The following is a 57,671-nucleotide window of genomic DNA, read 5'->3' on the forward strand; positions in this document are numbered from 1 at the left end:
GTTCGCCGAAATAGCAAATGCGTTCGCCGAAATAGCAAATGAGTTCGCCGAAATAGCAAATGCGATCGCCGAAATAACAAATGCGATCGCCGAAATAACAAATGCGAGCGCCGAAATAACAAATGCGAGCGCCGAAATAACAAATATAGCGGTTCTCAATTGCGTGAAATACAGACCTAACCCCCAGCCGCTTCCGTTCGCACACCGTCTCGTTGGCACAGCCTCTTGTAGAGAAAGAGAGGGAAGGGGAGTAAGCCTCAAAGGAGAGAGGTCAAAATGTATTGCATCCAAACAAGAAGCGCTATAACCCTCTTCTGTCACTCTTATTCTGAAAAAGATATTTTAGCAGTCGTTAGCTAGTAAAGAGTTGGGAATAGGAAAAAGTTTTCCTTATGCCCAGATGCTCTGCTTGCCCAATTCAAAAAAAATTGACTCCTGTAAGTATTGTGGGTTGGACATCTTGTCCGCCCTTGTTTATTATGGGCGCTCGTGTCGCCCACCCCACAAGTAGTAGTAATTTATTTATTGCTAATCCCTAAGCTGGAAACATAATTAATCCTTCGCTCGTCCTTCCGCTAGATTAACAATTTCTGTTGTTGTCAATTCACACACAAATTAAACTGTCAGCAATTTACTTTTAATTAAGTAATGATGATTTATCGTGCTTATCTAATTCCAAACCTCATCTGGTAAAAATAACTCAACGGGATTTATGACTTTTTCTCCGGAAGTTCAGCACAGTCATCAGAAAACAATCTAAGTAAACCTGATTAGTTACTCCTTACTTGCACACCCACATTTACAACATGAAATCACATCTACTGGCGATTGGTTTAAGCAGTTTGGTTCTAGTTGCAGGACAAGCTAAAGCCTCACAATTACAGTCTTGGTACTATGATTCTAGCCAAAATCAATTAGACCTAACTACCACTTCGGGAATAGAACCAAAAGCCTTTTTATTAGATAATCCTAATCGATTAGTGATTGACTTACCTGGAACTAATTTTAATTCCGATACTGTCAAACGAAGTTTTGGTAAGGCAGTGAAAGAAATTCGCCTCGGCAAACCAGACTCTCAAACCACTCGTTTTGTCGTCGAGTTAGCTCCTGGTTATGATGTTACTTCCCAAAATATATCAGTTAAAGGAGATTCCCGTTCTCATTGGAGTTTCAAATTCAATTCATTTAACCGCCAAAATAATCCCCTTGTTGGAGAAAATCGAGAAGATATTGCCATCAGATCCACGGACGCATCGACATTTGCTGGAGTTGTCAATCTTGGTCAAGAGATGGCTGGGATTACTTCTCAGATTCGCACTTTGTTAGCAAGTTATAAAACATTGAATCCGGGAATATTTTTCTTAGATTTAGATACAGGAAACTATATAGATATTAATGGCGAAAAAAGATTTGCTGCTGCCAGTACAATCAAATTTCCTTTATTAGTGGCTCTTTTCCAAGAAATAGATGCAGGTAGAATTAAACTCACCGATAAATTAGTGATGCGGCGCGATTTAAAGGTTGGCGAATCTGGAATTATGCAATACAAACCCATCGGCACTAAATTTAGTGTCTTGGAAACTGCTACCTTGATGATGACAATCAGCGATAATACCGCCACAAATCTAGTTCTCGATCGCTTGGGTGGTGCAGCAAAAGTTAGTCAACGTTTTCGTAGCTGGGGATTGCAAAATACAGCACTTCGGAATCTCCTTCCAGACATCGGTGGCACAAATACAACTAGTTCCAAAGATTTAGTCAGGTTGGCGGCGTTAGTTTCTAATAATCGTTTGTTATCCCCAACTAGCCGCAATCAAGTTTTAGGCATTATGCGCCGTGTCAAAACCAATAGTTTACTACCAGCAGGTATCGGTCAAGGAGCAACCATCGCCCACAAAACTGGTACATTGAGATTTATCATTGGTGATGCGGGTATTATTCAAATGCCCAACGGCAAAAGCTATTTAGCAGGTGTTTTGGTACAAAGACCAAACTACGATCGCAGAGCCGGAGATTTTGTCCGTGAAGTTTCCAGAAGAGTCTATAATTACCTAGACAATACCAAAGTTAGCAACATACAACCAATACTTGGCGATGCCTCCGGCGGGCTACGCCTACGCACTCGTTAATTAAGCGATCGTAACTACTAGTCCACCACATCAATTTTGAAGAGTGCTGTTAGCGATAGTGGGGCGTTTAGCCCGTGCTGAGTATTGAGTAATTTACTCTAAGCCAAGGTACTCACTACTCAGCATTGAGTAAGGTGAATAAGTTCGTAGTAAGGACTTTAGTCCTTGGCTTGAGGGCTTTAGCCCTCACTACGAACTCCGCAATTGCACCAAATCGTAAAAATAGGGACGTACATTTGTACATCCCTACATATCTATCTGTATTCAGGTATTTCGTCGTGAAATGAGATTAACTCAGGAAATTTGGTGTACCACTATTACCACTCCTACCAACAGCAGGAATTTCCACTGTGTCATCTTTAGCTTTACCAGTACCGTCATTGACAACGTAATTAGTGTTACCCACATGTCCATTAGGGATAAACAATTGTGGATGGTCAAAGGGCGCTTTATCAAATCGAACTCGGTCATCAGTCAGTCCTTTTAAAAAGGCGACCAATTCCTGTTTTTCTACTGGTGAAAGATTTAGCGGCGGAAGTACTCCAAAATCACCACCCCGATTATAAAAATCAATCACTTGCTCTAGAGTCGCCTGACCTCCATTGTGGAAGTAGGGAGCAGTGAGTTCGACATTGCGAAGTCCAGGTGCTTTGAAAGCTCCGGTTGCAAACACAGTTTCACTGGAATTCAACGGTGGACTAAGAGTTGGGGGGTTTTCGCCCAGGAGATCCTTAAATTTACCCAACTGAGCCAATCGTGCCTCTGAAAGCGGATTACTACCCGGCAAACCGTCATGACCACCCAAACCAGGGTCGTCTGTGGGCGGTCTGACACCGATATTGAAGAAACCATTGTCTTCAGGGGAGTTTGGAGGGAACGGCGCACGTTTGATTCGTCCGTCTTTAGCCACGCTGCTTACTGAAGCCGTGGTTAATTCTAATCCGCTGTGGCAACCAATACACAGACCTTTGCCCTCAAACAGTCCTTTTCCTCGTTGCTGCTGCGCGGTTAAGGCACTGGTGTTTCCTTCCAAGTAGCGATCGTAGGGCGTATCATTGGCAATGAGTGTAGACTCATACAATTGAATTGCCAGCCCAAAGAATAACGAGAAGTTGTACTCTAGCAATGTATACTCATTAGTCTGCAACGAGCGATCGGGCTTCTTGACAAAAGTCCGTCTACCTTCAGAGTCAACTTGGATGAGTCGATTAGACTTCCACCACTCCGGCTTGAAGGCATCTTCAATCATCTGAGTGTAGGTTCTATCTTTAATTCCAGGTTTAGGCGATCTACTATCTTTACCTAAAACGCTGTCTTGTGGATGAACAAGCTGTTTACCTAGTGGTCTAAGAGGTAATAACTTTTTCGCTAGTTTTCGGGGGAGCTTTTTACCCTTACCAACGCTGAGGGATCTTCTGTCAATTCGCCCGAACTTATCACCAATTTCTTGAAAAGTGCGACCATCTGCGGACGATTCAAAGGAACTGAGTGGCGGCCCAACCGCTTGGGATGCCAAAGACGAATTCTTCAGGCTAACTTTCACAAATTCTAGACTATTTGGGGTTACTGCCTTGACAACAGCAGCATTTGGATCTCTTAAACCGAAGGGATTCACCCCATTAAAGATGTTTTGTGCCCTTCCGTCCCAAAAGTTGCGGAAGTTGAATGCGGCATTTATTACAGTTGGCGTGTTACGCGGCTCGACACGTCGCACATTGATACCTCCCACGTTAAACACCGGATCTGGCTCGGTTGTAACTTTGTCTTCTGCATTCCCAGGTGTGACATCCACAAACTTCGTATTGAAGATCCCCTGAGAAGAACTGACATCGTTACGGTCAGATACAATAGTCGTAGGATCGTTTGGGTTTGACAGCTTGTGGAAGGGAAAATCTTCTGGTTTGAGCTGATAGTTTGGTAGTCCGCCAACATTAAAAACTGAATCTGGATTCTCTGTACCATCGGCGTTGACCCGCAAAAGCCCAGGAGCAATCTGATTTTTGGATCTATTGTCAGCTCCCGCGTGGAAGTGACAACTAGCACAGGAGGTCTTTCCATCGCTCCCAACCTGCATATCCCAAAAAAGAGTCTTTCCTAACTTGATTGCAGCTGTTTTGTCTTTTACGAAGTCTCCAAGATTGTCAGGTTCTGGAACCGATACGCTCTTGAGCGAAACTGGAGGCGGGCCTGTAACCTTTGCTGATACAGTATTTCCGGCTATTACTGCTGCCAGAATAATGGCAGCAATTGTTGTAGTCCTTGAAAATCTCGATCTTAAGTAATTAGGTTTGCCATATCTGAATTTCCACTCTTGCCGCTTTATTTTTGTCACCAAAGATTTGAGCAAAAATCGACCTCTTGAGGTCAGCAATAAGTAACTTGATAAGGCAGTCGTAAAGATTACTAAGCTGATTATGGGTATAATCCCCATAGTTGTATTATAAAGTAACACCGAGATAAAGTATACATTTACGAGGAAGTTTGAAATTTAAGATTAATGTAAAATGAACACGCAAATTAAAAATTTTACGTGAACACAAAAAAAACCTCTTCGGGCTACGAATAATAAATTGAGTTAGATAAATTGATTATCTTATATTGAATTTGCATTAACTAAACTATTAATATATTTTGTCGATAAGAGTTTGATAAAATGTTTAGATATTTAAATTATATATAACTTACTTATCAGTCCTACTTTTTGGCTATTTTAATGTTAGTACATTAAATTTCTGGTCGGTGGCGCTTAGGGCTAACGTTATCGCTGTTGACAGTGTTTGGGGAATTTTATCTATTGCTCTTGCAGTAACTCTACAAGTGCTTGATGTCTATACCGTTATTTGGTTTCGTTTTTTAGTATCAATTAAAGAGAAGCCGGAGGTATAACTTATTCCCCTCCGGCTTCTTTATGTACAATCTACCTTTACTTGTTAGGCAGTCTATTTATTAAACTTGGAATTGATTAACGGCGTCTGCTGCCAAAACCACTTGAGCGGCGGGGTGCTGTACTACGCCCACTACCAAAACCACTGCCAGAATTGCGTCTAGGTGAAGTGGCTCTACCAGAGGGTTGCAATGTGCTACCACCAAAACCAGAACCAGAAGGACGGTTATTACCTGTAGTGCTACGCGGTGTATTGCGTATATTTGTATTTCCAGGATATGACCTTCTAATTGTTCCTGTATTGCGGAACGCAGTCCGATTTGTTACGGCTGCTGGTGGCGCATTATAGCGAGTTTGGTAGTTTTGAACTGCTTGACCATAGCTTCCGCCATATCCTCCGAAGCCACTTAATCCTTGTCCTGATTGATAGACAGGGGGTACATAATATTGGGGTCTAAACAACATACTGCCAATTGCCTGTCCCGCCAAGCTACCAGCGACAGACCCAGCAAATGGTGCCCAGAAGCTATTTTCTCGACGGACTACAACCGTCTCTTGTTGTCCTGTTTGGGGATTGGTTTTATTCTCGGTAACGTTGTGGACGTACTCAAGTTTAAAGTCTTCCGTCAGATATAAAATCGGTTGTCCTTTTTCTACCTTCAGATAGGTTTTTTTACCCTCCTTAATTTGATCGTCAGTTAACCGCGCCATTTGCAAATTTTCAGTTGAAAAGGTTGGAGGCTTATTGTTTAGTAAAAACAGGTTGTACTCACCAGTTGCATCGTCATAAGTCGCTTGTTGTATTTGATACTCCCCATCACTCAACTTTGTATTAGTAGAAGTTTGGCTAACGTTCTTAGCTGGAGGAGTACTTTGGTTCTCGCCACCACAAGCAACAGTTGTGATACACAAACTCAGAGCTAAAAAAACGGCTGTAAATTTACGTACTATGGTCATGATCATTGGATTATTGTCCTATCTCTGAGCTTAACAATTTATCATCTGAGTAGTAAGTACGGACTACCCAACAGATTACAAAGGAATTAATTCTGGGTAATATTGCAACAGTTGGTCGCTAGTAAGTTCATCGCCTAACTGTGCTGGGGAGAAATGTACTTGGATTGCCTTTAATCTATGTTTATAATGCAAATTGATCAATGCTTTCAATCCTTCTTTTAGCGCCTGAACGTTAGAAAGATCGGTTTCCAAATCTGGTACTTCTCCTTCATAAGCTACTGTAATCATCACAATGATGTTGCGGGTTACAGGTATAGATAAAGGTTCATTCAATCCAGAGTCAGAACTGTAATTTGGTTCGCTGAGATATCTTTCGGCAGAGTCAGTAAATAATTCATTCACATAATCCCCCGCCTCGCCCTCATTAAAAAATACGTCACCTTCGTTAGCAGCAGAAAGCCAATATTCATCGTATTGCAGTAGGGTTTGGCTGATTTCTACCAATCCTTCTCCTAAAACTTCTAAATCGCCATCGGCATCGATCGCATCCCGTCCAGCACTATTCAATACTCCCAAAATTGGCGCTACTTCGCCTCCCCCTAAGTGCAGAAATAGGCGAAACACTACATAGCGAGTTCGACCAATCATTTTATTAAAGGTATCGCGCATTTTTTCCTCCAAAATTTTGTTTTTTGTTATTTGTCATTTGGTCAGATGTCTATGCCCTATAACTAATGACTAATATAATGAAATCCTTTGACAAAATCTATAATTATATCTAATGAAGGTAATATATTTTTTGTTGAATCACTGGACATATCATAAGCTGAAGCATTGAGGACAGAACGATTAATAAATCTTTTCCCAAAGTTGGGATGGTCATAAAGAATCAAAGTGTGGGCGCTGGAATTCGTTAAAACTATTTGGGTTGGGGCTTTACAAAAATTTAACTTTGCAGCTACTTCGATATTTTTTTTCGTCTGTTTAATTGTTGTAGCCTGATTTATAGCTTGTTCTAAAAGAGTATTTAATTGTTTTACTATATGAGGCAATTTGAAGTCTTGATTTGCAACAACTTCACTGTTAATCATTTCCACAATGCTAGAAATATTCTTTTGGGTAGATGCTGCATCTAGAAAGGGAAGAATGACAATGTAAGCAGTGAGAAATAATGCTTCGTCACTATCTACATGAAAGGTGAAAATAGTTCGGCGACGACCACTTTCGATGCTTGGAGGTTGTTTCAGCCCTCGATATTCTTGAGCAATTTGGTAGTAAGCGCCTGCGATCGCAAAATTGGCTTCGTGTTCTAGGGCTGCATCAACAATAATCCGAATTGTTGGCGGTGTTTCATTAAAAAAATCTCGTGACTCTTCAGAATGGAAGTTTTGGACAATGGAGCGATCGCCATTTGGGCTAAGATCGACCCATTCACAAACCATACCTTCAGTCTTTAAACCAAACCTGGAAGTGGCATAAAGCTTGGCTCCAGTTAAAGTTGCTCCAGTTAAGTCAGCACCGATCCATTCTGCTCTAATTAATTTTGCCTGAGTTAAATTGGCGTGGACTAAACTTGTATTTGTTAAATTGGCATTGCTTAAATCTGCGCCGCTCAAATCTGCCCCGCTCAATTTTGCGCCGCTCAAATCAGCCCACCGGAGATTTGCACCACTCAAATCTGCCCATCGAAGATTTGCACCACTCAAATCTGCCCCGCTCAAATTAGCATGGCTGAAATTAACTTGTCTGAGTTCGGTATCTCGCAAATTTGCACCGCTCAAATCAGAACGACTGAGATCACTGGCGTTTAAGTTAGCCATCTCCAAGTTGGCTCCGGTTAAGGAAGCACCTCTCAAGATCGTCTCACTCAAGTTAGCGTGACGGAGATTCGCTTGGCGGAGTGTCGCCTCTCGCAAATCAGCACTGGTGAGATTGGCCTCCAATAAGTCAGCGCGACTGAGGTCAGCGCGAACTAACTCGGCGCGGATTAATGACGCTCCTCTAAGTTGAGCGCGACTGAGATCCGCTCGAATCAAGTTAGCGACATTGAGACTAGCGTTGTTGAGGATCGCGCTGCATAGATTCGCACCACTCAGTCTGGCTATATTCAGCTTGGCATTGCTCAAATTAGCTTCACTCAGATTCGCGCCACTCAGGTTGACTATACTCAAATTAGCACCGCTCAGATTTATGCCACTGAGTTTTACTCCACTCAGATTGGCTTCTGGGAAGTCAACACCACTAAAGTTTAAGACTCCTGCTGCGTATTGTTCCAGTAATTCCTCTACAGTCATCGATGCTACCCCTTGGATGCCAACTTTAATAGTTGGTAAAGTCATAAAAAACGGAATGTCAAAATCAAAAATGAATATTGGGATTTTAGGATTGGGACTGATTGGCGGATCTTTGGGCTTTGATTTGCGATCGCAAGGACATCATATCTTAGGAGTTAGTCGCCGTGAAGCTACCTGTCAAAAGGCAGTTACCTTCGGCAGTGTTGATGAAGCATCAGTCGATTTGAGCCTGTTAGCAGCCGCAGAAGTTGTATTTATTTGTACACCTCTAGCCCTTATTGTGCCCCAATTTGAACAGTTAATCGCTCATTTGCCTACCGCTACAGTCGTTACTGATGTCGGTTCGGCGAAAGCACAGATAGTCAAGGATATTACTCCCCTTTGGGATAATTTTATTGGTGGTCATCCAATGGCGGGCAGAACAGACAGTGGGATAGAAGCTGCACAGCGAGATTTATTTGTTGATAAACCTTATGTATTAACACCGATAACGACAACACCAACTAGTGCAATTACAGTTGTGGAAGAAATTGTGCGATCGCTCGGAGCTAATATCTATTATTGTCAACCAGAACAACATGACCGCGCTGTGAGTTGGATTTCCCATTTACCGGTGATGGTCAGTTCCTCGTTGATTGCTGCTTGTTTGAGCGAAACTGACCCCGATGTTTTGCAATTAGCCCAAAAGTTAGCTAGTTCAGGTTTTCGGGATACTAGTCGTGTGGGTGGCGGGAATCCAGAGTTGGGCGTAATGATGGCGCGGTATAATCGTCAAGCATTACTGCGATCGCTGCAACAATATCGTCAAAACCTCGATGAGTTGACTAACTTAATTGAGCAAGAAAATTGGGCAGTTTTAGAGGAAAAGTTCAAATCAAGGCAACAAGCACGACCTGATTTTGTTTAATAGTTGTCGGGTGCGTTTAGCTATCAGTAACGCACCCATTTTTTAATTTAGTGAGTTAATTGATAAACAGAATTCAGAATTCAGAATTCAGGAGTCAGAATCAATCATTCGGCGATTTCGACCCGCGACTGATTCAAGACCACGAAATCTATGATTTGATGGGGTCTTAAACCCGGTTATTCATCCACCAGTCATACAAAATTCATTCTGTTAGCGGATAGCTAAGGTTTAGCCCATTCTGGCTCCTGACTCCTGAATCCTGTTCGATAAAATCTTTAAAAATGCTACTCGACAGTCTGACAGTCACCAAACCGATGTACCATACAGATAAATTTACAAAAATCAACAATGGTAGAACGTCCAATTAAGAAATCGGAACGTCAGTCTCAAGGAAGCACTGACAGCAATTCCGAAAATTCGGATTCTGTAACCCCTATTGAATCCAACCCCAAAAGCTCAAAACCGAGCCGCGATCGCTCGTCTGACAAAGGAAAAAAAGGATCGTCATATAGGGATGAAGGCAGACAACCAGTGAATCCTGCACTAGCGCGTGGCCCAAAACCCGTTAAACCTCCAGCCCCCAAAGTTACAACAGAAGAACTTGAAACCGAATCAGAATCTATCTCTGAGGAATCTCAAGACTAACATTACAAGTTTTGCGTGTGATGTGGGAGGCTATAAGTATATAAAGACTGGGATTTCTGGCTCCGAAGACAGCGATCGCGCCCCCCATCACCATTAGATTATTTTTAGCGATCGCATATCTCACAGAGTTTCTGTATGTCAAATGCGCGAATGGGTAGGTGTACAAATTCCACACCCCCAAAAAATTGCTTCTATCTCAATACCAGCAAGCATTTCACCCCACTCATGACCCAATTATCATCCGCGCAATCTCTGAAATGCTTACAAAAACTAGGATGTCAGCCTTTAACTTTTCCCGGCACTCTTCCCAAAGGAATTCTCTAATGCTATGATTGCTCCAGAATCGCGCAACCGCACCTTGAAAACTAAATACAGCTTGGCTTCCGGGCTTGCGATTGCAATTCATCAAAATCCCTATTAGGGATTGGAACATTGAAACCGTAAGGTATAACTGTAGGCATTTGATATTGCAATTCATCAAAATCCCTATTAGGGATTGGAACAAGCCTGACAAATGATGAAATCTGATGAATACTTAGATTGCAATTCATCAAAATCCCTATTAGGGATTGGAACTTTAACAGTTTTGAACGGAAGGACTAAATGCAACATATTGCAATTCATCAAAATCCCTATTAGGGATTGGAACCCTGCCGATGTCCAGACTGCTGTAGATAATACTAATTGCAATTCATCAAAGTCCCTATTAGGGATTGGAACCTCAATGAGCGAGGATGTAATGAACTTTTTTAATATTGCAATTCATCAAAATCCCTATTAGGGATTGGAACACCTAATAGCATCTTTTTGGCTCCCTTTGTTTCATTGCAATTCATCAAAATCCCTATTAGGGATTGAAACTTGGCGGTAGGGGAGCCAGCAACAGTGATTGATAATTGCAATTCATCAAAATCCCTATTAGGGATTGAAACCGCAAAAGTAAAAGCGGCGCAACATTTATTAACGAATTGCAATTCATCAAAATCCCTATTAGGGATTGAAACCAGCATTAACTACGTTTGACACGGTGATATTTATCGTATTGCAATTCATCAAAATCCCTATTAGGGATTGAAACAATTCCCTCCTTTTTTTTATTAGGAGATTTGAAATTGCAATTCATCAAAATCCCTATTAGGGATTGAAACGTTAAGGTAACAGGAAAGATACTAAAGCCTGTTGAATTGCAATTCATCAAAATCCCTATTAGGGATTGAAACGCTTGTTTAGCTTTTGGCTATATCCTAAATAACGAAAAATTTAGCAATTAAAATTACTTTAACTAATCTGCTTTTGCCATTTTACGATCGCCTCCTCTTCTGGGTCAAAAATAATTAGGGACTTCCAGTTAAAAAAGATCCCATCCCTGCGGGACGCTCCGCGAACTTAAGGGCGCAAGGACTTGCGCCCCTACTAGAAATAATTTCAGATAATTTATTTTTTGCAAGTCCCTTAACATTTACTAATTAAAAGCGATCGCGCCACCACAATATATTACTGTTCTTCGCCTTTTTCCTGAAGGAGCGATCGCCAATCTTCCATCGCCTTCTCCGTCCACAGCCAATTTTTAGTTAATTTATCTACCTGGAAATTTTCTCGATCGGACTTGAGAACCGTTTGCCGCAACTTGATCGCTTCATTCAGATATTGCGTCTGCTTACCATTAGATTGACTAAGTGCAGATTTATACAGTCCAAGAGCTAAACCAGCATAAGAAGTTAAAGCATCTTGAGGAACAGCTGTATTTCTGGATGTTGAATTTGTGTTCTGTTCTTTGAGAGCTAAATTCAAAGCCTTGAACCAAGAATCATTGGCGCGATTCAGATTGCCTTCTGTGTAGTAGGCAAATCCCAAAGCGTTATTATATAAAAGCGATTCGGGTTTAGCTTTGGCAGCAGTTTCCCAATAACGGCGGGCATCATCGACGCTATAGTTATTGTCTCCAGTTTGGATAGACTGCCACGCCAATCGTCCCTTGTAAAAGTTTACAGATGGATCGTCAGCTTGTTTACTGGGAATTAGTTTTAAGGAAGTTTCAGCCGCAGCCAGTGCGCCCCGATTGAGTAGTTCTTCTACAGCCAATAACCCACCTTGCAAATCACCCTGGCTCAATTTTTCCGTAGCAGTCGCGGTGACAATCCCAGTTGCTTCTATTCCTAAATCGATGTTCGGCTGCTTTTGAATCGGTCGAGAATCAGGTAGAGACTGGGCGGGAATTTCTGATATTTTAGGCAATGCTTGGGGGCGATTTTGCCACCACCAATTTAAACCGATCGCAGCGGCGATCGCACTGATCCCCACAACACCCACAATCGGCCACATCTGGCGGCGACGGGTACGATTTCTTGGTGGAGGTGGTTGCGATTGCGAAAAATTAGAATTTCGCCAATTCTCTTCAAGGTTTCCAGGAGTCGGAAGTGGCGGTGGTGGAACTTCTCCCCACAAATCTGCTGACTCTTCTGAGGAAGTCATTTCCTCTGAAATCTGGCTTTGGTGAAGACTATTTTCGCGAATTTGTTGATCCGGTTCAGTTGCAAGTTTTTGGTTATCTAACTGACGAAACAAATCCGAAACTATCGCAGAATCTTCTTCATAGCTTGGGTCATCATACTCAATTTCATCAACCAGATCGCCCCAAGTATCTTCACCCAGCCAGTCCAACCCAGAAGAGTCACGCGTCAAACCAGTAGGAATCATATCCTCCATTCCTAAAGGCATCTCGCTATCATCAGGCATACCAGGGTACATCGTGGAAGTTACCCCTAAAGGCGAACTATACTGATTCAGCGACTCCCTACTTGCGGATACCTCAGTTTCCTGACTCAGAAAACCGTCAAATTCTGGCTGAAGATATAAAATCGGTAATGCCCAGTACATCTGGTGAGAACCATAGGCAGAAATTAATCCTTGGCGCACCCGACTTACACACAAATCTACTGGATATCCCTGACTTAAGTTGCGGTAAAACAATTGTGTGAGCGTCAACGCCACTTCATCAGGAATCCTTTCTGACATCGCCAAAACGCTTCTAATTCCGCGCTTAACGAGACTTTCTGCTAAGTTTCGTTCGCCAGTATCTCCAGAGGGATTGGACGCCGCTGTGTACGCGCCCAAGCAGGAATTAAACACTGCCATTTGGATGTTATTGTTGACAAGCAAACCTGCCAAATCGTCCCCAGTCAAGATTTCCGTTAAGCCAGTTCTGCGACTAACAAGATAAATTTCTCCGCCATTTCCACCTAAGTTACTATGACCAGAGTAGTGGAGAACGTGGTATCTGCCTTGTTCTAGGGCTTGCGTCAGTTCTTCGCGTCCTGGTTGGTCTAATACAGTGAGTTCAATTTCGGGGAAACGATTGCGACTTTCACCAGGTCGTGACGTTTGACGGTGAAGTTCAGCTTGCAGTTTAATTGCTTCTTGCTTCTGTAAGTCAAGACGGACTTGATCTGAGGGAGAAGCAATTACCATTAATACTTTGACACCACCTTGTTCTAGGGGTGTGGGCATATTTTGCGTAGGCGTAGCCCCCCGCAGGGATCGCAAAGGAGAAGCCCCCAAAATTCCACTTTGGAAGCGAGAAAAAGCCACATAAGGCCCAGTAGCCAGAGGGCGATCGCCTGCGTGCATTACTTCCCAAGGCAAACGAGCTAATCTAGTGTCTTTTAGCCCCAAACGTAACCGTAGTACTTGTTGATGGTTCTGGGCAATACCTTGGGCAGTAATCCAACTATCTCTGAGAGTGCCTTGAAATAGCGCGTTATAAAATTGTTGACCCAACGCCACCAAATTCACAGAGTTTCTGGCGATATCGCTTTCATGTCCACCAGAGGTAAATGGATCTCCTTGCAACACTGAATTCAACGGGTCATTCATCAAATGCCCAGCAGCCATCAACCAATCAGCTATAGGCCAAGTCACCAATTCTTCTGCCAATGGTACCCCAGGCGCTACTTGTTCCGTCCGCACCAAGTAGTCATTTTGTCCTACAGGAGTTACCGAAATGTGGAATTCCTGGGTCACAGTTTCTCCTGTCCGCCTCCTAAATCTGGTTTGAAACGCGAAAGTTTCAAGTCGATTTTTCGCTTCCTCTGATAATTTAGATGCATCGCGCCCCTGAATGTTTCTGATTCGGATGTCGTTTTGGTTTTTCTGCCTCTACAACTTTATCCGGATCGGATTACCTGGGTCTAGAACACTTAATTGGTAGATGCACCTTGATCTTCAACTCCCCTAGTTGGCTAACACCCACTGGGGGTTTTTTTATTTTTGGCAAACAACAGCAACTTCTGACGCAGATATTCTCTACCAGAAAATAGTGCTTAATCCTAGAATACTTGATTAATAGATAGATGTCCCTCGATCTTTAACTTCCCTAATTGAGTTAATATCCACTTTTATTTTTTTTACACACGACAACAATCAATTTTCTAATAAATTTATCCGGAGCATGGTGGTTAAACCTAGAACATTTAAGTGGTAGATGCACCCTGATAACTAACTCCCCTGATTGGCTAATGCCGACTGGGGGTTTTTTTATGAAAATTGAGTGCTATCGATTAACCTTGACACACCCATTTTGTAAAGCAGCGCACCGATCGTTTAATTGGTAGGTCTGTCCTGATAACTAACCCCTCTGAGGTTTTTCTTTGATCGACAAACAGTAACAACTTCAACCTCTGCTAATTTATCCGGTAGCGACCCATTTATTTTAGAAAAGATTATTGGTAGATGCACCCTGATAACTCACTCCCCTGGTTGGTTACACCCACTGGGGGTTTTTTCTAGTTGCGTCACCGATAACGAACGCGAATGCGTCTCGTAGAAAAATATTAGCAACTCTTTTCCTCTCAGAGAAGCTACGCGTAGCTTGCTTCTCCATAAAGGTACGAGTGTCACAGTCCGTTATAGACATCGCCATCAACCCTAATTTAGTGCATTTTTCCCGGAAGATGCTGGCTGCCCCTAGAAAACATTATTGGTAGATGCACCCTGATAACTCACTCCCCTAGTAGGCTAACACCGACTGGGGGTTTTTTTTATTAAAAAAAATAACTGACCCTGATAACTCACTCCCCTGATAGGTTAACACCGACTGGGAGTTTTTTCTACTAGTTGCGCTACCAATAGCGATCGCGAGTGCGTCTCGGAGATAAGTGCTAGCAAGTCTTTTCCTCTCACAGAAACTACGCCTAGCTTGCTTCTTCATAGAGGTACGAGCGTCACAGTCCGTTATAGACATCGCCATCAACCCTAATTTAGTTCATTTTTCCCGGAAGATACTGGCTGCCCCTAGAAAACATTATTGGTAGATGCACCCTGATAACTCACTCTCCTAGTAGGTTAACACCCACTGGGGGTTTTTTTATTTAAAAATAACTGACCTTTGTACAAATTTATCCGGAGTATGGTCTTCAAGCTGAGAACACTTAATTGGTAGATGCACCCTGATAACTAACTCCCCTAGTAGGTTAAAACCCACTGGGGGTTTTTTTATTTAAAATAACTGACCTTTGTACAAATTTATCCGGAGTATGGTCTTCAAGCTGAGAACACTTAATTGGTAGATGCACCCTGATAACTAACTCCCCTAGTAGGTTAACACCGACTGGGGTTTTTTTTGCCGTAGACGCATAGCGGTGAGCCACATAACTGGAGTAAATCACTATCACTGCTCTTGTTGCTACTGTTGGTAGACCTTGAGTATCCTCCTGCTGCCAGGAAGGATAGAGCATAACTTACTCACTCAATCCCTGAATCGCTTTCTTTTTATTGTGAGCTAGAGATGCCACTCCAAAATGATTGCTATGATATTTAATCACATTCTTAATTTTTTTTATATATTTTGACGAATTCCCTTTTAACTTTCCCTATTTATCTGCCTGTCTGCCTCAGCAAATCTTACCTTCTTACTCAGCACAGACTAACAGACTAAATGTCACGCTACCGCTAACAGCACTCCTGAAGCAATTGAAAACTGCTAGAAGTTCCAAGTTTTTAGCTGGTTGGGATTAGACGGTAATTGTGTGGTAAACAGGCGGTCTAAAATTTCTGATTTCTGTTCTGAACTGAAGTTGTCATAAAAATTGTCATGCTTCTCAACTATTCCAAAATTTCTGAAAGCCTCTAAATTAGAATCTGGTTTTTCAATTAGAGTTTTTTGTCTATTCTGGGAATAAGTAAGTATGTCTACTGTATGATTATTCTTTCGATGCACAAGCTGCATCAATAAATCTATTGCAACAGTTGGCAGAACGCGGCAGGTATAAGTCACGAAAAAATCAAAAGTCATATTTCCTAGACGGATGCGATCGCCATCTTTGAGCTTGATCGGCCTAACAGCGCGATTACCATTCACAAACGAGCCATTGGTACTGTTGAAATCAATTAAGTAAAAACCTTGCTCGTCAATATGCTGAATAGCAGCGTGGCGACGAGACAGATGATTGTCAGCAATGCAAATACCACTGGTGCGATTACGACCTATCGTCCAGATTTGTTGTGGCTGTCGTAAACTCTGAGTCTGATTGTCGCCCAAGTTAGTCATCAAATAAACAGCAGCATTATCCACTACACCATGTACGTAACCCGCCTTGACTCTCCTCAACGACGGTTGAGATAGGTTTTCTAGCTGAAGAATTTCATCTAGAAGGCTGCTGTGGTGTTCATACAACTTGAGGAATACTTGATATAAAGTTAATCGCCGTTCTATTTCTGTTTGTGCAAAGTCAGTCATTATACGTAAACCTTATACTACCGGATTTCGGTTGTAATATACATCTCCAGCCGACAATCAGGGATAATTGATTTTTTGCTTTTTGCTGTCATCTGAAAAATTTAGTGGTTTCGGATCATTCGATTTTACAAATTTTAGGTTTGATATTCCCTGTTCTTTGTAAACATAAAAAGCATGTAAATACCTTTAGAAAATTATTATGATACTTTATTGTTTATTGTAAATAATCATTTGTTATTTGTAACAGATAAAAATCATAAAGATTTCATAAAGAATTAACAATCATCTGCGTATTTTTGCTAGATATTTGGATATTTCTTAATATTAGTGCGAGTGATGGCTATCGCTCAACCTAAGTATTATACATATTTGGTCAACTCTGAATAAATCAGAAGTTTTTATCGAGAAGAATTAAGGCTAATTTTCCTAGATATAAGAAAGATAAAGTTCAGCTTTGTGATTCTTATAAAATAAGTGTTTTAAAATTTTTAATAAAAATGGATAACTTAAAAGCAGGGAGGTTAAAGCTATTCTCCTAATCTAAAATAATTGATTTCAATAAAAAGGATTCATCCGTCAGGATAATCTAGAATCTAATATAGGAATTCGGATAGAACTACGGCGACAAGAGAGACTATTCCCGATGAATTGGGAAACTCCATCCGTCTATAGGTTAGGGTAGTTCACACTTTAAAATCACAACAAGCCTCGTTTGCCATTGGGGCGCACGGTCATCCAATTTGTTTTTGCTAGTGCTAGCTGCTCATCGGAAACTTTGGCACTGGTGAGATTAGCACCACACAGATTAGCTCCTCGGAGGTTAGCATTGCTGAGATAAGCATTGCTAAGGTCTGCACCTCGTAGGTCTGCTCCTTCTAAATCAGCATGGTTAAAGTATGCTTTGCTCAAATTAGCATCCTTAAGATTTGCTCGAGTAAGACTGGCTCTACCAAAGTCACTATTGTGAAGATTAGCGCCCTGAAGATTGGTTTTTTGCAACTGAGCAGAATGGAAATTTGTTTGAGATAAATCAGCACCTTGCAGATTTAGCAAATTTAAATTGTGTAAGGCAAAATCTCGTCTTCCCTTCAGATAAGCTGTTAATAAACCTTGGGTATCTAACTTCCGCCCAACTTTAGAATTTTGAGCTTGTGAACCATTGCTATTGCTACTGAAAGTCGTTGATTTGGCCATCCCAGAACCTTGGTGCGATCCCGCAGCTTCCGCTGCCTTGGCTCGTCTAGCACGAATCGCTGCCGCTACCTGTGCCACTCCAGTGCTGGTAGCAGCAGGGTTGTTACATAAAACAGCAGAATTTTCCAGGTGATTATGTGTTCGCTCTTTAGATCCATTATCAGATTTAATCAGCAAACCCTTTGCTAAACTATCTAAGTATGGTTCTATTTCCAATGCTCTGAGAACTTCTGCCGCTGACTGATAGCGATTACGTACAGACACCTCTAACATTTTTCGCAACACATTTCTTAAGTGATCGCTCACTTGCACAAGCTGCTCCCACATCATCTCGCCAGTGTTGGGATTGTAATCTAAATCTTTAGGAGTTTTGCTAGTCAGTAAATAAATGCATGTTACCCCCAAAGCATAAATATCACTGGCATAGACTGGACGCATAGCCATTTGCTCTGGAGGTGCAAAACCAGGAGTACCAATTGCATACGCAGTTAATGCTGTCTGTCCTGATGGACCTGTCGCACCTTGGCTGATTTGGTTTTTGACGGCACCAAAGTCGATAAGTACCATTCTGGCATCTTGAGTGCGGCGGATTAAGTTGGCTGGCTTGATATCACGGTGAATCACCTTTTGATCGTGGATGTATTGCAACAGTGGCAAAGTCTCGCTCAAAAACTGCTTGACTCCGGTTTCGCTCAAGATGCCGTTAAGTTTGACCTCCTCTTGCAAGGTGTCACCACTGATATATTCTTGAACCAAGTAGAATTGCTCATGATCTTCAAAATAGTCTAACAATCTTGGTACTTGGGGATGATTGCCAATCTTACCTAGAGTTTTGGCTTCTCGTTCAAAGAGTTCTCTGGCCATCTGTAAAACGTGTGGGGCGCTTCCTGATGGGCGTAATTGTTTGATTACGCAACTCGGTTCTCCTGGTAAGCCTTGATCGTTGGCTAGGAAGGTCGCCCCAAAGCCACCCTGACCTAATGGTTTGATCACCTGATAGCGATCGCGCAACAGTAGTTGCGAGCCACAAGACTGACACCTTTGGCTATACACCAAATTTTCTGGATTGGAACAGGTAGGATTTAAGCAGTAGCTCATGCACTCTCAACTCGCTGCACGAATAATCACGGGGAGTGTTATACTCCCTTTCAATTATTTAGACATTAATCAACTCTTGCCAGGTAATTTTTGCTGGAAATCCTTTGAAGAGTTCCTAAAGTTTAACTGAGATTACCTAAAGCGATCGCTAAACAAGATTATTTATTATACTTACACTGGCAAATACTGTTTATGCTACTTTCTACCAATTTGTAATTCCTAATGACGCTCTCTCAAGGCTTGTGACGTGTATCGTGCTGTTGCCCCATTGAGAAAATCAGCTTTAATCTGGTTGTTTGTATAGGAGAATTGGTATTTAAAGATATTGGAGGGCAGTGCCCAACGCCAGTTACTATATTTGGGGAAACCCCAAGACGGGACTGGCTACCCTACAGAAAACCGCTGTAGGATTTTGGATGCCCAAATTTGGAGGCAATTTAGAATCATCTCCATTAGTCGTTAAGAGATTATTAACTAGCTTTCATGTTCACACTAATCAGCTGTTCGATAAGTGCAAAAACATCACTGCGACTGAGTTTCTCTTTACCATTAGCAAGGGCGTCAAGAGTGCCGTTTGCTAAGGTAAAGGGGATTTGACAAAAATCTAAGGCTGGCCCCGTAGGAAGGTCTTTGATATAAGCTTCGGCTAGGCCTAGATTGCGCCGGGCATACTCTTGCATATTTTCTGCGCTCCAACCTTCTGGGAAAAATTCTACCCCACGCCCCAAATCTTCATTGTGGTTACGCAGGATATTAACTGCTTGTAAACCCCGACCAAAACCAATCGCCTGGGTACGGTTCGTTTGTGTTCCATCATACCAAGTCCACAAGTCAGAAAGTAACAGTCCCACTGCACCTGCAACTCCAAAGGTATAACGATCTAAATCAGATTCCGTATAAATTTTCCAGTTTTTTTCTGCCCAATAAGCCATCCGGTCTGCCATTGCAGCAGTGGCATCCCAAATTCGAGGTGCAATGGTGTCTGGTGCTAGCAGTGACCATTCTCTAATCCTCAAAGTGACTTCTTCTAATGAATTCTCATACCCACTAAATCCCGCAAAGAAAGCATCTACCGCAAAGCCATCAACTCCTGCCTGTAATGTCAGGCTAATGGTTCTTAACAGCTTTGCTTTAGTAGCGTTATCTAGTTCGGGATGATCTTCAATTTCATCAATGGCACGCATACACAAATATGCTGATGCTACTGCTTCTTGCAATCCTGGCGGTAAAAGACTAATTGGGATATAAAAAGTTCGGCTAGTTTCTTTGAGGATTTGCAATGCATCTCTACGTAAATTCATGTTTTCACTCCCCACTTGATTTTTGCACCACATGAAGTTTGCAGTTTTTTGATGATACTGGATATAGTTTTGACTAAACCTTAAAAACTATAGACTATAAGATAGGCTAGTATTTCATCTAAAAATTGATAGTTTTTGGTGTTGCAATTAACAAAACTCTCAAATTGATCAAAGTCTAGTCTAGTATAGAGGTTTTTGGGTGCAAAAGTGTTTGAAGTGTCGTTTAATATAGCTTTCATAAACTTTTAGTATAGATATAAATAATTATGGTAATATTTGGTTAGATATGACCAAATATTACCATAAGCAAACATCCATTTTAGGGATTTAAAATTACTTGAAGTCTGCGTTAATCTGACTAACAAAGTGTAATTATTGTATATATAAAGACAAGTCTGGAAAAGCTGACAACGGATAACAGCATTTGTACATACCTTTGGATGGGTACAGTGGTTTACCGAAGAGTTAGGGTCAGTTAAATTGGACGACATAATAATGCTGCAATGCCTAAGTTGGACTATACCTAATGGATTGGAGTCAGAACCACCTTGCTGTTCAAAGTGACATAAAGTGACCAAAATTCAAAACAAGAAGTTCCCGTATATTTACGAAATTGGCAATAAAAGGGAAAATTCATACCTTTACCCTTTACCCCCTTACCCTTTTCCCCACTTCTGCAAGAAGTGCGAATGAGAGGACACCTCCCCATCTGCTCTTCGCAAGGGGGTTATTTCGCGTATTCATCAAGAATCGGTGTTATAGTCCAAATTATGTTTATAAACAAACCGAACGGTCTGTTTATATTCAAAAAAATATCGAAGTATTCCTAATTATTAAATTTTCTGAATCCCTTGTTGATACTGTAAATATTTTTTCTGTAATTCTTCTGGAATGGGAATAAGACGATTATTTTGCAGACTGACAAAACCACCCTTCTGGCTAGCCACTGCTGCTAACTCATTGTTAGATAAAATTTCAGCTTGCACAGTCCACTTTAAGCGTCCTAAACCACTCAGCCATAAACGTCCAATCACTTGATCAATAATCTTTATTGGACGTTTATACTCAATTTCAGTCCCAGCTATAATCGGTGTATATCCTTGCTCAATTTGTTGATTGAGTTGCCAATGTTCATCTAAAAACTTTAGACGTAAATCCTCTAACCATCTTATATACACGATATTACTCACAATTCCCATAAAATCAATGTCGTATGTTTTTACAGGAATTGCTAATACTACTTCTAATGGTCTGTGTAAGTTTTTATTTACTAGCATTATTTCTTTTGATATTTTTTAATACCGCTCGCTCTATTCAATTAAAGAGAAGTTTTCAAGTATTGATTCAGGTGATTAATTACCCTATGGATATGAATTGAATCTCCATAAAGCTTGCTCATCATTATGCCTCCTTCCAGTGTTGCGATTATGATAGTAGCGATTTCATCAGCACTCACTTCCGCGCGAATTTCACCCTTTTCAATTCCTGTTTCAATAATTCGACAAATTAGATGCAGCCAAGAGTTCATCGCCTGTTGAGCGCGTTCTCGCAACGCCGGATGAGCATCATCACTTTCCACAGCAGTATTCAGCAGTGGACACCCTCCCTTGATGGGTGGATTTTCTGCGAAGCTACTAAATACCCCAATGATTGCTTGCAGACGTTCTACTGCGTGGCGTTTGTTTCGTAATACAAATCTAGTATGCTGCTTAATGCGAGCGATCGCAAAATCAAAAGCCTGTAGCGCGAGATCATCTTTGCTTTGGAAGTGATTGTAAATTCCTCCTTTCTGCAATCCAGTTACACGCATAATGTCTGACATCGATGAACCTGCATACCCCTGTTGATTAAACAGTTCGGCTGCTTGCTCAAGAATTCTGGTTTTTGTTTCTTCGCCTTTGGACATTACAGCGATTTTGATAGTAGGGAGTAGGGAGTAGGGAGTTTATTAAATTGAAAATTGCTGTAAATAGCTGTAAATAAAATATTACCGACCGAATGGTTTGATTTAAATTATCATGATAGTTGCTTGTAAGTCAAGCTTTTTTCAGCACTGGGTACAGAACTAGTACAGTACGGCGTAAATAAACTACCCATTCAAAACCAATGAAATGCTTACGCTGTATTAATTTTTAATTTTTAATTTTTAATTCCGCCTTGCGGTACTAGGCATTGGCTATAGCCAAAGTTTGCCAATGCAGACTTCACCTGGTTATAGACGCTGTTAGTTTTGATGCTACCCCCACCATAATTAATCAGGATTTTGGCATTATCAGGAATTTCAGCAGCAATGTTGGCGATTTGACCTTTGCCAAACAGGATTTTGACTGGATTGCAAAAAACTAGGATCAGCCCTTTCAAGGTGACTCGTAAAATCTCTGTTTTTCTCTCTGCGCTCTCTGTGCCTCTGCGGTTTAAAAGTAATTTATTTAACCACAGAGACGCAGAGAACACAGAGTTAAGAGATTAAAGAGGAATTTTTTGAGCAAAATTTTTACTCACCTTGAAAGGGCTGGTCCTAAAAACAAAGTTTTCCATGAGTCATTAAACTAGGGAATCGTAATTGAGCTTTAGTATTGTAATCACTTTCAGGATGTTGCCTAATTGCAGCATAATGCGATATATCGTGTCTCTACAAAGTTTGGTATTATCCCTATGCTTACTAACTTGTAAGTAAATTTTTGAGCAACCAGTCCGTAGGGAGTTTGACTGACTGCGGTGTATTATCCAGATAATTGAACAATATACAACGCGAATACGCTAGACGTTTAATCATACTTACGAGTAAAATACGGTAAGTGCATCGCCTTACGTGGTTTTATATGTAAAACTGTAGAAAAACCTAGTTAGAAGTTGAGTTTAGCAGAGCGACTGACCAATAAGCATTTATCAAAATCTATTTGAGCTAAATGCCAGTTGTCATGCTTACAAAAACTTCCAGACAGGTTTTAAGTTGTCCAGGAATCCTTGAGAAACACAATACTTGTCATAAATAGCCCAGTCTACCACTGGGCTATAGTTTGGCTGAGTTGCTGCTCTCTAACTGCTCGTAGTTAAGTCAGTGAACAGTTATCAAGGCTCCGTTTGGGGAATTAATCAACCCTTACCGACGCTGCTCACTTATAGAAGTGGGAGACTCAACAGGACTCTGATAACTGATAACTAATTGTTGAAATCGCCAAAGAGTATGCACTATCTATTACTACCGTTCTTTAGCTTTTTTGTTGGTATCATCGTTGGTTTGACGGGAATTGGTGGAGCGTCTCTCATCACCCCAATGTTGATTTTTGTTTTTCAGGTTCCACCTTCCATCGCTGTGAGTTCTGATGTTGTGGCCGCCACCTTGATGAAAATTGTTGGTAGCGTCAAGCATTGGGAACAGAAAACCCTCGACACAGAAGTTGTCAAATGGCTGGCATTTGGGAGTGTTCCAGGCTCATTGTTCGGAGTAGGGATTTTGCACTTCATTAAACGTACAGGTGAGTATAACCTGGATAATATCTTGCTCCGTTTGCTGGGTGGGATGATTTTGCTAGTCACAGTGTTAGCACTAGTGCAATTGTTGTTATTGACTTTTTTCCCCAAATTTAATTTACCCGAACTGCCAAAGTTAGACTTAGAAACTAACTTTGGTCGATTTATAACAATCACCTTGGGAGCAATTTTAGGCTGTTTTGTCGGTCTAACTAGCGTCTCATCAGGTTCAATGTTTGCCCTAGTGCTGATTGGGTTTTTCCGCCTTGATGCACGGAAGTTAGTGGGTACAGATATTTCACACGCAGCAATTTTACTGCTGTTTACAGCCCTTGGTCATCTCAGCCTGGGAACAGTTGATTGGAGTTTGGTACTGCCTATATGGTTAGGCTCTGTGCCTGGGGTGTTACTAGGTGCTAAAATCTGCCAAGTAGCTCCGCAACGCCCACTACGGTTTATTATTTACGCCATTTTGATGATGGTAAGTTGGAAATTAGTTCATCAGGTGTAACCAATTTGAGATTTTCAATTCCAAATCCAGCATTCAACATTGATTAACTTCTCATCCAAGATAGTAGAGTGAACGTACCTCGCTCGTACATAATGAATAGACCCAAACCAATTAAGACAAAAGGTACAACAGCCTTACCGTAGCGACTTAAAATATCAGCAATGGTAGGTTGACGGCTTAAAAAATAAGCGATCGCACACCAAACCCCTACCATGATAAAAAATATACTTAGAATTACTCCCAAGCTGGCAAGATCCTGACCAGCGAATAAAGGGATATATATACTAATATTGTCACCACCATTAGCGATCGTTACTGCTGCCACTTTATAGGTTTGGGGATGCAAAACACTCAAAATAAAAGACAATACTGGGTTCGTAGGTGTAGGCTCTCTAAAATCACTACTGACTGTCTGAACTGTTATAGTTTCTTCTTTTCTAGATATTAATTGTTGAATACCAATTGCTATTGGTAGTAGTCCTAATAATCCTATCCATTCTCGCTGTACAACCAATCCACCGAAAAATCCTGGTAAGCTAGCGATGATGATGGCTGCAAAACCCAGATATTGACCGAATAAGATATGCCGCCGCCGAAAATTACCGTCTACCTGTGAAAAAAATATTAACAAAATAATGATGTCATCTATGTTAGTGGCGATGAAGGCAATTATCCCTTCACTGAAGGCTGTCCCTAGCTGACTCATGCTGGATTTTTAGAATCTACGATTTACCACCATACCAAATTAATCTTTCAAGTAATTGAACTACACCACTCCCCACTACCCATTACCAATCTCAGTCGTAGTCTAAATACCTGAAAACTGCTGTTAAATATGAGCGAGTTAGTTACTGAAATTACTACAGGGGCAATTGCATTCATTGCCACTAACATTGATGATATTGTCATTCTATTGTTGTTTTTTTCTCAAATAAATGCTAACTTTCGTCCCCGGCATATAGTTGCTGGCCAGTTTCTCGGTTTTACAGTTCTGTTAATGCTTAGTCTTCCGGGTTTGTTTGGTGGATTAGTTTTATCAAAAAACTGGATTGGATTACTTGGTTTACTACCAATCTCCATAGGTATCAGTAGTTTAGTGAATCGGGAAGAAGATTCATCAAAAGAAGTTTTAGCTGCCACAGAACAAGCTCAAACATCAACAATCACTAGCTTTTTTTCCCCCCAAGCCTATAGTGTGGCAGCTGTTACAATTGCCAATGGTAGCGATAATATTAGTGTCTACGTGCCTTTATTTGCTAGCTGCAACTTAGAGAGTTTTTTGGTAATTCTCGGATTATTTTTTCTCTTGTTAGGAGTTTGGTGCTACGTTGCATACAAATTAATTAACAATAGAGTCATAGCTGATGTATTGACTGACTACGTTAATTATCTTGTGCCTTTTGTTCTGATCGGATTAGGCGTTTTTATTGTATTAAAAAGCGAAGCTTTAAGTCCAATAAAGCTAGCTGCTAGTGGTATCTGTTTGATGATTTTGGTGAAAAACAACGAAAGTGCCGATGAAATTGGCGAAAATTCTAGTCGATAAACGAGCCAATTTTAGATTTTTATCGAGGAAGGCAGGAGGAAAACGTTTTTTGTTTTGCTGAGTATCGTTAAAAAACAAGAAAATACTCTTAGACTTTTCTTCGATAATAGTGCCTGTGCTGTCTAAATACTGTCCATTGGTATCGAAAACAGTTAATCCATCTGGAAAAAGAGGGGCAACGACATTATTTAAAAAGCTTTGAAAATCATTATTAGAAACCTGATATAACTTGCTCAATCAGGCTGAAGCGAGACTGAGTAGAAGTTAGACCTGTAGAGACGCGAAATTGGATTGGGTTACGCTAACTTCCTGCTGTACTAATGCGTCTCTAACAAGGATTTTGGGCTTAATTGATGGGGATTCAGACCCCACCTGAATCAAACTTTACTCAACCACTCATTCTCCTCTGGGTCTTTAAATAGTGAGGTACTGAGGTAGCGTTCACCAAAGCTAGGCTGGATCATGACGATTAGGCGACCTGCATTTTCTGGTCGTTGTGCCACTTGAATAGCCGCATATAAAGCAGCGCCAGTCGAAATCCCCGATAGTAATCCTTCTTCTTTTGCAAGGCGACGACTGTAAGCGATCGCTTGCTCATCCGCTACCTGAATCACTTCATCCACCAGTTCTGAACGGTAAATCGCTGGGACAAATCCCGCGCCAATACCTTGAATTTTGTGAGGCCCTGATTTACCGCCTGCTAATACCGGACTGTTGCTGGGTTCAACTGCGATCGCTTGGAAACTCGGCTTGCGTTTTTTAATAACTTCTGAAACTCCCGTAATTGTGCCACCAGTACCCACTCCCGCCACGAGAATATCTACCTCTCCATCGGTATCATTCCAAATTTCTTCGGCTGTGGTTTCGGCGTGAACTTTCGGGTTGGCGGGGTTGCGGAACTGCTGCAACATATAAGCATTGGGCGTTTTAGCTACAAGCTGCTCTGCATGAGCGATCGCTCCTCGCATCCCTTCTACCCCTGGCGTTAACTCTAATTGAGCGCCATAAGCTTTGAGCATGGATCGTCTTTCGTGGCTCATTGTGTCAGGCATCGTTAGAATGAGATGGTAGCCCTTGGCAGCTGCCACCATCGCTAGCGCAATTCCTGTATTTCCAGAAGTCGGCTCTACTAAAACAGTTTTTCCGGGGTGAATCAAGCCTGCTTCTTCTGCCGCTTCCACCATACTCGCGCCAATCCGGTCTTTCACAGAAGATGCTGGATTCATGCTTTCTAGCTTCACCACAATCCGAGCAACCGCTCCTGACGCTTGGGGAATCTTGTTTAATTGAACTAAAGGAGTTCGGCCGATTAACTCTGTGATATCTTTCGCTATCCGCATGGGGGTACTCCGTCGTGTCTAAATATAATACATTGGACTCTGCTGGGCACGAGTTTCTCTTTCGTCGCACAAGTTTTGAAGTGTATAACGACCCAAAACTTCTATTGAGGCAGCGTTAGCTTGCTCCCAAACTTCATAAACCAGAGTCTTTTCTAGAGTCGGAGAGTTAGAGGTATCTTTCTCTTTCCGCTCGCCTTCAACCAAAGTGACAATTTCAAGTATTGTAATCTGCCAAGGTTCCCGAACTAAAACGAAACCTCCTTTAGAGCCGCGTTGACTCTGCACCACACCAGCACGCCGGAGGTTGGTCAAAATTTGTTCCAGATAGCGCTCAGGTATGGGTTGCTTGGCAGTAATCTCGCTCATGGTTAAAGGAAGTTTTTTTCCGTGGTGGCTTGCCAGTTCTAATAGTGCCAGCAGCGCATATTCCACTTTGGAAGACAGATCCAAGAGAGCGTAGTTTTGGCTATTCAACACTGTACTCAACATACTACGGTGAATTGAGGGACATATCGCAGTTTATGCGAAATTAATTTTTTTCAACTGTGGAATGTGATAGCATCCCACTTATTACCCACCAAAACACTATACTCTATCGACTTACCGTAGATTGTACTTTTACACAATTCTCATAAAGGACTCGATCTTTTTCTGGGAATTATCCTGAGTTTCTGTTTTCAGAGCCTCACCTACCAACAAAAATCTCAACAGAGTATGCTACTAACTGATTTGCGAACCATTTTTGAGCGTGACCCAGCAGCCCGTAACTGGCTAGAAGTATTGTTTTGTTACCCTGGACTGCAAGCTCTAGTGTTTCATCGATTGGCACACTGGCTGCATAAAATTGGAATTCCGTTTATACCAAGATTCATCTCTCATCTTAGTAGGTTTTTAACCGGAATTGAAATTCATCCTGGGGCATTAATTGGCCAGGGAGTGTTTATTGACCACGGTATGGGAGTAGTGATTGGTGAGACTGCGATCGTGGGCGACTATGCTCTGATTTATCAAGGTGTCACCCTTGGCGGGACTGGGAAAGAAAGCGGCAAACGCCATCCAACTTTAGGCTCTCATGTAGTTGTGGGAGCGGGTGCGAAGGTATTGGGAAATATTCAAATTGGCGATCGCGTCCGTATCGGAGCCGGTTCTGTGGTGCTAAGAGATGTCCCCAGTAACACTACTGTAGTTGGGATTCCAGGGCGCGTAACTCGTCAGAACAACTCGTCTAGCAATGTTCTGGATCATGATAAAGTACGCGACGTAGAAGCTGAAGTCATCCGCGCTTTATTTGAACGCGTCAAGTCTCTAGAGAAACAGTTTGAGCAGTTGGAACAATCAAGTTCGTCTCCAACTGAACTTGGCGACGAATTAACCGACAACCCTAAGAGTAATAATTCTGATGGGATGATAGAAGATTTTCTTGATGGTGCGGGAATTTAGGGAATGGAGGGGAGAGGTGACAGGTGATAGGCAATTTTATCTGTACCCTGTAACCTGTACCCTATTCCCTTTTTTAAAATACCCATAGGTTCTTATAACCTGATATAAATGTAATACTACGGTTAATTTATCGGAGAATAGTTTTATATACTATGGTGTCTTTGTACACAAGCTTATCTAGTCTAAGCAGTAACAATACTAAGCAAGTTTTTGCGCGTAGGTCATTTCTGCCAGAGCATCATAACGACCTTTGGAAGATTGAAACGGGTTTTGTCAGAACTTTTACCTATTTGGAAGATGGTACAACTGTCGCTTTAGGATTGTGGGGCCCTGGAGATGTCGTTGGTAAGAGGTTGTCAAAATTAGAACCTTATCAGATGGAATGCCTAACTAAAGTGGAGGCAACAGTTTTACCTCTAGAGGAGTGGACTGAACTAACAGAAACTCTACTTGCCCATATCCAACAGGCTCAAGAATTGATGATCATTCGTAGCCATAAAAAAGTGGATACTATGCTCATCAAGCTGTTGGCATGGTTATCCAAAAAGTTTGGTTCGGAAGTTGAGAAAGGACGTTTAATAGATATGCGTCTGACTCATGAGGATTTGGCGGAAATGCTTGGTTCAACTCGTGTTACCATTACTCGTGTTCTTGGACAGTTTGAGCAAGAGGGCTTGATCGATCGTCTCTCCTTACATCGAATTGTTCTAAAAGAAGAAGAAATTTGGTACTACGAAATTTAGATTATTTCAGTAAAACCAGCTATCGCCGTCAGCATTCGGCTTACCCACAATTCTAAGATTCAGGGATTCTAGGTAAGCTAAACCGCGAGAAATTTGTGGCACTGTTCCCCGCAGTTCAATGTCAAAGCATCCTTCTTGATCTGTATTTGGTTGTAGCATAGCCTTGGTAATATTAACTACCAAGCCGTAAGTAGAAATTAACTGCGAAATTACGGGCGCTTGCAGATAGCATTTGGGAATATGTATTCGCAGACGAATCTGAGTGACTTGGCTTTTTTCAGAAACTGAAGAAACCAGTGATAATCTGTTTTGGGAATTGGTTTTTTGGTGATTTAGTGCTGCCATTGGATAGTGGTAATTTTATTAATTAGCGTAGGCGTAGCCCGTCGTAGACATCGCTATAAACGCTAGACAAATCTAGCCAAATCGGTAGTCCCAGTTTTTCTAAATAACTCAAGCTAGAGTAGAGTTGCTTTGTTCTCCCCCACAAATCCAAGTCAAACCAGCCGTCATCTTGCGTATCGGGTTGAAGTATAGCACTAGTAATATTGACCGTTAGTCCATAACGAGAAACTAACTCAGAAATCACTGGTTCTTCGTAATAAGATTTTAAGACGCACAGTTGTAAGCGCAATCGATTGGTTTGACCCAGAGAAATCCATTGCTGGAATTGTTGTTGCCATTTATTTGTCAGCCATGCAGAGTCTTTGGGACTCAGTTTGGTAGCTGGATTTGGGAAAGGTAGAGTGTGCTGGTTGGATTGAATTTGGTTAGCGATCGCTAGTTGCAGCAAATTCACTCCCAATCCTTGCAAGTAAGATAAACTATTTGTCAGTTTTTGGGGATTTCCTGAAAGTTCCAAATCAAACCAGCCATCGCTGTCATTGTCGGATGTCAGGGATGCAGCTTTGATATTGACGGTTAAACCATAACGAGAAACGAGCCGAGAAATTACAGGTTGCCTGTTATACCGTTGAGGCACAAGAATTCGACTGTGGACTGAAGCAGGTTCTACAGATTTATTCTCAGACATCAGATTAATTCCCAATAGCGATCCCTACGAGGGGCTGCGCCTACGCAATTTTTGGGTTCGGCAGAGAATCTTGCTAATGCTGTGCCCCTATAATTCAACTGTGTGTGGTTGAATATCAGCCTCATAGAAATTTTCATATTTCTGGCTTTTTATTTAACTACGGTAACTCTATCGATTTAATCAATTTACTTGTTATGTAAAGGAAAGTATCACAAAGTACGCAAAAAAGCAATCAGTAAATTAACGTAAGTTCGGAGCAATTTATGTAGAGAAATAGACGCTAAACGAATTGAGAATTTATTTCATCTGTCCCTTCGCTGATATCGTCATTATCTTGGAATTAAAATTGAACGTATCCTTTTTACCCGACCTCACCAAATCGCGTTGCTCCCTTCGATGTTCTTGTGAGAGAATAAGTTACACGTTGCTTTTAGGGACTTACATGAATAAACCCTAAAATATCATCACCTGACCCTCCAACTGTGGAATGTCGTTTACAAGATTTAAGTTTTAATAAGCACTGTATTTATTCACAAGTTCCTTACATTCTTTTTCTAATATCAAGCATCAAGATTGAGGCGCTCAAGTATTGCATTAATTATCTTGAGAATTCACCGCTTTAAACAATTTTAATAACGTGAGTGCAATCTATATGAACTTTAAACAGTTTGGTGTATTACTGTCTATATCTACAATTTTTGGAATGAACGTTATTGCGACCAAGACTGTGGCTCAAGATTTACCTAGTATTACTTTTGGAGCAATAACAACGGTTGGATGTAGTGTTACAAATACGCTTCCTGGATCTGCCCCTACAACCTTACCGATCGCCTTGGATCAAATCAGTGCAAGCGAGGGTCAGCGTCAAAGGTGTATTTTACGTGCTCAGACTTTTATTCCTAGTGGTTTCTTCGTCAAAGATATACAGATACTGTACCAAGGAAGTGCTACAGTTAGTTCAATGAGTAAAGGTGCTAGCTTAAGCAGAACCTATAGCTTTAGTGGTGGTGCTCTTGGTCAAGACATATCTCCCCCTAAAACTACCCAGTTTACATCTAACGGTTCTAATGGATTTGCGGAGCAAGATGGTATTACTGTTCTATCTACTTCATGTGGTGGACAAGGACTATTAGGTATTAATATAATTGCACAATCATCACTAGGAAGTTCTATAGACATCTCCAAAATAGTAATATCTTCTGGTGAGCTGTCACGTTGCTAAATTTAATAAACTGTATTACTTTCATTTTTAATTTTTAGCTTCCATTTAATCAGACCACCTTCATTAAGCAATTTACTCGACTTATTTGCCAGATATTTACCAATTGATATAGGGGAATCGCCTCATATAATACCGCCCCTTTTTTATGAATCGAAGGTCTGTAAATGGCTTTCCTGGTATAGTTTTAGCGTGAATTAAGATGAGACTATCCAAAGTTTTTGCCTCTTGGAAATCCTATACACCTCTTTACATCCGACTTGTTTATACACGGTAAAGAGCTGCCTTACAAACGGTTAGCAGGGGGAAAGGAGAGAAATAACTCTTCATTGCCAATAACCGCAGCTTTACGGATGGACACTACTACCGTCACAAGGATTAAAACCTCTTAATACTTGGTTAAATTAAAGACATCGATAAGGACGAGAGCAAACCTCTCGAACGATATGAGCGATCCACGCACAACTACGTGGGACTTAGTTGCTACTTGAGCTAATTCTTAATAAACTAACAGGTCACTGCTGGCGCGATCGCAGAAACTTTAAACTTTAAATTCATATCCTAAAATTACCTTGTTATTTACCCTGTTAGGATATTAATCAGCATAAGATAGTCGATTAACTTTTGATTATAAAGTTTGATGATTAATATTACTAAATTCAATAAAATTGATCTTCTCGTTTTGATTGGAATTGTGATTATTGGTCTTATACATTTACCTTTTCCATTTGACGGAGATCAAGCATTTTTTAGGCTTGGTGCTTTGGAGATGCAACAAGGAAAGTTACTTTATCGTGATTTCTGGGATGTGAAGCAACCGGGGATTTTTTACTTTTACTTTTTGGCAGGAACTTTATTTGGTTTTAATGAGATTGGCATCCATCTCTTTGAACTTATTTACATGATATTTCTGTCTATAATATTGTTGCTGAGTCTAAAAAGCTATTTTCAGCATCCGATAATCGCAAGTCTAGTACCTTTGTTAACGGTTGGCGTTTACTATACTGTTTCACAGCCTTGGCATCTTACTCAAGTAGAGGCACTGGTTAGTTTGCCTTTATTTACTTGTGTTTGGTTGACTTGTGAATCTTTTAAATGTGAAGGAAGACAAAGATTTTTTCTACTTTTACTATCAGGTTTTATTGGTGGAATTGTCCTCATATTTAAATTAATACTTCTGCTAATATTACTTTCATTTTGGCTAACTCTTTTGATATATGCTGTGCTAATCAAACGCGAGCAAATTCAAAAAGTTTTTTTAGAAATATTTATTCCAATTTTTATGGGAATTATATTTCCTATTTTATTTATTGTAAGCTATTTTGCCTGGTTTAATAATTTACCAATTTTGTATCAAACATTCTTTTTATATCCACCTCGGATTGTTGCTAATTCACAATTTGACCCAAATGGGCTTTTTGCAGGAATAAAATGGTTTTTAAATAATTTTTACCCTCTACTTTTAGCCGCTACTGTTGCAGTAGATGTATCATTGCGTAAGTCTAAGAATATATTCACTTTGCTACTTGTTGTTTGGTGTATTTTTGCTTGGGGTGTGATTGTTCTACAACGTGGGGCATTTTGGGAATACCATTATTTACTATTGTTTGTACCTTTAGGAATTTTAGCTACTAAAGGATTAGATGTTTTATGGGAGTCTTTAAAAAAATTGAGTTCCCCATTTACTACAATACTACTGATATTTTTGTTTTTCTTCCCTTTATCGCACACTCTTCTAAAAAAGAGTGTTGTTCTGGTTAATAACAATTTTGCTTTAGCTGAAGATACACGATTTAAATATCAGACTGTTTTTAGAGAAAAATATCCATCTCTTCGTTCAGAGGCTGAATTTATCTCCCAACCAGAAAGTCTTCCTGGTAAGATTTATGTAGCTGGCGATCCATCTATTTACTACTTCTCGAATCGGACTCAGGCTACATCACTACGTGGTTGGGCACTTGAATATTTTCTGCCTGAGCAATGGACAAAACTTCTAGAAGAGTTAGATTCATCTAAGCCTCCTTATATCTTTATTGATTATATTCAGCAGTCTACTATCAACAAAAATTTTCCAAGAATGCTAGAATTTCTTGAGGGAAGATACCGTATTTTACGTCAAAATGATAACGGTATTTGGTATACCCTTTTGTAGAAAAACCACTACAGCAATTCTGAATAATTGATGATAAACAAGATCCCCGATAACTTTTACGAAGTCGGGGATCTGCGGGTTACAATTCTCTTAAAACCAGATAAATAAATTGTTTGTATTCCTATAACCCTTACCAATCACTTGCTTTAGTATCATCCCAGACTTCCAATTCCAAATCGCGGAGATAAGTTAAACCGCTTTGAATTTGTGCATCTGTTCCTTGTAGTTCAAGGTCAAACCAACCATCTCCGACAGCATTGGCTCCTAAAATCGCTGCCGTGATATTCACAATCAGTCCATAGTCAGACACCAGGCGAGAAATGACAGGTTCCTGGTGATAATCTTTAGGAATTCTGAGTCGAATCCGTTTATTGGTAAGTGTATTGTCAGTAGCCATATCTGAGTTATTTCAATCCCTAATCGGGATTGGTACAGAACTACTCTTAACCCTAACGGTAATTTCCTGATAGGTACTAAGTAGATCGTACCATGTCCCATGATTTGCTTGTATCCTATTCAAAAGATAACTATAATTGCTTGATTTTTCTATTCAACATCTTTAATGCGGGTTTTCCGTTCTAGAATCTCCTTCAGCACCAAGGTTACTACTGCTAGCAACGCTAACAGTACAGCCGCAGAGAAAGCCGCTTCGGTTTCGTATTGTTTGTAAGCGTCTTCTACAAATAGTGGTAGGCTCTGGGTTCGGTCAGCAATGTTACCAGAGACGACGGAAACCGCTCCGAATTCACCCATTGCTCTGGCATTGGTCAAAATTAAACCATAGAGTAAACCCCAACGGATACTGGGTAGGGTGATACGCAAAAATATCTGCCAATCTTTCGCACCTAGAGTTCTAGCAGCTTCTTCTTGATCCTTACCAAATTCTTCTAAAACAGGAATCACTTCCCGCGCCACAAAGGGCATACTCACGAAGGCTGTAGCTAGTACCATACCTGGAAAGGCAAAGATAATCTTGATATCGTGGGCTTGAAGCCAAGGACCAAACCAGCCATTGCGGCCGTAAAGTAGCACAATCATTAATCCTGCAACTACGGGTGAAATCGAAAAAGGCAGGTCAATAATGCTCAAAACTACGGCGCGTCCAGGAAATTTATGACGAGCGATCGCCCAAGCTGCACATAAACCAAATACTGTATTTAAAGGTAGAGAAATCACAGCCAGCAATAGCGTCAGCCAAGCTGCATGGAGAAAAGCTGGTCGCGTCAGGTTGGACAGAAACGGTCCAACTCCTTTGCTGAAGGCTTGGACAAAAACGTTAATTGCCGGGATATATTGAACTAGAGCTAAATAGGCGATCGCTATCCCAATTAAAACTATTGGCACCCAACTCTTCTGCTCTTTCGGCTTGGCCGTATGTGTCTCAGATGCAGATGAGTGAAAACTTGGCTTATCTACTGTCATATCGCCTTGCCCATCCTTGTAAGAAATTAATTGCCAATAGCAGTACCAACGAAATTGATAGTAAAACTATGCCAATTACTGTTGCACCAGAATAGTCATACTGCTCTAACCGCTGGAAAATCAGCACAGGTGCGATTAAATCTTGATAGGGCGTATTGGAAGAAATAATCACAGTTGACCCATATTCCCCAACCGCACGGGAGAAACCCAAGGCAACACCAGTTAAAATCGTCGGAAATAAAGGTGGCAAAATTACTTTCCAGAAGGTCTGCCATTGAGAAGCACCCAGACACCAGGCAGCTTCTTCAATTTCATGTTCCATTTCCTGAAGCACGGGTTGCACAGTTCTCACAATAAAAGGTAGTGAGATAAATATCATTGCTACCGCTACTCCCGTCCGGGTAAAAGATACCTTAATTCCCAGTGGTGCTAATAGCGAACCTAGCCAGCCATTATCGCTGTAGACTGTTGCCAAGGTTAGCCCTGCTACGGAAGTTGGTAGTGCAAATGGTAAATCCACTGTGGCGTCAATCAAGCGCTTGAAGGGAAAGTCGTAGCGAACCAGAACCCAAGCAATCAGAGTTCCAAATACGCCATTGAGTAAGGCGGCAAATATTGCCGTCACAAAAGTTACGTTGTATGTTGCTAGTGCGATATCACTGGTTGCGATCGCCCAAAATCTAGATGGGGGTTCTGTACCCGCTTTCAGGAACATGGCAATGATGGGGATAAACAACATCACCGTCAAGTATCCAATGGTGATTCGCCAAGTCCAAGGAACTCGCCCCAATCTCTTCCAAAATGGCGTTTTGCGTTCAACTTCCACAGAAGGAGATACAGATGTCATAGTGAAAAATTCAAAATTTAAATTTCACAACAAGTTTTTTGTCAGTGGCCGGTTGTTTTTTCTACTTACCACCGACCATTGACTAATGACTAATTACCGTTATTTTTGGGCTTGAATTTTGTCAAACACGCCCCCATCTGCGAAGAACTTCTTATCAATTGCTTCCCAACCGCCTAAGTCTGCAACTGTACCCAAAGTTTTCAGCTTGGGAAATTTGTCTGTGACTTCCTTGGTTTGAGCTAAAGTCTCATCCACAGGACGGAATCCCAATTTGACAAACTCTTGCTGTGCTTCTGGGCTATAGAGGTATTTCACAAAACCTTCAGCAACTTCGCGGGTTCCATGCTTATCGACGTTTTTATCTACCACAGCGATCGGATTGTCGATGGATATATTCACATCGGGAACGACATACTCAACCTTTTCGCCCTTTTGCTGTGCCAAAATAACTTCGTTTTCGTAGTTAATTAAGACATCACCCTGCCCTTGCTTGGCAAATGTATCAGTAGCTTCCCGTGCATCTTTAGGCAAGATTGGCACATTTTTGTAAACTTTAGTCACAAATTCAGTAGCTTTAGCCTCATCGCCACCTGTTTTAATTACAGAATCCCATAGTGCTAAGAAATTCCACTTAGCACCGCCGGAAGTTTTGGGATTAGCAGTAATCAATTTGACACCATCTTTGGCTAAATCTGCCCAGTTCTTGATACCTTTAGGATTGCCTTGACGAGTGACTAATGCTGCAACTGATTTGGAGACAATACCATTGTTGGGAACTTCTTTTTCCCATCCTGGCTGAATTAATCCAGCCTTCTCAATCTTTGTGGTATCTCCAGCTAATGCCAAGTGGACAACATCTGCTTCCAAACCATCAATAACAGCGCGAGTTTGGGAACCAGATCCGCCATAGCTTTGCTTGAAGACGACAGTTTGATTATGATCTTTCTTCCACTGTTCTACAAACTTAGGAATAATGGCTTCATGAGCTGCTTTGGTGACAGCAAAGGAAACTAGAGTTAATTCAACATTATCTTTACTGGCAGCTACAGGGGTAGCACTAGCACCAGGGGTTTCAGAGGCAGAATTACTGCCAGTTCCACCACCAGAGCAGGCGGCAAGCGCCACACTCAATACAGTCCCTACCAAAAAGAGTGATACAAAGCCTTTGAGCGAACTTAGTCTGAACCGATACGTTCTATGTTCAGCTATCGCTTGTAATCTTTTCAGTGGGCGTTGCCACAAACTCATTCTATTTCCTCCACTAAATCTACAGATAACTGATGGGAATACAGTTATATCATATTTATGATACTGGATGATTCCATATATCTAGTTACAAATACTAAAAAACATCATATTTTTGACAAAGAATATGGAGATTTTATCAGTTTTGTGAGCAATTAAAAATACTTTCAATTTCAACTATCAAATTGCGCTCGCAATCAGTGATCTAGTGTATCAAGCAACTTGCTAGGGAATAGCTAATTTTTGATAACAGTGTGTTGTAGCGTAGGGGTAGCCCATTTTAGACATCGGCTTTGCTCAACGCAGCGCAACAAAATTAAGTAAGTTATGAATAGTATCAGTATCAAAAACAAAACCCATCTAGAAATTATCTAAATGGGAAAAATAGATTAACTACTTATTATTAACTGAATACATACAGCAGATTTGAAGGAAAGTTAGGTACACAACGATTCGTCTGTTAATCAGGTATAAAGCGTGTTTTACTCCTGAATTCTGAATTCTGTATTCTGACTTCTGCTGTATTTCAGAGGCAGCCCGTCCTGAAAAACTAGTAATTCTCCAGGTTGAATTTGTGTCCAAACTTCGTTGTCAGTGAGAGGTGTAGTAGCAATCACAGCGACACGATCGCGTTCAGTAGTCACCTCTCGAAAATCTACAGTCATGTCTTGGTCAATTAAATGGGCAGCGGCAAAAGGCGCTTGGCGAACAATGTAGCTGAGTTTAGTTGAGCAATAAGCAAAAAAGTGTTCTCCATCTGATAATAAGTAATTAAATATACCTACTTTCGCAATTACAGCAGTAATTTCTTGCAGCACAAAATACAGTTCCTTTATGTCAGGCTTACCTTTAGGAAAGCGCGATCGCAATGTTTCTAGCATCATGCAGAATGCTTTTTCACTATCGGTATCACCTACGGCTTGATAAAAGCCCAAATTTTCTGGATCAAAATCTGGCAAATTACCGTTGTGGGCAAACACCCAATACTGACCCCACAATTCCCTGCGGAAAGGATGGCAGTTGTGTAGGGCAATTTCACCCTGAGTAGCTTTGCGGATGTGGGCTATGACATGGGTTGAGTGGATCGGATAACTCCGTACAAACTCCGCTACCGGAGAAGCAACAGAAGGTTGGGCATCTAAAAACATTCGACATCCCTTTCCTTCAAAGAAAGCAATGCCCCAACCATCGCGATGGTCATCCGTTTTTCCTCCCCGTGCAGAAAACCCTTCAAAAGAAAAGCAAATATCCGTTGGAACATTGCAATTCATTCCGAGCAGTTGGCACATGGATGTTGCAGCTCTCAATTTTTGACTAAGGCCTCAGGATCAAGATACTTCAGAATGCTGCATGATTCTGGAGCGATCGCTTCAATCTTAGAATTTAAAGCTGAGATACTCCAAATTATCGCCAAAAATAAAGAGTCTGCTTCTAGTTAGCAAGATCGCACTATGCCAAAAGATGGTAGCGGCGGATATCTGGTGCAGCAGTCACTAAACCTTCGAGTTTAGCTGCTGCCGCTTGGAAATGAGGCGAATCTAGATGAGTATTCAGGGCTTCATTGGAAGTCCACTCCTCTACAAAAGTAAAGTCTGTTGGATCGTATTGGTTTTGCAAAAGTTTATACTCGATCGCACCTACTTCCTGACGGGTTGGCTCAATGAGTTCCAACAGTACGGCTTTTAGTTCTTCTACTTTGTTAGGCAAAGCAATAATACGGGCAACAATCTGAATAGTTTGGTTTGTCATTTGTCATTTGTCATTTGTCATTAAGTCAAGAGTTAGGAATTCTTTCGCTGCTCCTCTGCCCCTCTGCTTCCCTGCTGCTCTGGTGTTAAAACTTATTAAAACATCTGCTGTAAATATTGTTCATAGCCTAGTTTTTCTAGTTTTGCTTGCTTTGCAATTACTGATTCACATAGGGTTTGACGATATTGTTGCACTTTTTCTAACAATTCTGGTTGATGAGTTGCGAGGATTTGTATTGCTAAAAGACCGGCATTTTTGGCATTACCGATCGCTACTGTTGCCACAGGAATACCACCAGGCATCTGTAAAATAGAATACAAAGAATCTACACCTTGTAAGTTACGAGTGGGTACAGGAACACCAATGACAGGAAGGGGAGTTAAAGACGCTACCATTCCAGGTAGATGGGCAGCACCACCGGCACCAGCAATAATTACCTTAATACCGCGTTGGTGTGCAAGTTGAGCATATTGCACCATACGTTCTGGGGTGCGGTGAGCCGAAACGATCGCAACTTCGCTCTCAACTTCAAATTCTTCACAAACTGCAATCGCATCTTTCATAGTGGGCAAATCGGAATCGCTGCCCATGATAATACCAACTAAGGGAGTCATAATAATTCAAAATTCAAAATTCAAAATTATTTGAACTAGCTTATGGAAGCTAGGTGATGCGGATCATCATCTCATCTATTGGCGTTGTTTGAATTGATTCATTGATGTTGGTTGCATCTAAAATCAGATTTAGCTCTATTCTCGCCAGTGTGATGACCCAAGCAACACAAAATCCTGTAGATATTATTATCAATGCTAGAGTGTCTGGTTACAAAGATTTGCAGATGCTCTTGGTTAATCAAGAGGGCATAATTGAGCAAATCTTGCCAATGGGTACAGTAGGGACGCACAGCCGTGCATCCGTAATCGATGTAGCTGGCGACTGGATTTCATTGGGTGGCGTTGATTTGCAAATTAACGGTGCTTTGGGATTGGCATTTCCTGATTTGACGGCTGAAAATGCTCATGTACTCCAGAAAATAAAGCAATTTTTGTGGGATGTGGGGGTAGATGGATTTTTACCGACACTTGTGACAACTTCAGTAGAAAAGATTCAGCGATCGCTTGCTGTGATTGCTGATATTATCCCCTGTAAACAAGCAGGTGCCAAGATTCTCGGAGTTCATTTAGAAGGCCCATTTTTGAATTACCAAAAGCGCGGCGCACACCCAGCAGAGTACTTATTATCCTTAACAATTGACGAGGTAAAGCGGGTTTTGGGAGATTATGCCCACGTCGTAAAAGTCATCACCTTAGCGCCGGAGTTAGATCCCACTGGCGAAGTAATTCCATATTTGCGTTCTTTGGGAATTACCGTTAGCTTAGGACATTCTCAGGCAACATCAGCCCAAGCGCAACTTGCTTTTGAACTCGGTGCAACGATGGTAACTCATGCTTTCAATGCCATGCCACCATTGCATCACCGCGAACCAGGATTATTAGGGGCAGCAATTACTCATCCTGATGTGATGTGTGGTTTTATTGCTGATGGTGAACATGTTTCGCCCACGATGCTGCAAATATTACTTCGCGCTAGCTATCAAGAGAAAGGGCTGTTCCTTGTGAGTGATGCCCTTTCACCTCTGGGGCTACCCGATGGCGTGTATCCTTGGGACAGTCGGCAAATTGAAGTTAAAAACGGTACAGCACGACTAGCGGATGGCACCTTATCGGGGACGACTTTACCCTTATTAGTGGGAGTGCAGAATTTGGTGAAGTGGGGAATTTGTGATGTAGAGACTGCCATTTTATTAGCTACAGATGCACCTAGACAAGCAATTGGTTTGCCTGGAATTGCCAAGAGTCAACCCGCTAATTTATTACGCTGGCATTGGGATGAAGCGACAAAAGAATTAACTTGGCAGCGATTCTTGGGCTAAATTTTGCATCAAGCTAAAAGAATCAAGGTGACAGGGGAAGAAGCGTTAATATACTCAGTAAAAATGTACATTTATGAAATAGACATTGTAAACCAATGGATATAGCTCTACTCGTTAAATTTCTCGCTCCCTGTCTGCCATTTTTGTTGAATGTAGGTAATAAAGCCGTAGAAGGGGCATCTCAGAAAGTAGGTGAGGATGTTTGGAATACAGCCAAGGCAATTTGGGGAAAGTTACATCCCAAAGTAGAGGCTAAGGAAGCAGCGAAGGAAGCAGCAACGGATGTGGCGCAAAAGCCAGAAGATGAAGATTTACAAGCAAGTTTGCGAGTGCAACTCAAGAAGATTTTAGAAGCGGATACAGTACTTGCAGAGGAAATAGCTAAAATTTTGCAAGCATCGACTGACAAACCCGGAGACAATATTCAGGTCAGTGCGAATGCTTACGACCAAAGTACGGTGAAGCAAGTTGGGAAGATTGACGCAAACCAAGTAAGTTTTTAATTAAATAGGGTAGACATTTAAAAGGGCGGTTTGTTTGGTTGTCTCGTTCCCAGTCTCTGGCTGGGAATGTCTATCGAAGGCTCCGCCTTCTGACTTGCGGCAGAGCCGCAATGATCAGCATTTCCAGCCAGAGGCTGTAAACGAGGTTTTGACAGAGTTTTAGCTTAAATTGACACGTATGCAGAATACTGCCCACCCTAACAATTTTGATGTTCCGAGTTCCGAACAGAAACGGTCGAGTTCTAAACAGAAACGGTCGAGTTCTGAACAGAAACGGTCGAGTTCTGAACAGAAACGGTCGAGTTCTAAACAGAAACGGCCGAGTTCTAAACAGGAACGGCCGAGTTCTAAACAGGAACGGCCGAGTTCTAAACAGAAATGGTCGAGTTCTAAACAGAAATGGTCGAGTTCTGAACACGAACGGCGGAGTTCACAGCCACAATATCAAGCAAAATTTTTACTTAATGTAAGCAATGGCAGAGGAACCTAGCCCTAGTAACTCGAACAACATTGAAATGAATCTCACTGCCTACGGTGACAGTAAGGTAACTCAAGTAGGACAGATAAATGCAGCAGAAGTCAAGATTATTGTTGACCGAATAGAACCAGTACTAGAGCGATTACAACAAATCTCTCAACCAGAATCGCCAGGGGTTCTTAAAGCAGGAAACCCTAATAAAAGTTTGGCTTACTGGCAGGGACGGAAAACAGAAATTGCCCAAATACAGCAATGGTTAACTGATAAAAATACATTCCTAATTGGCATAGAAGGCATCGGTGGCACGGGTAAATCGATGCTAGCGGCTAAAATTTATGATGAAATTGAGGGTTTCCCTAAGAGATTTTGGGCAGATGTTAGTTATGGCGCAGGTTTTAGCGATTTAGTCCGTCAAGTTCTCAGTGAATTTGGCTTTCCGATTCCAGAACAAGAAGCGCAGTTAATGCAGGCGCTAGTTAAGTGTCTGCAATCTGGGCAATATTTACTGATCATTGACAACCTGGAGAGTTTATTGCAGCCAGATAGACAGTGGGGAAGTCAATTCTACAGCGACTTTTTCAATGCTTGGGTGGAATATGGCGCTAATAGTAAGGTAATAATTACCACTAGGGAAAGACCAGAATTAAAAGGCTTTGAGTGGCTACCCCTGAAAGGTTTACAAGTCGCAGAAGGGGTAGCACTGTTAACTGCATTAAACATTCGCGGGGATTTAGGGGATTTTGTCGAATTGGTAGATGGGCATCCTTTGCTGTTGAGATTGGTAGCAGATTTATTAAAAGAAGAATATTCCCAAGACCCTGATTTAAGAAGATTGGCAGATTTAGGCTTAGGGAATTTGCGACAGTTGTTGACAGATCCCCAAGTGGTAGGTGTGCATCGCCGGGAAAATGTGGGGATGGTGTTGGTGTTGGATGCCAGTTTTGAGCGATTGAGTGAATTGCAAAAGACTTTATTTATTGCTCAATATTAGCGTTTATCGTGGTGCTGTTGATAGTGCAGCAGCAGTGGCAGTGTTGCCGGGAAGTTCAAAAACAGAGATTGAGGGAGAATTGAGGAATTTGGTTAAGCGTTCTCTGTTGTCAGAAAAGCTCAATGGTAAGAGGCGGTTTGAGTTTCAGCCTGTGGTGTTGGAGTATGCGCGGTATAAGGCTGGTGATCAGACAGAGGTGCATCAACGAGCTATTTATTACTATCTTTTGAATGTTAAACAACAACCTTGGCAGACTAAAGAAGATATCAAGGAATATTTAGAAATTTTTTATCACTGGTATCAACTAGAAAATTATGACTCGGCATTTGATGTATTAGACGCTTGCAATGATTTTTTGACCTTGCGGGGTTATTATACAGATCAAGTTTATTTATATAGGCAGTTGATAGAAGCGTGGGAAAAAACGGGAGAAAGAGAACACTGGATTTATCTGGCTGCTTTCACTAATTTAGGCAATTCTTATTATTTATTGGGAGATTACTTCCAGGCAATTAAGTTTTGCCAGCAGTCATTGGAGATAGCTAGAGAGATAGACTACCCAAATGTGAAAGCTGCTTCTTTAAATATCTTAGGACTTGTTCACCGCCAGCGAGAACAATACAAGCAAGCAATTGAGTTTTTCCAGCAGTCTTTGAGGATAGTCAAGGATCTCAAGGAGATGCGTTATCGCAATCAAGAAGCCAAATTAATGGGCAATTTGGGTAATGCGTATCAATATTTGGGGGAATACTTGCAAGCAATTGAGTTTCACCAGCAGTCTTTGGAGTTAGCCCAAGAGCTAGACGATTCTAATTGGGAAGCTAGCTGTTTAGGTAATTTGGGCAATTCTTATCATGGCTTGAAAGAATACAACCAAGCAATTGAATTCTTTGAGCAGCAATTAAAGATAGTTAAAGAGATAGATCGTCAGGGGGAAACTAATTGTTTGGGCAATTTAGGTATTGCTTATCGCTGCTTAGGGCAATATCAGCAGGCAATAGAGTTTCAACAGAAGTCTTTGGAGATAGCTAGAGAAATAGGCGATCGCAAGGGGCAAGCAGACGCTTGGTTTAACTTAGGTTTGGTATTAGAATACGTCAATAGGGAATCAGACGCGCTGGGTGCTTATAGCAATGCTCGTGAACTATATCAGGCGCTAGAAATCGATGCGAAGATACAAGATTGCAACAATGCAATTGAATATCTTTCACAACCAAAAACGTCTCTAGTCTCCCGTCGTGGGTTTTGGGTGTGGTTGCGTCGGTTATGGCATTGGGTACGCAGTTGGTTTAGGCGGTAATATTAATTCACTATCTTCTTATGAAAACAGAAATAGTCGGCTATTTTTCAACTATATGCTGCAAAAACCATTGGTCAGTCTGTTAACTATGGGATTGCTTATGCAACCTATTGCTGCTCACTCCCAGGCTTTAACCTATAATTACAGCAATCCAAGTTTATCTCAGCAATCCTTACTAATAAGCCAATTTAGACCAGGGGCTAGTTGTGAAGCCAACGATAACTTAAGTTTGTTTGCTGATACTTTTATTAGTGTGTGCCGAAAAGCATCGATTAGGCGGGAGTTTCCCAGCGAGTTTCTGAACTCTTATTTAGAAGACATCAAGAAAAACAGATCGGCTAGTGGTAAAAAAGCTTGGAAGTTATTGAATGATAATAGATTCAAAAAATAGCTGGAGAGAACATGAAATGGAAACTAAAAGTGTAAATAAAGCAGAATCTTTCTATATTGCTATAATTCTCTACAAATCATCTTCAGATAAACCCGATCGTCAACCGTTGTACCAAGAAAGCTTTGTTTTGATTAAAGCCGCTTCTTTAGAACAAGCAAAAGTAAAGGCTTTGAATCATGGTAAAAATGAAAGTGTCAGCTATACAAATGAAAATGGAGAAACTATTACTTGGTCTTTACAGCAAGTAGTAGACGTGAATTCAGTTTTGTATGATGACTTTAATTCATCTGAGGATATTGTTGATTTGTATGCTCGGCATTTTCGGAACTATGAGGCTTACCAATCATTTGAGCCGTTATTGTCTAAAGAGCAATTTGGAGAATAGTTATCAAACCACGCGATCGCTCTTGCCGATTCCCATCACTGAGACAAAAGCGATCGCAAGTATTTTGACTTTTCCCTTTTTACTGGCGTTAACTCGCACATTACGAATGAGGCTCTCCCAACAACACAATTGAGCATTTCAATTCTTGAATCATCTGCGTTGTCACTTCGCTGACTGCTAATCCCCCGGCTGTGCGATACAGCATTTACGGCTGTTATGAGGTACAGTAGCAGCAACTTGCAAACCAGTTTCTTAAATGTTGAGGATTTATTAAATCAAGTGCAACTGAGATTAGTTTATCAACCATTTCTGTTGTAGTTGGAGTGAAACTACGTAAAAAAGATTTAAGTTGTGACCACCATAATTCAATGGGATTAAAATCGGGAGAGTATGAGGATAAACAAATAACCTTCGCACCTACAGCTTCAATCATTGGCACAATTGAATCTAGTTTATGTGCGGATAAATTATCCATTACTACCACTGCTTCTGACCATAAATTTGGCACTAAAAACTTCTCAACAAACAATTCAAATGCAATGCCGTCCATTGAGTTATTCATTGTCATTAATGCAACTACTTTTTTAATACTAATTGCTCCAATTACTGTAAATGAGTGATCCTCTATAAAAGGGATTGAGAGAGTAGGCCCTTGTTCCCATTTGTGAACGGGCATGAGTCCTCGTTAACCCAAGTAGAATACCAGTTTCGTCCAAAAATACTAAATTTTCTGACTCTATATGTTTGACCTTTTCCCAATAATCTAATCTTAAATTTAGGACTCGCTCTGTGCCTGCTTGGGTACTCCGCTTTGTTTTTTTTTCCGATTTAATCCTAATTTCTGTAACGCACGACACATTGCACTTTGACCTACCCAATTGCCAGTCTTGTCTGCGAATAATTCACACAACTCTATCAATGTTGCATCGGGATTTGATTCAACTAATTCTCACGGGCTCTATGTCAGCATTTGTTAGATGACTAAATTGTGGTTTTCCTCGCGGCTTGGATTGTAAATTTCCTTCAAGCTTTTGTTGCTTTACAAGCTTTTGAACTAAACTTTTTGAGACGGAAAATATGTTAGCTACTTTTCTGATTGAGATGTTTTTTTAAAGATGTGCTGCAACTATTTTTTCTCGAAGATCGACAGAGTATGACTTCATTTAAAGGTATTTATATTTTAATTTATTGTACCTCATAACAGACGCAAGTGCTGTAACGAACGGAACGTAATACTGCTAAATCAAACGCCTGAGCTTCCCGAATAACGACTCTAGCGACATCATCACCCCTGATTGTTTGGATATTCGTATTCACCTGTAACTGGCTTTTAGAAGCGATGTCAGACAATTGAGACACAAATTTTTCTACTCGATTTGGGGGTGATTTGCGATCGCATACGTGTAACAGCACAACTTCCGCCTGATTAACATCAGCCAAAATCTGGGCAAACCTTAAAGCACCAATGGTTTGGCGCGTTAAATCTCCAACTGGTACAAGAATTCTTTGGATTGTCTTGGGACTGCTCAAGAGGCGTGTAACTGCAACCGGACAGTGAGAAGACCAAAACACGCTATCAATGACATTACCAAATAAGCGGGCACGCAAACCTGTTGTCCGCGACCAACCCATCACTACTAAACTAGCGTTTTGTTCTCGACTGGTGCGGCTAATTGCCAAAGCTATATCATCATCAATCCGATTTGCAGGCGAAACTTCTACATCAAATTCTTGACTTATTTCTTTAGCTAAAGTTAATCTTTGCTGGCTCTGGTCGAGTGCTGTTACTAATTGTGGATCATCCATGTGAATATGCGCTTTAGTAATAGCTAATGGCACAATTTTTCCAGATTCATGACTAGCCAGCAGTGCTGCCATTTCTATTAGATAACGCTGTGTTTGAGGGTTATATATTGGTACTACTACAGTAAATGGATCTGGTTTTTTCTCTACTAGTTGAGATTCATTACTTTCCCACCAAGTTGTCAAACTATCTGTTTCAAAATCTGTAAATTGCTAATCCTCCTAATAAAGTAGCTAAACTTAAGGCAGAGAATTGCCCTCCATGAATTCCCACACAAATTGCTAAGACTAACAAAGCACCTGTGTCAGTAAAAATTGTTGCCCCAATTGTGACGGTTACAGCTTCATTTGTTACTACTCCCAAACGACTCACAATTGGATACGCTAAGAGTGTATGAGATGCTAGTAGAGAACCAATTAGGAAGGAGGCATTCCAACTAAAATTGAATAAACGTCCAACAGCAATGCCAGCAATTAATGGTACTAAGAATGTCAGTATACCAAACCCAATTGAGCGATTTCTAGTTTTACGGAACTGCTCTAAGTCAATTTCCAAACCTGCCACAAACATCAAATAAATCTTGCCAATATCCGAGAGTAAATTGATAGTTTCTGACTCAGGATTTAACAACTTTAGTCCATTTTGTCCTAAGACTACGCCTGCTACTAACAAACCCACTAATCCAGGTAGTCGCAATCGCTCAAATATCGGAGGTATAGTAAAGATTACTGTTAGGAGAATTGTAAATGCAACGATAGGACTGTCTGTGAGTGAGTTAAGTGTCATGTGTAATAAATCAGCCTAGATAGTAGATGTACAAGAAGCATACGAAATTTTACTTAATTTTTTTATATATTTAAGTTTCATTATTTACATATAATTAAATTTTTAACAGCATAAATGTTGCGATCGCAATTCAATTCTATCTTAAGGAGGTATTTTTTATATCCATAGATATAAATTTTGATGAGATTTGAGGTTGTAAAAATTATGGGTATTTAAATAGCTATAAATAGTATTTAGCAATTCTCAATTGTGAAACCATATAAAAATAGCAGTTTTAATTTAAATAAACAAATATTAGCTGAACAATGATTTAAACGGAAAAATAATGCCAACAGCTTATGAAATTACAACATCAAATTTGGTAATATAGACCAATCCAAAGTAATTGTATAAATATCGCAATTTGGTGATTTATTTCAAAATAAATCGCTGTTATGGGCAAAAAGTATATCTAAAAGCCATAAAACCTAAACTAAATTCAGTATTTTGCTTGTTAAGCCAGTACAACTTCAATTTTGCGCGTCTGGACTGGAATTCGACACCCAGAGTTCCTCTATGTACGTAAGTATCCTTGCTTATCGGCGAATTATCATCTGGAAAAATCTGGAAGACCGCTCTTATGGGTTCCTATCAATGATAATTTTAAGCATTGGGAACCCCTAAAAATCGAAGTTTATGAACGCAGCCGACGACAAAACGATTGTTCGCGAGTATTTCAATTCCACAGGGTTTGACCGTTGGAAGCGAATCTACGGCGATGGCGAGGTCAACAAAGTCCAATTAGACATCCGCAATGGACATCAGCAAACTGTGGATACAGTTCTCGGTTGGCTGAAGGCTGATAACAATTTACCAGAGCTATCAATCTGTGATGCTGGGTGTGGTGTCGGTAGTCTCAGCATTCCCCTGGCAGTAGATGGTGCCAAAGTCTATGCCACCGATATTTCGGAAAAAATGGTAGAAGAAGGCAGAGATAGAGCAAAGCAAACTTTGGGAAATGCCGAAAATCCCACTTTTGCTGTGCAGGATTTGGAATCATTGAATGGTAGTTACCATACCGTTATTTGCCTAGATGTTCTCATTCATTACCCTCAAGAAAAAGCCGATGAGATGATATCTCACCTTTGTTCTTTAGCACAGTCGCGGATAATTCTCAGTTTTGCGCCGAAGACCTGCGCCCTGAGTATACTCAAGAAAATTGGCAGTTTCTTTCCTGGGCCAAGTAAAGCCACTCGTGCATATTTGCATCGTGAGGCTGATGTGGTGAAAATATTAGAAAGTAATGGCTTTTCATTGCAACGACGGGCAATGACGAAAACTCGCTTCTATTTTTCTCGCCTACTAGAAGCTACACGCAATTAAGGTTAAAATCGCAGCAAAGGTATAATAGACTTCTTGCTGCGATTTGACAATCTCAAACCTGAGATATGGTAGATATTGCCGTTGGCATCAAGCTTTGTTTTTGTCTAAATAGCTATTCTTCCGCTCTACATAATCATACGTTCTTACAAAGGAAGCGATCGCAACTGCTCCCAAGAGAATAGTGAAAGTTAATAATTATATTTACGTTTTATTTAGATAAAACTTCTTCTTTGAAGCTTCAACAGAAAATATCACACTTCTGGGGATGCTGACTCAAAGGGTTTCATAGGTGTATTTAATTTCTTGTTTATTTAGTTTCTCTAATTTCATACCATAACGGGTGACATTGTATTAACCAACGCTGCATTAAGTAAGCAATGCAGGCAAAAAATATTGTGTAAAGCGAAAAAACTGTTGCCGGGAGTAGATTGATATATTGGAACCTTTATGAAAGTCAGGTTAAAATCGCAAGCAAAGTGTAAATCTGAAGTGAAACTATGAAAACTGCTGAAAAATTAGCTGCCGGTTGGCTACTGACACTCGGATTCATGTTTGTAACTCTATCAGCAACCGCGGCATTAGAAAAATTTGCTACACGTAAAGCCATCATAATACCCACGGGTGAGTATGAGTTTAACGCACCGAATGCTACTTATGAAGATAATAATGCTGCTGTTGGTGGTCTAATTTTTGGCGTCCCTACCCTAACACTGGGCACGTGGTTAGCATTGGGATTGTACCGTCAAAGTCGGCAGGAGAAAAAGGCGATTAATCAACAAGTTAGCGATCGCCTGCAATCGATTTTTTATGAGATGCTACAAGAAAATCACGGGCGCGTAACTGTTTTAGGCTTTGCCATACAGTCACAACTACCTGCAGCCCACGCCAGACAATATTTAGATGAAAAAGCTAAAGAATTCAATGCAAACTTTAAGGTGAACGAAGAAGGGGCTGTATCATATCATTTTGATGTCTAATTGTCATTAGTCATTTGTCCTTTGTCCTTCGCTCTTTGTCATTTGTTATTCACTAATGACTAATGACCAATGACTACTTTACCAACTTACGGCTAAGTCTAATGACGCAGATTTTTTTGAGCGTAGCTGCCATTTTAGGCGGTTTGTCAGTTGCTGCTGGTGCTTTTGCTTCCCATGCCTTGCGGGAAAAGATTAGTGAGCGATCGCTAGAAATTTTTGAAACTGGCGCTCGTTACCAAATGTATCATGCTCTAGCACTTTTTCTAGTAGCCATACTAATTAGTCGTAGCGAGTCCCCTCAACCCACACTCGTAGCCAGTGGATGGCTGTTTATCATTGGCATTGCTATTTTTTCAGGTAGCTTGTACGCCCTTAGCTTAACCGGTATTAAATCATTGGGAGCGATCGCACCACTAGGCGGCACAGCCTTTCTTGCAGGTTGGGGTGCTTTAGCTTTTGCTGCTTGGAATTTGAAGTTGTAAAAAAGTTAGAAGTTAAGAGTTTTTAACTCTTAACTCCATTTTTTAGAAGCTCATTTCGTTATTTAGAAGTAACGCAGAATTTAAAATTCCTAAATTTATCTTTTTTAAAAAAGCTAGTATTGAGGAGTTAAAAGCTTATATTTTATAGTTTCTTGCTCTCAGGCGTATTAACAAATTATCCAAATCTGCATAAGCTGAAGGTGTTTCAGGTAATGGACTAGATTGATATGCCTCCTGTAACTTATTGCGCAGACGTTCATATTCTTTTTGATGAAAAACTACATTAATATCTGACGAAATAGACTTTTCTGTGCCTGCTAATTTTTGGGCGGTCAAATCAGAAATATATGGTAAATTAAAAATCTCATTTAGCTTCATTAAATTAGACTCAACTAATCCTGTTTGCATCAGATAAATTCCAGTTAATATAACTCGGTAAACATAAAGCAATGGCTTAATTCGATGCGTATTTTCTTTCTCAAAAAGTTTCCATTGCGTTGCGGCAAAACCAATATAATGGTAGCTATGGTGACGGGTAATACAATTTTTAGCAATAATTTTTAATTCCTCATGTTCAGGTGAGGTTATTAATATTAAAGGAGAATACAATTGTTCTAATACATAACCATTCTTTTTAAGTAGCATCAAAAAGAATTTTTTTACATCATGAGTTACTAAATCAATCTCTAAAGATTCGCGAACTTCTGAAACTTCAATAGTTTCATTTCTAGTCTGTAATCCCACTACTTCTTGAACTGGTAAAATATGCACACCACGCAAGTCATAATCAGAATCGGCTGAGGGAAAGCCATATAAGTGAGAACCACTGATGATAGCGAATAAAAACGGGTAAGGCTGCTGCTCAATAATTGTGTTAATAGAAGTTGGAATATTCATAATGTATGTATGTGCCGTTTACTTGCTTACCTCGGTTCGCCTATTTCTTTAGAACATCTTCTGTATAAACCAGAACACTCACTCATCGTCCAGAGTTATCAACCCCGTGAAATGATTTCTGGAGTGGTAAATGCAGATGGCTTTGGTGTGGGTTGGTATCATAATCAAAAAGATACTGACCCTTTTATCTACAAAAATACCCTACCTATTTGGAATGATATAAATCTACCCAGTCTCAGCCGTTACGTCGAATCAAAGTGTGTACTTGCTTATGTCCGCAGTGCTACACCAGGACAAGCCGTAGATTTTGCTAACTGTCAGCCATTTAACCATCAACAACAGCTATTTATTCACAATGGACGAATCGAAAATTTCCGCAAAACATTACACAGAAAAATTCGCAGCACTTTAACCCAAGAATTTTACGAAAAAATTAATGGCAGTACTGACTCAGAACACATTTTTGCATTGTTACTTTCGCAAAGTCAAATTAACAAACATCGACCTCCAGAGTATGCCTTACGCACCACATTATTAACGCTTTTAGAGATGGCAAAACGCTATCAAGTAGAAGCCTCGCTCAATGTAGTTTTTAGTGACGGACATCGTTTAATAGCTTCTCGTTTTGCTACCACTTCACCGCCTCCATCTCTTTACTGGATACGAGACGATCCGACTTTCCCACAATCCGTAATTATTGCATCTGAACCTCTATTTCTAGGTAATTGGATTGCTTGCCCAGAAAATAGCATCATTAGTGTGGGAGCAGACTGTGAGATCCAAATTGAGCAAATCTAGTATGAAAGAGGCTATTTATCAAACCTTCGATAAATGTCGCTCGAAAACTTTTGCACTATTTCAGGATATGACGAAGCCACATTCTGACTCGATCTGCTATTTGCTGGTACTTGGGGCATATTGCCTATATCGAATCTTTATCGCCGCGAGAACATAGCACTTAAGCACTTACTTGCTACTATTTTAATGGGAAAATGCTGAAAAATAGCTTTAAAGCTTGAGCTATATTGCTCAAGCATGATTTTATTAACTATGGCTATGTGTTTCACTGATTGGGGTAAAGGTCTGCTATCAAAGTAACCTATTATGCCAAGTAAACGGAGGTTTCATGTCGATATCTAAAACTGTTAACAGCAAGGTTACTTCTCAAAGCAGTGTTGAAAAACGCTTGCAGATAGAGCGTTTGATAGGAGCAACTCAAATAGTTGCACCTAGTGCTGGGAGTGATGTAGTGAAGGGATTAACTCAAACACCTAAATCTCTACCCCCTTGTTACTTTTATGATGACCGTGGTTCCGATCTGTTTGAGCAAATCTGTGATTTACCAGAATATTATCTTACACGTACAGAAACAACAATTTTACAGCAGTATGCTGGTGAAATTGCCAAGATAACTGGCGTTTGTGAATTGGTAGAACTTGGCAGTGGTAGTTCTAGTAAAACCCGCATTTTACTAGATGCCTACCAGCAACTAGGCTATCCTCTGCACTACCTGCCAATTGATGTATGTGCAGGTATGCTGGAAAGTAGTGCCAAGCAGTTATTAGAAGATTATCCCTTACTCCAAGTTTATGCACTAGCGGGAACCTATGAATTAGCCCTTGCAAAACTCCTACCGACGCAATTACCCAGTCGGATGATTTGTTTTATTGGTAGCAGCTTAGGTAATCTTACCCCTGATGAGTGTGATGTGTTCTTCTCTGAAATTACCAATGCTCTACAAGTAGGTGAGTATTTTTTATTGGGGATAGATTTACGAAAGCCAAAACAGATTTTAGAACCAGCTTATAATGACAGCCAGGGAGTGACAGCTGCATTTAACCTGAATATGCTGGAACATTTAAATCAGCGATTTGAGGGTAACTTTGACACCACCCAGTTTGAACACCGAGCATTTTACAATGAAAGCGAGCATCAAATAGAAATGCATTTACGCAGCCTGCGATCGCAAATTGTAGAATTACGCGCTCTTAATCTTAAGGTTAATTTTGCACTAGATGAGACTATCCTCACCGAAATTTCCCGCAAATTTGACCTTAATACTATCAAACAGCAACTAACCGCACAAGGTTTATTACCTCTTCATGTGTGGACAGATCCAAATCGATGGTTTGGCTTACTACTCTGTCAGCTACAAGCATAAAGCAAATCAGAGTCTGACTAATATATATAGCGGTTCTCAGTTGAGTCCAATCTATATCTAACAAAAAAAGCACTTCCCTACAAGCGTTGGGGATTAACACTCAAAGCCTCTCTTCTTTCTTTTAGGAGAGAGGTCAAAGTATATTAGACCTCTTGTACAAGTACAAAATTTGCCCTCTTCTCCCAACCCCTTCTCTCAAATTTGAGAGAAGGGGAGCTAATTTCCTAAGTAAATAAACTAAATGTTTCGCTGCTAATTATTGCTGCATCGAAGGTGTGGGAAAAATTCTGCTGAATATAGGAACCCGTGGACGAGGCTTATTTGCTGTTATATTGCCATTAGTAGCAGAAGAGTTATTAGTTGCCTCAGAAAAAAGAGGTGGTTTGCTATTAGTAGAATTGGCAAAATTACTCAATTGGGTAGCCGAAGATGAACTTGAAGATATGGAAGTAACATTCTCAGGATTTTGACTGTTAGTTTTTACCGGAGTTTGAGCTTGAGATGGAGTAACGAGGAAAGTTGAACTTGTTCCTAATACCAGTATGAGCAAATGAGAAATGTATTGTTGCATAGGGATTAGTAAAATGGGTTGATAAATATTCAAAGCTTAAAGAAGTTGTGTTAGTTCTCATTTAGAAACAAAACTGCAATTTTCCAATAGAAATCATGACGCTGTTGTCCGATATAACTTGAACACAGCGATTTCTAAATGAATAGACTATTAATGCTTAGTACATTAATTTGCTAACAACAATCTAACCTCCCTCAATCAATGGGAAGCTAAACTCTCTTTTATAAAAAGAAAGAGAGCGGTTATTTTAAGACTACTGAATCTGGCTGAAAGAGAGTTAAAAATAGATGCACATGGAATAATTGACGTTTTTTTAATCAACTAAGCCAGCACAACCATTAATATTCTATTGATATTTGGCTTGTTAATAAAAGAGGAATGTTACTGAACTTTTTGACAAAGCTGATTTATATAAAATCAACTCTAACTCGCATATTTAACTAATTAAAGCAAAAAGTATATGAATTTTTAATAAAACCTAAGTTTGATAAAGTAGTTTTCGTTAATAAATGCCTGTATATTTCAGCAATATGCACTAATACCGATTCTGTATGAAGATGCGCTAAACCATATTAGGAGTGAAGTATAAGAAAAAAAACGAACCGCATACTCCTACGGAGAAGCAAGCTACACGCAGCGTCTCGTTAGAGGATCTTTGAAAAGTGTTTGACTGTGATTTTTATTGCGTTGTTACCCCCCTTACTCCCCCCTTGTAAAGGGGGGAAACAAGAAAAAATCTGGTTCCCTCCCCAATACATACGGGGAGGATTAGGGATGGGTAAAAAATATTTGATACATCAATCATGATTTTTAAAACATCCCCTTAAACCACGACCCATTTCTATTAGATAAGACAGACAATAATTAATTAAAATGAGATTTTTTTAGTCAAAGCGATTTAGTAAATTACTTAGGAAATATCTTTTTATCTCAACCTAATCTGGAAGATTAAGCGGCACCTACGCAAGAGAAAAGGGGGCAGGAATTAGGGAGAATTCTTGCATCTTTCTCCCCTTCTCCTTGCTCCCCTATCTTTCTGGTCTTGAATTATCAAAAAGCGTTATAACTTCGTCCCACACTCAGCACAGAAGTTATGGGTAGGAGCATTTTTTGCATTGCAGTTGCTACAATACACTGGCTCGGCTGCCGCTTTCGGCGCTTGCTTCTGCAAGCCGACCATTTGAGCGTTGCTCTTGCCAGGGGCTACCATTGGATAGCAGTTTTCGTCTCTGGTGACGTGGACATTTAAGATTACTGGCCCTTTGTGTGCTAGCATTTCAGCGATCGCATCTTTTAATTTACTGCGATCGCTGATTACCATGCCCTTAATGCCATAAGCTTTTCCCAATAACTCTACGTCTGGCATCCCCACTTCCATGTCGGAACATGAGTAACGTTCGCCATAGAAGGCTTGCTGCCACTGGCGCACCATCCCTTGCCAGCCGTTGTTGATAATTATTGTCTTGACATTTATTCCATACTGTGAAATTGTTCCTAGTTCCTGTAAACACATTTGGAAACTAGCATCACCGCTGATACAGATCACTTCTTCATCAGGAAACGCTACTTTCGCGCCCATTGCCGCAGGTAAGCCAAAACCCATCGTTCCCAAACCAGCGCTAGAAATCCAGCGCCTTGGGCCATTCTTCAGGAATTGTGCTGCCCACATTTGATGTTGTCCGACATCTGTGGTGTAGAAAGCATTGGGTGCTTGGCTATTTACTTCTACAATTACTTCTTGGGGTGAAATGCTGTCGGGATGGTGCGGTACTATCAGAGGATATTCTTCGCGCCAACGGTTGACTAAATTTAACCACTCTTGGTTTTGATTCGGTGTAGCCTTAATCCCTGTTTCTTTACAGCGACGCAATAAGTCTACTAACACGTTCCGCACATCGCCGACGATGGGCACTTCGGGAATGCGGTTTTTGCCAACTTCTGCCGGATCGATGTCGATGTGAATTACTTTGGCGCGGGAAGCGAATTCGTCTAACTTGCCTGTAACGCGATCGTCAAATCTAGCGCCGACGCAAATCAGTAAGTCACAATCACTAACGGCGAAGTTAGCGTAAGCGGTGCCGTGCATCCCCAACATTCCCAAAGCTAGGGGATGATGTTCGTCAAAGGCACCGATCCCCATTAAGGTTGTGGTGACAGGGATATCGAATAATTCAGCTAGTTGTTTGATTTCTTCATGGGCACCAGCTGCGATCGCGCCACCACCGACATACAATAGCGGACGGCGACTTTCAGTAATCAACTGAATTGCCGCATTAATCTGCCGAGGATTTCCCTTGACTGTAGGACGATAACCGCGTAACTTCACTGAGCCTGGTTTCACAGGTACATAGTCAAATTCTTCTAAAGCTACATCTTTGGGGACATCAATCAAAACTGGCCCCGGACGCCCAGTGCTAGCGATGTGGAAGGCTTCGGCGACAATTCGCGCCATATCTTTGGGGTCACGCACCACATAAGAGTGCTTGACGATTGGTAGGGTAATTCCGTAAATATCAGTTTCCTGAAACGCATCTGTACCAATCGATGGACGTGCTACTTGTCCCGTAACCACAACCATCGGGATCGAATCCATGTACGCTGTGGCGATGCCTGTCACTAAGTTAGTTGCTCCTGGGCCAGAAGTGCCAAAGCATACTCCTACTTTCCCTGTGGCACGGGCGTAACCATCAGCAGCGTGGGCTGCACCTTGCTCGTGTCTCACGAGAATGTGCTTCATACCACCAGTTGCTTCTTGCACCTTATACAGGTCGTCGTAAATTGGTAGAATTGCCCCACCAGGATAACCAAAAATATAATCAACGCCGTGGCGATGAAGGCTGTCAAGCAGAGCAAAACCGCCAGATGCACGTTTGGGCACGATTGGCGGGCTAGAAGCACGAGACTGTTTTTGATTCTCAGTTTGTGGGAGACTAATTGGGGAAAGCGATCGCACGGTCAAACCTCAGACTATAGCTAAAGTTAATGCTGAATTCTGTAGTTAAGATTTCATTTTAATTGAAAACTTCAATCAAAATCTTATTAATTTTTATATTAAATATAAAGCTAGATTATTAGCTTACATTAGTTAAATTACGTCTTGCAAGACATTGCGGGTATTTTTCCAAGCCCAAACACCAACAACCACGACAACAATACTCATTCCTACTAGTATAAATCGCAAGCCCAGAACATCAGTTAATGGTCCAGTAATCGCCAGAGGTAATGCCAGAGCGATGTTGACGGCATGATTTTGAAAGCCAAATACTTTACCGTGCATGGTAGGTGGTGTTTGCTGTTGAATTAAAGTTTGCATAGGGACACCAATTAAGGCAGCACCTATACCCAAAAATGCACAGAGTCCTAGCGCCAGCAACAAGTTGTGCGTAAAAGTGAACACCCCTAAAACTAGTGCCATCATCAAAAATCCAATTAAAGGTAGAGGCTTGTGATGCAATTTATCACCCCAATGGCCTAAAATTGCCGCACCAAAGACCATACCTACCCCTGCTGCTGCTAAGAAAAAGCCAAACTGTTTTTCTTTTAGACCAAATTCCTCAGCTAATCGAATCGTCAGCACTGTTAAGGCTGCAAACACACAATATAAGGTTGTCAGTTGCAGCATAGCGTTTAAAATCAAAGGATTTTTCTTGAGATAGCGGAGGCTCTCGGTGAATTCAGCCCAAGGGTGATTTGATGCCTGGTGTTCCCGGTGAGGTTTGTCTTCTTTAAACTTAATTGGCTGCATAATTGCAGCCGATAATATGTATAATCCACCAACCACAATCTC

The 57,671-nt window shown here is 40.8% G+C and carries 51 protein-coding genes, 4 pseudogenes and 1 CRISPR repeat array (1 of these 56 running past the window's edge); of the genes and pseudogenes, 25 read left to right on the forward strand and 30 right to left on the reverse strand.

Annotated features, from left to right (window positions below):
* Window positions 1-307 (forward strand): annotated as a pseudogene (locus HWQ42_RS09580) (hypothetical protein); the annotation flags it as partial.
* A 499-nt stretch (window positions 308-806) separates the two neighbouring features.
* Window positions 807-2,129: a serine hydrolase gene (locus HWQ42_RS09585; protein ID WP_292811324.1), complete on the forward strand. Its 1,323-nt coding sequence runs from the start codon at window positions 807-809 to the stop codon at window positions 2,127-2,129.
* Between the two features lie 289 nt (window positions 2,130-2,418).
* Here the strand turns inward: HWQ42_RS09585 and HWQ42_RS09590 are convergent, their stop codons facing one another.
* Window positions 2,419-4,560, reverse strand: coding sequence for a cytochrome c peroxidase (locus HWQ42_RS09590; protein ID WP_292811326.1), 2,142 nt, complete (start codon window positions 4,558-4,560; stop codon window positions 2,419-2,421).
* 297 nt (window positions 4,561-4,857) lie between these two features.
* On the opposite strand from HWQ42_RS09590, the pseudogene HWQ42_RS09595 reads away from it, so the two are divergent.
* Window positions 4,858-4,991: pseudogene (locus tag HWQ42_RS09595) on the forward strand (EamA family transporter); the annotation flags it as partial.
* A gap of 100 nt (window positions 4,992-5,091) precedes the next feature.
* Here HWQ42_RS09595 and HWQ42_RS09600 read toward each other — a convergent pair.
* From HWQ42_RS09600 to HWQ42_RS09610, 3 genes are all read right to left on the reverse strand, one after another.
* Window positions 5,092-5,976: a hypothetical protein gene (locus HWQ42_RS09600; RefSeq protein ID WP_292728845.1), complete on the reverse strand. Its 885-nt coding sequence runs from the start codon at window positions 5,974-5,976 to the stop codon at window positions 5,092-5,094.
* A 69-nt stretch (window positions 5,977-6,045) separates the two neighbouring features.
* The gene (locus HWQ42_RS09605; protein WP_292811328.1) at window positions 6,046-6,639 is read right to left on the reverse strand and encodes a DUF1517 domain-containing protein; all 594 of its coding nucleotides are present in this window, start codon (window positions 6,637-6,639) and stop codon (window positions 6,046-6,048) included.
* Between the two features lie 62 nt (window positions 6,640-6,701).
* The gene (locus HWQ42_RS09610) at window positions 6,702-8,264 is read right to left on the reverse strand and encodes a pentapeptide repeat-containing protein (protein ID WP_292811549.1); all 1,563 of its coding nucleotides are present in this window, start codon (window positions 8,262-8,264) and stop codon (window positions 6,702-6,704) included.
* Window positions 8,265-8,334: 70 nt separating this feature from the next.
* Between HWQ42_RS09610 and HWQ42_RS09615 the strand changes: the two genes are divergently transcribed.
* Both HWQ42_RS09615 and HWQ42_RS09620 read left to right on the forward strand, forming a co-directional pair.
* Window positions 8,335-9,171 (forward strand): prephenate/arogenate dehydrogenase, encoded by an 837-nt coding sequence (locus HWQ42_RS09615; RefSeq protein ID WP_292811551.1) that lies wholly within the window; start codon window positions 8,335-8,337, stop codon window positions 9,169-9,171.
* Window positions 9,172-9,519: 348 nt separating this feature from the next.
* A complete protein-coding gene (locus HWQ42_RS09620; RefSeq protein WP_292728838.1) occupies window positions 9,520-9,816 on the forward strand; it encodes a hypothetical protein in 297 nt (98 codons plus the stop codon).
* Between the two features lie 394 nt (window positions 9,817-10,210).
* A CRISPR array of direct repeats spans window positions 10,211-11,036; the repeat unit is 33 nt; unit sequence ATTGCAATTCATCAAAATCCCTATTAGGGATTG.
* 274 nt (window positions 11,037-11,310) lie between these two features.
* Here HWQ42_RS09620 and hetF read toward each other — a convergent pair.
* The 8 genes and pseudogenes from hetF to HWQ42_RS09660 all read right to left on the reverse strand — a co-directional run.
* A complete protein-coding gene (hetF, locus tag HWQ42_RS09625; RefSeq protein ID WP_292811331.1) occupies window positions 11,311-13,836 on the reverse strand; it encodes a cell division protein HetF in 2,526 nt (841 codons plus the stop codon).
* A gap of 1,448 nt (window positions 13,837-15,284) precedes the next feature.
* On the reverse strand, window positions 15,285-15,548 hold the full coding sequence (locus HWQ42_RS09630) for a hypothetical protein (RefSeq protein WP_292811333.1): 264 nt from the start codon (window positions 15,546-15,548) through the stop codon (window positions 15,285-15,287).
* Between the two features lie 245 nt (window positions 15,549-15,793).
* Complete coding sequence (locus tag HWQ42_RS09635; RefSeq protein WP_292811334.1) at window positions 15,794-16,549, reverse strand: FHA domain-containing protein; 756 nt, start codon at window positions 16,547-16,549, stop codon at window positions 15,794-15,796.
* A 696-nt stretch (window positions 16,550-17,245) separates the two neighbouring features.
* Window positions 17,246-18,841, reverse strand: a complete 1,596-nt coding sequence (locus HWQ42_RS09640; protein ID WP_292811336.1) for a serine/threonine-protein kinase — start codon at window positions 18,839-18,841, stop codon at window positions 17,246-17,248.
* A 470-nt stretch (window positions 18,842-19,311) separates the two neighbouring features.
* Window positions 19,312-20,142 (reverse strand): phytoene/squalene synthase family protein, encoded by an 831-nt coding sequence (locus tag HWQ42_RS09645; RefSeq protein ID WP_292728820.1) that lies wholly within the window; start codon window positions 20,140-20,142, stop codon window positions 19,312-19,314.
* A gap of 833 nt (window positions 20,143-20,975) precedes the next feature.
* Window positions 20,976-21,419, reverse strand: coding sequence for a thioesterase family protein (locus HWQ42_RS09650; protein ID WP_292811338.1), 444 nt, complete (start codon window positions 21,417-21,419; stop codon window positions 20,976-20,978).
* 41 nt (window positions 21,420-21,460) lie between these two features.
* On the reverse strand, window positions 21,461-22,048 hold the full coding sequence (locus tag HWQ42_RS09655) for a TetR/AcrR family transcriptional regulator (RefSeq protein WP_292728812.1): 588 nt from the start codon (window positions 22,046-22,048) through the stop codon (window positions 21,461-21,463).
* A gap of 284 nt (window positions 22,049-22,332) precedes the next feature.
* A pseudogene (locus HWQ42_RS09660) lies at window positions 22,333-22,494 on the reverse strand (NADH-dependent alcohol dehydrogenase); the annotation flags it as partial.
* A gap of 835 nt (window positions 22,495-23,329) precedes the next feature.
* On the opposite strand from HWQ42_RS09660, the gene HWQ42_RS09665 reads away from it, so the two are divergent.
* Window positions 23,330-24,127, forward strand: a complete 798-nt coding sequence (locus HWQ42_RS09665; protein ID WP_292811340.1) for a sulfite exporter TauE/SafE family protein — start codon at window positions 23,330-23,332, stop codon at window positions 24,125-24,127.
* A gap of 43 nt (window positions 24,128-24,170) precedes the next feature.
* Here the strand turns inward: HWQ42_RS09665 and HWQ42_RS09670 are convergent, their stop codons facing one another.
* Window positions 24,171-24,833, reverse strand: coding sequence for a cadmium resistance transporter (locus HWQ42_RS09670; RefSeq protein WP_292811343.1), 663 nt, complete (start codon window positions 24,831-24,833; stop codon window positions 24,171-24,173).
* 129 nt (window positions 24,834-24,962) lie between these two features.
* On the opposite strand from HWQ42_RS09670, the gene HWQ42_RS09675 reads away from it, so the two are divergent.
* Window positions 24,963-25,673, forward strand: coding sequence for a cadmium resistance transporter (locus HWQ42_RS09675; protein WP_292811345.1), 711 nt, complete (start codon window positions 24,963-24,965; stop codon window positions 25,671-25,673).
* Here HWQ42_RS09675 and HWQ42_RS35505 read toward each other — a convergent pair.
* The 3 genes from HWQ42_RS35505 to HWQ42_RS09685 all read right to left on the reverse strand — a co-directional run bounded on the left by HWQ42_RS35505 (window position 25,590) and on the right by HWQ42_RS09685 (window position 27,502).
* Window positions 25,590-25,910 (reverse strand): DUF3574 domain-containing protein, encoded by a 321-nt coding sequence (locus HWQ42_RS35505; protein WP_366932761.1) that lies wholly within the window; start codon window positions 25,908-25,910, stop codon window positions 25,590-25,592. The two genes, HWQ42_RS09675 and HWQ42_RS35505, sit on opposite strands and share 84 nt — an antisense overlap.
* 140 nt (window positions 25,911-26,050) lie before the next feature.
* Window positions 26,051-27,013 (reverse strand): cysteine synthase A, encoded by a 963-nt coding sequence (cysK, locus tag HWQ42_RS09680; protein WP_099103540.1) that lies wholly within the window; start codon window positions 27,011-27,013, stop codon window positions 26,051-26,053.
* Between the two features lie 18 nt (window positions 27,014-27,031).
* Entirely contained in the window at window positions 27,032-27,502 is a 471-nt protein-coding gene (locus tag HWQ42_RS09685) for an Rrf2 family transcriptional regulator (protein ID WP_292728799.1), read from the reverse strand.
* 174 nt (window positions 27,503-27,676) lie between these two features.
* Here HWQ42_RS09685 and cysE point away from each other — a divergent pair, with 174 nt between their 5' ends.
* Window positions 27,677-28,453, forward strand: a complete 777-nt coding sequence (cysE, locus tag HWQ42_RS09690; RefSeq protein ID WP_292811554.1) for a serine O-acetyltransferase — start codon at window positions 27,677-27,679, stop codon at window positions 28,451-28,453.
* Window positions 28,454-28,605: 152 nt separating this feature from the next.
* Window positions 28,606-29,196, forward strand: a complete 591-nt coding sequence (locus HWQ42_RS09695) for a Crp/Fnr family transcriptional regulator (RefSeq protein WP_292811348.1) — start codon at window positions 28,606-28,608, stop codon at window positions 29,194-29,196.
* Window positions 29,197-29,202: 6 nt separating this feature from the next.
* On the opposite strand, the gene HWQ42_RS09700 is transcribed toward HWQ42_RS09695, so the two are convergent.
* Together HWQ42_RS09700 and HWQ42_RS09705 are read right to left on the reverse strand one after the other, a co-directional pair.
* Window positions 29,203-29,541, reverse strand: a complete 339-nt coding sequence (locus HWQ42_RS09700; protein WP_292811350.1) for an NIL domain-containing protein — start codon at window positions 29,539-29,541, stop codon at window positions 29,203-29,205.
* 22 nt (window positions 29,542-29,563) lie between these two features.
* Window positions 29,564-30,229 (reverse strand): NIL domain-containing protein, encoded by a 666-nt coding sequence (locus HWQ42_RS09705; protein WP_292811353.1) that lies wholly within the window; start codon window positions 30,227-30,229, stop codon window positions 29,564-29,566.
* A gap of 703 nt (window positions 30,230-30,932) precedes the next feature.
* Here HWQ42_RS09705 and HWQ42_RS09710 point away from each other — a divergent pair.
* Window positions 30,933-31,451 carry a hypothetical protein gene (locus tag HWQ42_RS09710; RefSeq protein ID WP_292811355.1) on the forward strand — a complete coding sequence of 173 codons (519 nt, stop codon included), beginning with the start codon at window positions 30,933-30,935 and terminating at the stop codon, window positions 31,449-31,451.
* A 637-nt stretch (window positions 31,452-32,088) separates the two neighbouring features.
* Window positions 32,089-33,600 (forward strand): hypothetical protein, encoded by a 1,512-nt coding sequence (locus HWQ42_RS09715; protein WP_292811357.1) that lies wholly within the window; start codon window positions 32,089-32,091, stop codon window positions 33,598-33,600.
* A gap of 130 nt (window positions 33,601-33,730) precedes the next feature.
* Here HWQ42_RS09715 and HWQ42_RS09720 read toward each other — a convergent pair whose 3' ends face one another.
* From HWQ42_RS09720 to purE, 7 genes are all read right to left on the reverse strand, one after another.
* Window positions 33,731-33,997 carry an NIL domain-containing protein gene (locus tag HWQ42_RS09720; protein ID WP_289797696.1) on the reverse strand — a complete coding sequence of 89 codons (267 nt, stop codon included), beginning with the start codon at window positions 33,995-33,997 and terminating at the stop codon, window positions 33,731-33,733.
* Between the two features lie 149 nt (window positions 33,998-34,146).
* Entirely contained in the window at window positions 34,147-35,022 is an 876-nt protein-coding gene (gene cysW / locus HWQ42_RS09725) for a sulfate ABC transporter permease subunit CysW (protein WP_292732053.1), read from the reverse strand.
* Window positions 35,009-35,869, reverse strand: a complete 861-nt coding sequence (gene cysT, locus HWQ42_RS09730; protein WP_292732054.1) for a sulfate ABC transporter permease subunit CysT — start codon at window positions 35,867-35,869, stop codon at window positions 35,009-35,011. Before cysT ends, cysW begins: the two co-directional genes overlap by 14 nt.
* A gap of 99 nt (window positions 35,870-35,968) precedes the next feature.
* Window positions 35,969-37,117, reverse strand: a complete 1,149-nt coding sequence (locus HWQ42_RS09735) for a sulfate ABC transporter substrate-binding protein (RefSeq protein ID WP_292811359.1) — start codon at window positions 37,115-37,117, stop codon at window positions 35,969-35,971.
* Window positions 37,118-37,596: 479 nt separating this feature from the next.
* Window positions 37,597-38,403 (reverse strand): class II glutamine amidotransferase, encoded by an 807-nt coding sequence (locus HWQ42_RS09740; protein ID WP_292811361.1) that lies wholly within the window; start codon window positions 38,401-38,403, stop codon window positions 37,597-37,599.
* Between the two features lie 160 nt (window positions 38,404-38,563).
* Entirely contained in the window at window positions 38,564-38,863 is a 300-nt protein-coding gene (locus HWQ42_RS09745; RefSeq protein WP_292811363.1) for a putative quinol monooxygenase, read from the reverse strand.
* Between the two features lie 95 nt (window positions 38,864-38,958).
* Entirely contained in the window at window positions 38,959-39,477 is a 519-nt protein-coding gene (gene purE / locus HWQ42_RS09750; protein ID WP_292811365.1) for a 5-(carboxyamino)imidazole ribonucleotide mutase, read from the reverse strand.
* Between the two features lie 152 nt (window positions 39,478-39,629).
* Here purE and nagA point away from each other — a divergent pair, with 152 nt between their 5' ends.
* From nagA to HWQ42_RS09790, 8 genes are all read left to right on the forward strand, one after another.
* Window positions 39,630-40,796: an N-acetylglucosamine-6-phosphate deacetylase gene (nagA, locus tag HWQ42_RS09755; protein WP_292811556.1), complete on the forward strand. Its 1,167-nt coding sequence runs from the start codon at window positions 39,630-39,632 to the stop codon at window positions 40,794-40,796.
* Window positions 40,797-40,891: 95 nt separating this feature from the next.
* Entirely contained in the window at window positions 40,892-41,299 is a 408-nt protein-coding gene (locus HWQ42_RS09760) for a hypothetical protein (RefSeq protein ID WP_292811367.1), read from the forward strand.
* 178 nt (window positions 41,300-41,477) lie between these two features.
* Complete coding sequence (locus HWQ42_RS09765; RefSeq protein WP_292811369.1) at window positions 41,478-41,789, forward strand: hypothetical protein; 312 nt, start codon at window positions 41,478-41,480, stop codon at window positions 41,787-41,789.
* On the forward strand, window positions 41,773-42,768 hold the full coding sequence (locus HWQ42_RS09770; RefSeq protein ID WP_292811371.1) for an NB-ARC domain-containing protein: 996 nt from the start codon (window positions 41,773-41,775) through the stop codon (window positions 42,766-42,768). Before HWQ42_RS09765 ends, HWQ42_RS09770 begins: the two co-directional genes overlap by 17 nt.
* The gene (locus HWQ42_RS09775) at window positions 42,731-44,068 is read left to right on the forward strand and encodes a tetratricopeptide repeat protein (protein ID WP_292811374.1); all 1,338 of its coding nucleotides are present in this window, start codon (window positions 42,731-42,733) and stop codon (window positions 44,066-44,068) included. The genes HWQ42_RS09770 and HWQ42_RS09775 overlap by 38 nt, the downstream gene beginning before the upstream one ends.
* 100 nt (window positions 44,069-44,168) lie before the next feature.
* Window positions 44,169-44,459, forward strand: a complete 291-nt coding sequence (locus tag HWQ42_RS09780; RefSeq protein WP_292811376.1) for a hypothetical protein — start codon at window positions 44,169-44,171, stop codon at window positions 44,457-44,459.
* 16 nt (window positions 44,460-44,475) lie between these two features.
* Window positions 44,476-44,844 (forward strand): DUF4288 domain-containing protein, encoded by a 369-nt coding sequence (locus HWQ42_RS09785; RefSeq protein WP_292811378.1) that lies wholly within the window; start codon window positions 44,476-44,478, stop codon window positions 44,842-44,844.
* Window positions 44,834-44,977 carry a hypothetical protein gene (locus HWQ42_RS09790; RefSeq protein ID WP_292811380.1) on the forward strand — a complete coding sequence of 48 codons (144 nt, stop codon included), beginning with the start codon at window positions 44,834-44,836 and terminating at the stop codon, window positions 44,975-44,977. The genes HWQ42_RS09785 and HWQ42_RS09790 overlap by 11 nt, the downstream gene beginning before the upstream one ends.
* Window positions 44,978-45,058: 81 nt before the next feature.
* On the opposite strand, the gene HWQ42_RS09795 is transcribed toward HWQ42_RS09790, so the two are convergent.
* Both HWQ42_RS09795 and HWQ42_RS09800 read right to left on the reverse strand, forming a co-directional pair.
* Window positions 45,059-45,520, reverse strand: a complete 462-nt coding sequence (locus tag HWQ42_RS09795) for a transposase (protein WP_292811382.1) — start codon at window positions 45,518-45,520, stop codon at window positions 45,059-45,061.
* Between the two features lie 533 nt (window positions 45,521-46,053).
* Window positions 46,054-47,434, reverse strand: a pseudogene (locus HWQ42_RS09800) (cation:proton antiporter); the annotation flags it as partial.
* A 675-nt stretch (window positions 47,435-48,109) separates the two neighbouring features.
* Here HWQ42_RS09800 and bchM point away from each other — a divergent pair.
* From bchM to HWQ42_RS09815, 3 genes are all read left to right on the forward strand, one after another.
* Window positions 48,110-48,796 (forward strand): magnesium protoporphyrin IX methyltransferase, encoded by a 687-nt coding sequence (bchM, locus tag HWQ42_RS09805; RefSeq protein WP_292732063.1) that lies wholly within the window; start codon window positions 48,110-48,112, stop codon window positions 48,794-48,796.
* Between the two features lie 497 nt (window positions 48,797-49,293).
* Entirely contained in the window at window positions 49,294-49,773 is a 480-nt protein-coding gene (locus HWQ42_RS09810) for a hypothetical protein (protein WP_292811384.1), read from the forward strand.
* A gap of 101 nt (window positions 49,774-49,874) precedes the next feature.
* A complete protein-coding gene (locus HWQ42_RS09815) occupies window positions 49,875-50,255 on the forward strand; it encodes a DUF423 domain-containing protein (protein ID WP_292811387.1) in 381 nt (126 codons plus the stop codon).
* Between the two features lie 135 nt (window positions 50,256-50,390).
* On the opposite strand, the gene HWQ42_RS09820 is transcribed toward HWQ42_RS09815, so the two are convergent.
* Window positions 50,391-51,152, reverse strand: coding sequence for a nucleotidyltransferase domain-containing protein (locus HWQ42_RS09820; RefSeq protein ID WP_292811389.1), 762 nt, complete (start codon window positions 51,150-51,152; stop codon window positions 50,391-50,393).
* 9 nt (window positions 51,153-51,161) lie between these two features.
* Here HWQ42_RS09820 and egtC point away from each other — a divergent pair, with 9 nt between their 5' ends.
* The 3 genes from egtC to HWQ42_RS09835 all read left to right on the forward strand — a co-directional run bounded on the left by egtC (window position 51,162) and on the right by HWQ42_RS09835 (window position 53,783).
* A complete protein-coding gene (egtC, locus tag HWQ42_RS09825) occupies window positions 51,162-51,950 on the forward strand; it encodes an ergothioneine biosynthesis protein EgtC (protein ID WP_292811391.1) in 789 nt (262 codons plus the stop codon).
* A gap of 328 nt (window positions 51,951-52,278) precedes the next feature.
* Window positions 52,279-53,313, forward strand: a complete 1,035-nt coding sequence (gene egtD, locus HWQ42_RS09830) for an L-histidine N(alpha)-methyltransferase (protein ID WP_292811393.1) — start codon at window positions 52,279-52,281, stop codon at window positions 53,311-53,313.
* Window positions 53,314-53,588: 275 nt separating this feature from the next.
* Window positions 53,589-53,783: a hypothetical protein gene (locus tag HWQ42_RS09835; protein ID WP_292811395.1), complete on the forward strand. Its 195-nt coding sequence runs from the start codon at window positions 53,589-53,591 to the stop codon at window positions 53,781-53,783.
* A 1,161-nt stretch (window positions 53,784-54,944) separates the two neighbouring features.
* Here the strand turns inward: HWQ42_RS09835 and ilvB are convergent.
* Together ilvB and HWQ42_RS09845 are read right to left on the reverse strand one after the other, a co-directional pair.
* Window positions 54,945-56,837 carry a biosynthetic-type acetolactate synthase large subunit gene (gene ilvB / locus HWQ42_RS09840; RefSeq protein ID WP_292811398.1) on the reverse strand — a complete coding sequence of 631 codons (1,893 nt, stop codon included), beginning with the start codon at window positions 56,835-56,837 and terminating at the stop codon, window positions 54,945-54,947.
* A 132-nt stretch (window positions 56,838-56,969) separates the two neighbouring features.
* Window positions 56,970-57,671, reverse strand: partial view of an MFS transporter gene (locus HWQ42_RS09845; protein ID WP_292811400.1) — the 3' portion only. It continues 561 nt past the right edge of the window; the window shows 702 of its 1,263 coding nt (coding positions 562-1,263); its start codon lies off the right edge, out of view; it ends in the stop codon at window positions 56,970-56,972.

This window comes from Nostoc sp. JL23 (genome assembly GCF_017115065.1).
GTDB lineage: Bacteria > Cyanobacteriota > Cyanobacteriia > Cyanobacteriales > Nostocaceae > Nostoc > Nostoc punctiforme_A.

What these genes read in the sequence shown, in the direction of transcription:
- HWQ42_RS09585 (WP_292811324.1), top strand. Translation starts at nt 807, where the DNA reads ATGAAATCACATCTACTGGCGATTGGTTTAAGCAGTTTGGTTCTAGTT.
- HWQ42_RS09590 (WP_292811326.1), bottom strand. Translation starts at nt 4,560, where the DNA reads ATGGGGATTATACCCATAATCAGCTTAGTAATCTTTACGACTGCCTTA.
- HWQ42_RS09600 (WP_292728845.1), bottom strand. Translation starts at nt 5,976, where the DNA reads ATGATCATGACCATAGTACGTAAATTTACAGCCGTTTTTTTAGCTCTG.
- HWQ42_RS09605 (WP_292811328.1), bottom strand. Translation starts at nt 6,639, where the DNA reads ATGCGCGATACCTTTAATAAAATGATTGGTCGAACTCGCTATGTAGTG.
- HWQ42_RS09610 (WP_292811549.1), bottom strand. Translation starts at nt 8,264, where the DNA reads ATGACTGTAGAGGAATTACTGGAACAATACGCAGCAGGAGTCTTAAAC.
- HWQ42_RS09615 (WP_292811551.1), top strand. Translation starts at nt 8,335, where the DNA reads ATGAATATTGGGATTTTAGGATTGGGACTGATTGGCGGATCTTTGGGC.
- HWQ42_RS09620 (WP_292728838.1), top strand. Translation starts at nt 9,520, where the DNA reads ATGGTAGAACGTCCAATTAAGAAATCGGAACGTCAGTCTCAAGGAAGC.
- HWQ42_RS09630 (WP_292811333.1), bottom strand. Translation starts at nt 15,548, where the DNA reads ATGCTCTATCCTTCCTGGCAGCAGGAGGATACTCAAGGTCTACCAACA.
- HWQ42_RS09635 (WP_292811334.1), bottom strand. Translation starts at nt 16,549, where the DNA reads ATGACTGACTTTGCACAAACAGAAATAGAACGGCGATTAACTTTATAT.
- HWQ42_RS09640 (WP_292811336.1), bottom strand. Translation starts at nt 18,841, where the DNA reads ATGAGCTACTGCTTAAATCCTACCTGTTCCAATCCAGAAAATTTGGTG.
- HWQ42_RS09645 (WP_292728820.1), bottom strand. Translation starts at nt 20,142, where the DNA reads ATGAATTTACGTAGAGATGCATTGCAAATCCTCAAAGAAACTAGCCGA.
- HWQ42_RS09650 (WP_292811338.1), bottom strand. Translation starts at nt 21,419, where the DNA reads ATGCTAGTAAATAAAAACTTACACAGACCATTAGAAGTAGTATTAGCA.
- HWQ42_RS09655 (WP_292728812.1), bottom strand. Translation starts at nt 22,048, where the DNA reads ATGTCCAAAGGCGAAGAAACAAAAACCAGAATTCTTGAGCAAGCAGCC.
- HWQ42_RS09665 (WP_292811340.1), top strand. Translation starts at nt 23,330, where the DNA reads ATGCACTATCTATTACTACCGTTCTTTAGCTTTTTTGTTGGTATCATC.
- HWQ42_RS09670 (WP_292811343.1), bottom strand. Translation starts at nt 24,833, where the DNA reads ATGAGTCAGCTAGGGACAGCCTTCAGTGAAGGGATAATTGCCTTCATC.
- HWQ42_RS09675 (WP_292811345.1), top strand. Translation starts at nt 24,963, where the DNA reads ATGAGCGAGTTAGTTACTGAAATTACTACAGGGGCAATTGCATTCATT.
- cysK (WP_099103540.1), bottom strand. Translation starts at nt 27,013, where the DNA reads ATGCGGATAGCGAAAGATATCACAGAGTTAATCGGCCGAACTCCTTTA.
- HWQ42_RS09685 (WP_292728799.1), bottom strand. Translation starts at nt 27,502, where the DNA reads ATGTTGAGTACAGTGTTGAATAGCCAAAACTACGCTCTCTTGGATCTG.
- HWQ42_RS09695 (WP_292811348.1), top strand. Translation starts at nt 28,606, where the DNA reads ATGGTGTCTTTGTACACAAGCTTATCTAGTCTAAGCAGTAACAATACT.
- HWQ42_RS09700 (WP_292811350.1), bottom strand. Translation starts at nt 29,541, where the DNA reads ATGGCAGCACTAAATCACCAAAAAACCAATTCCCAAAACAGATTATCA.
- HWQ42_RS09705 (WP_292811353.1), bottom strand. Translation starts at nt 30,229, where the DNA reads ATGTCTGAGAATAAATCTGTAGAACCTGCTTCAGTCCACAGTCGAATT.
- HWQ42_RS09710 (WP_292811355.1), top strand. Translation starts at nt 30,933, where the DNA reads ATGAACGTTATTGCGACCAAGACTGTGGCTCAAGATTTACCTAGTATT.
- HWQ42_RS09715 (WP_292811357.1), top strand. Translation starts at nt 32,089, where the DNA reads ATGATTAATATTACTAAATTCAATAAAATTGATCTTCTCGTTTTGATT.
- HWQ42_RS09720 (WP_289797696.1), bottom strand. Translation starts at nt 33,997, where the DNA reads ATGGCTACTGACAATACACTTACCAATAAACGGATTCGACTCAGAATT.
- cysW (WP_292732053.1), bottom strand. Translation starts at nt 35,022, where the DNA reads ATGACAGTAGATAAGCCAAGTTTTCACTCATCTGCATCTGAGACACAT.
- cysT (WP_292732054.1), bottom strand. Translation starts at nt 35,869, where the DNA reads ATGACATCTGTATCTCCTTCTGTGGAAGTTGAACGCAAAACGCCATTT.
- HWQ42_RS09735 (WP_292811359.1), bottom strand. Translation starts at nt 37,117, where the DNA reads ATGAGTTTGTGGCAACGCCCACTGAAAAGATTACAAGCGATAGCTGAA.
- HWQ42_RS09740 (WP_292811361.1), bottom strand. Translation starts at nt 38,403, where the DNA reads ATGTGCCAACTGCTCGGAATGAATTGCAATGTTCCAACGGATATTTGC.
- HWQ42_RS09745 (WP_292811363.1), bottom strand. Translation starts at nt 38,863, where the DNA reads ATGACAAACCAAACTATTCAGATTGTTGCCCGTATTATTGCTTTGCCT.
- purE (WP_292811365.1), bottom strand. Translation starts at nt 39,477, where the DNA reads ATGACTCCCTTAGTTGGTATTATCATGGGCAGCGATTCCGATTTGCCC.
- nagA (WP_292811556.1), top strand. Translation starts at nt 39,630, where the DNA reads ATGACCCAAGCAACACAAAATCCTGTAGATATTATTATCAATGCTAGA.
- HWQ42_RS09760 (WP_292811367.1), top strand. Translation starts at nt 40,892, where the DNA reads ATGGATATAGCTCTACTCGTTAAATTTCTCGCTCCCTGTCTGCCATTT.
- HWQ42_RS09765 (WP_292811369.1), top strand. Translation starts at nt 41,478, where the DNA reads ATGCAGAATACTGCCCACCCTAACAATTTTGATGTTCCGAGTTCCGAA.
- HWQ42_RS09770 (WP_292811371.1), top strand. Translation starts at nt 41,773, where the DNA reads ATGGCAGAGGAACCTAGCCCTAGTAACTCGAACAACATTGAAATGAAT.
- HWQ42_RS09780 (WP_292811376.1), top strand. Translation starts at nt 44,169, where the DNA reads ATGCAACCTATTGCTGCTCACTCCCAGGCTTTAACCTATAATTACAGC.
- HWQ42_RS09785 (WP_292811378.1), top strand. Translation starts at nt 44,476, where the DNA reads ATGGAAACTAAAAGTGTAAATAAAGCAGAATCTTTCTATATTGCTATA.
- HWQ42_RS09795 (WP_292811382.1), bottom strand. Translation starts at nt 45,520, where the DNA reads ATGCCCGTTCACAAATGGGAACAAGGGCCTACTCTCTCAATCCCTTTT.
- bchM (WP_292732063.1), top strand. Translation starts at nt 48,110, where the DNA reads ATGAACGCAGCCGACGACAAAACGATTGTTCGCGAGTATTTCAATTCC.
- HWQ42_RS09810 (WP_292811384.1), top strand. Translation starts at nt 49,294, where the DNA reads ATGAAAACTGCTGAAAAATTAGCTGCCGGTTGGCTACTGACACTCGGA.
- HWQ42_RS09815 (WP_292811387.1), top strand. Translation starts at nt 49,875, where the DNA reads ATGACGCAGATTTTTTTGAGCGTAGCTGCCATTTTAGGCGGTTTGTCA.
- HWQ42_RS09820 (WP_292811389.1), bottom strand. Translation starts at nt 51,152, where the DNA reads ATGAATATTCCAACTTCTATTAACACAATTATTGAGCAGCAGCCTTAC.
- egtC (WP_292811391.1), top strand. Translation starts at nt 51,162, where the DNA reads ATGTGCCGTTTACTTGCTTACCTCGGTTCGCCTATTTCTTTAGAACAT.
- egtD (WP_292811393.1), top strand. Translation starts at nt 52,279, where the DNA reads ATGTCGATATCTAAAACTGTTAACAGCAAGGTTACTTCTCAAAGCAGT.